The sequence below is a fragment of the Paraneptunicella aestuarii genome, from assembly GCF_019900845.1.
Lineage (GTDB): Bacteria > Pseudomonadota > Gammaproteobacteria > Enterobacterales > Alteromonadaceae > Paraneptunicella > Paraneptunicella aestuarii.
On record NZ_CP074570.1, the window covers coordinates 2,998,916 to 3,056,586 of the forward strand.

The window sequence follows — 57,671 nt, forward strand, 5'->3', positions numbered from 1 at the left end:
TTTTAAACTCGCTTGGAAGCGTTGTGAAGCTTGACCTAGTTAGCTTCTCTTCTCAAGAGAGGTGCGCATTATAGCGACTTAATTTTGCTTGGCAATCCTTTTTTTTAGCAATTTTTGCAACTTTTTCGTTTCCATGAAAAAGGCATTGTTTCACCAAAATTACTTCCATTTTTTCTATCGCTTATCAAGAAAACGCAATCTATACCTGTTGATTGCACTCATTGATAAAACCAAGAGTAAGTGGCGTCCCCTAGGGGATTCGAACCCCTGTTACCGCCGTGAAAGGGCGGTGTCCTAGGCCTCTAGACGAAGGGGACAGCGTATTTACTGTCAGGTAACACCTTTACTCTTTTTACCATCCATGATTGGGCATCTTGGTGGAGCTAGGCGGGATCGAACCGCCGACCTCTTGCATGCCATGCAAGCGCTCTCCCAGCTGAGCTATAGCCCCGGAGAATTGAGGAGATTTCGTTTAAAAACCTGTTCCTCAACAGCGGGGCGAATTCTATGGCTCAACCTAAAGTATGTCAATGCATTTTTTAGGAATTTTCTCTGTCTGCTATATATTTAAGCGCCTTGTTTATTCGTTGTTCAACATCTGATTGTTTTATCAACTGCAAGGTCACATCCAGAGAAGGAGAATTACCCGAGCCGGTAACAGCAACACGTAATGGCATCCCTACTTTACCCATTCCCACTTCCAATTCTTCAGCGGCTGCATTAATAGCGGCATGAATATTTTCAGCATTCCATTCAGTAATCGCAGCTAATTTTGCAGCAACCACTTCTAACGGCTGTTTCGCCACAGGGCGCAAATGCTTCTTGGCTGCATTCTCATCAAAGTCTTCGTATTCTTCATAGAAATAGCGGCTAATCTCCACCATTTCTTTTAAGGTTTTCACCCTTTCAGCCTGAATAGCAATAATGTCTTCCAAGGCCGGGCCATTTTGCGTATTCACTCCCGCTTGCTCAAAATGCCAAATCAAATGCTTGGCCACTTCGGATGCAGGAAGGGTTTTCATATAATGCTGGTTCAACCATTGCAGCTTTTCAGTATTAAAAGCCGAAGCAGAAGAACTGATCGCATCCAGATTAAACAGCTTAATCATTTCTTCTTTAGAGAAGATTTCCTGATCGCCATATGACCAACCCAAACGTACCAGATAATTCAGCAACGCCTCTGGCAAATAACCATCATCACGATACTGCATAACACCTACCGCACCATGACGCTTCGACAACTTCTTGCCATCGTCACCCAAAATCATGGAAACGTGAGCATACTCAGGTATTGGCGCACCCAAAGCCTGCAAAATGTTAATTTGACGAGGAGTGTTATTGATGTGATCTTCACCACGAACAACATGGGTAATGCCCATATCCCAATCATCAACCACTACACAGAAGTTATAGGTTGGCACGCCATCGCTACGCTGAATAATCAAATCGTCCAGTTCACTATTGGAGATTTCAATGCGTCCACGAATGTGATCATTGATAACCACACTACCCTCTTGCGGGTTTTTAAAGCGCACAACATAAGGCATATCTTCCGGATGGTCTGTACGATCACGCCAGGTACCAGGGTAACGAGGTTTTTCACCCTTCGCTTTTTGCTCTTCACGAATTGCATCTAATTCATCCAAAGGCATAAAGCATTTATAAGCTTTGCCTTCATCCAACATTTGTTGAACAATTTCTTTATAGCGGTCAAAGCGCTTGGTTTGATAGTACGGGCCATCATCCCAGGTTAAACCAAGCCATTCCATACCTTCCAAAATAGCGTCAATCGCTTCCTGGGTAGAACGTTCAATATCAGTATCTTCAATACGTAGTACAAATTTACCGCCCTGGCTTTTTGCATATAACCAGGAATACAGAGCCGTTCTGGCTCCACCTACGTGTAGATAGCCCGTTGGACTGGGCGCAAAGCGAGTTACAACCGTCATTTCCTAAACCCGTTAAAAAAAGTGCCGGGATCATACCAGCGAACCGAGTTAATTAAAACGTAACTTAAACGCCCAGAATGAATAATCAATAGATTAAAACAAAAGAAATTTGCAGCTCGCACAGCTTACTAAAAAACCATAATGAGACTATGATTCGCCCACCCGTACATTTTGGTTTAAATAAGTGAATTCCAATTCAGTATCCCAGGAATGGCTTAAAGGCTTTCAAGACACAATCCCCCTGACTATTGCAGCCATCCCGTTTGCTATTATTTATGGTGCACTCGGGCAATCTCTAGGGCTAGATATATGGATCGTATTTGCCATGTCGTTACTGGTTTATGCCGGTGCTTCGCAATTTATTGCGTTGTCAATGCTGACGTCTGGTGCAAGTATTCCACTAATCATCATGACCGTATTCATGGTGAACTTACGTCATAGTCTGTATTCGGTCAGTCTGTTGCCTTTTGTATCGAGAATATCGCTTTTAAAACGATTAATGATGGGATTTACACTCACTGACGAAACCTTCGCAGTCGTCATTAATCATGCAACAAAAGTTGGACAACAAGCCGATATTTCTGCCTTTTATCTTGGTTCAGCCAGTGTTTTATATAGCAATTGGGTTCTCTTCTCCGTTCTCGGTTTTTATGTGGGGTCAGCTTTTCCTCAACTCACTGAATACGGATTGGATGTTGCCATGGTTGTGGCATTTTCAGGTATTGTGGCGGGTCAATTACGCCTCCCCAGCTATTGGTTATGCGCTCTGGTCGCAGGAGTATCAGGCGCCCTCACCTACCATTGGCCGCATCAAAGTGGCCTGGTCGTTTCAGCATTATTGGCTATCACGATAGGCGTGTGGTCGGAAAATCAATTACAGAAAAAACAGGAGCAGCAATATGTCTGAGTGGTTGCTCATTGTCGGTATGTCCATCGTAACCTTTATTCCCAGATTTTTGCCTATGGCACTGGCAAATAGATTGAACTTGCCTAAAACCGTCGTGCAAGCACTTTCGTATGTTCCCGTTGCCGTGCTAACCATTATTGTGGTTCAAAGCAGTTTATTTCATAACGGAAAGCTCAACCTTGCACTGGATAATGGTTATATCTGGGCAGCCATTACAGCCATGCTCTTTACATTTATTCAACCGAGACTGCTGTTAAGTATAGTCGCAGGCATGGCGGCCTATTTATTGGTGAAATTTGGACTGACATAGTTGCCGAAAAATCCTGCAAAATATCATCAACTTGAACAAAGAAACGACCAAGTGATTAACAAACAATCGAACAGATTTTTTATTTCAAAATACTGTTGACAGTCATCAACGCATCTCTATAATACCGCTCCACTTACCGAGGACAGGTAACGATGAAAAAACAGGATGTTTATCAGGATGGACGCTTAGCTCAGTTGGGAGAGCATCGCCCTTACAAGGCGAGGGTCACTGGTTCAAGTCCAGTAGCGTCCACCACTCTTTAACGATGAATTTTTGATAGCCGCTTTTTCTAAAACATAATCGTTAAAACCAAAAAACTTCATATAAAACGGACGCTTAGCTCAGTTGGGAGAGCATCGCCCTTACAAGGCGAGGGTCACTGGTTCAAGTCCAGTAGCGTCCACCAAATTCCCCCTACTCTCATAAAAAAACCAATTTAGACCAAATCCAGACCATATCTCGCCCATGGCATTTTTGCGCCTGTTCGAAAGGGCTCTACCCAATAAACAACCAAAGGGTTCTCTACACTCGTTAATAATGAAAAGCCTTAGCTTCTACTCTATTTTAGGCAAATTCTTTTTATTACCATCAATAGAAAGAATCGTATTGTTATCATTGGAGTCTAAACCCAGCTCAATTGCCTCAATACTGTCAACAGCATCTTTACTTGATTTTGCAATGACTTCATCTAAATCTTTTTGTAATTTTGCATTATCTTTCTTTAGTCTTTCTGTTGCTTCGCGCCAAATTTTAGCTTCCTGTTTTAGTTTTTCAATTTCATTTCTATCAAGAGAGTCCATTGCTGCCCTTTCAGCTTCAGATGCTTTTTGTTCGAAGTCATGCACCTGACTTTCCGCATTCTCACTTACTCTACTTTTTACCTTCTCTTTTAAGATACCTACTAGAAAATCAATTAACTCCAGCAAATGCTTTCTAATTACAGGCCAAGCATACTCTTTAAACCATGGCCAAAAAGCCTCAACCAAATAAACTTTGACAGTATTCCAGACACTCATTTTTTTCCTTACCTCCCTTTGAAGTTAAGTTAGGGTTCTACTCCGTTTTCACGGACAGTTTGTAAAGACTTAAACTTCTTGCCTTGAACCGCTAGTCTACGTTGCATTTTTGGATTATGAAACTATCCAATGTAATCCATCAGATCTGCTCTTGCTTCAAAGCAGAAAAATAATTGTTAAATGTAAGCCTCCTGCTTTCACAGCCATATTCCCTTCCACCATTACGCTCAGCGCGCGGTGTGAAATTTACTCGAAACGCTGAATGAAATACTATGGTAGCCCGTGCCACGGGGCTTATGTTCTCAGGCGCCCTCGGGGGCTCTCGAGCTTTTGCGGATATTTATCTAACCTTAGGAGTTGAAGTTATGAAATTTACGGTTAAAATACTTGGCATTATTTTTGTCATAATGTCAGCAACGTTCACCAGCACTTTTGCATTGGCAGGTGAAAACGGCGGCAGCAATTTTGGCATATTGGGAAGTGTTTGGGGCAATAGTGCCAACGCAGGACATGGCGGCCTTATTGCCAATGGGAGTGGTATTGGTATTCCACCAAAACCGAATACAGGCACTCAAGAAGAAAAACAAGGCGGGATGATCGCTAATGGAAATGGTAATACATCTCCCCCAGATCCAACTATGGCAACAACACAACCACTAATCTGTATACAGGGGTTCTGTATTATCATAGGTAACTAAAGATATTGAGAGCAAATGACTACTGTTGACACCCTAAGAGAAGTAGCAGTTAATACTTCATACCTATACTCGTTGGTTTTTCTAGTAGGTATAGCCCTGTTTAAGAAGCAAACTTCATTGGTGATCACTTCCACTTTTTTAGCTATTGCAGAATTTATCATGCAAGCAATAAATGATCCGGTTCGAGAGTTCTTTAATGATAAATCAGTAGAATATGTATTAAGGCTATCGGGCTGGATTGTGTTTTGGTCGTTAGTTGCTCTCTTTATTATCGCCATGCTGCAGAAAGTTCATCAATGGCTGAATATAGCCAAAGGCAGAGAACTAAAAGTCGTACAAAGCTGTTATGTTGTAGTGATTCTGCTGCATGGCATGTTCTATATTAATGCCATGTTTTTAGGCACAACGATTTTGGATATGGGTTACCGATACGGCATATTAATAATGAACATAGGCATTGCCCTCTATCTACTTACAGAGCTACTTATACAGGCAAGGAAAAAATATGCTTAACCTGTTCATTCAAAGCCTTGTATTACTCTTGATCGCTTCAATAGTGGGGTATGGCATTCACCTTGCCCGCCAAGCCTTTGTGCCAAAACCCAGCCCCGAGGAATTACTAAACCGAAGGCTGATACAACACGGGGTAGACCTAAGCGAAGCCTTGTTAAAAACCCGTTACGACAACAGCAGTTTTGCAGAGGTTATGCAAATTCACGACACCATTAAAGCTTGGGAGCAGCATGTGCATCAGGTAGTACAAGCAAGCTTGCAGCGCCCACCGGAAGATGCCTCGCCATGTTAACCAGCAGTAATGTACTTGCCATTATCGTGGCCTGTTTTATTGGGTATGTCGCGTATCGTGGAGTGCGTTTTATTGTGTCGTCATACGCGGTATTGCCACCTGACGACGAACTGGCAAAAGACCTGTTACTTAAGCGCCATGCCATGGTGAATGGCAACAAGCAAGTATTCAATTCAGAAGAAGACGATTATTTTGCCTGGCTTGAACGCGCCAAAATCTATCTGGAACGCTCAAAAGCACAGTGATAAGAGATAGGGGGCAAACGGCTAATTATTCTATGTCTTCGCCGTTTTCACCTTCTCCAAACACATCGGAGTACAGCATTCGGCCTAACCGCTCAATTTCGTAATCTTTCACGCTTTGTGGTTTAAACAGCACTTTGGTTCGCTCACCTATCCAAAGCATGTCTTTAAATTTTTCCAGAAATTCCCGTTCGGTTACCAATGGCTCACTCACGGGTGGAGAAACAGGATCGCCAGCGTCGGTTTTACTCACTTTCCCGGTAAGCAACCATTCAATCGACACACCGGTTTTCATGTAAACGTCGTAGCATCCCTTAAAAGGCAAGCCCGCTGCCGTTTTCCAGGCTGAAATGGCACTGGTGGTTGTACCCAGGAATTTTGCCATACGTGCGTCGTTCTTGACTTTGCAGGCTTGGCGCATTCTAGCCACAATCGCCATGTTCACGTCATTGCTCTCACTCACATCTGAGGGTTCAGAGGAGCGAAGGCTATTGTTGTCATGCTCAATATTTGTGTCGTTATCTGTCAAATTCTTTACTGCGCGCTTCTCAGAACTGGCTGAACTGCTTATGTTATCAGTGCTCTCGATACTCACCGTCGATTACCCAAACGCATACAAAATCATGGCTGGAACTATAATCGCTATCCATTTGATTTTAAAGACTCTCTCGCAGATTAATTCATTATTTTTGTTAAACCCTTAATAAAAGCAAATATTTTTGCTTGATATTTTGTTTTCAGTAACTTATTTTACCTGCCATACTGATGCATTAACGGCAAATTCCAATCAACGAGGTAAGTATGAGACTAATTACTGGACGTGATTTACGCGCAATGCGCAGAGTATCGAACCTGACCACGGCTGCCATGGCAAAAGCCGCGGGCGTTAAAACCCGGAAAACCTATGAAAACTGGGAGAAAAACGTAGGTACACCGAATGTAAATCAGTTCATTAGCATGGCGCAAGCTTGCGGGCTAAGCCCGGCAGAGTTCATTACAAACGCTCAAAAAGCTTATCGTTCAGCCGCCTGAAATGCACAGGGTCGAGATAAGCTAAGCCAGAACCCTGATGCGTCATTTAAACAAGTAAAGCAATGGCTTATCAGCCAGATTATTTATTCGCATAGGTGATTGCCAAATGAGTTCAGGCGAATGCGTTGCCACTTTTGAGGCGAGTACAATCTTCGGGGTCGGTAGTTGATGGACACAACGGGAAATACCAATAGTGATTGTGCTTGCCTCACTTTATCTCTCTTTATCTCTATTTCTCTTTATCACCTTCCCCCTTTCACTCTCTCTTTTACTATCTAGAGCCAATAAATATGAAGGTTGAACCGGGCAAAACATTTATCGCAATACTGCTCTGTTTGCTATGGCTGTTATTGTGCGACGTGGCCTCTGACGCTCTCGATTTCCATCAAGAGCCTAAACAAAAATCCAAGCAAAAATTCAAGCCAAAAACCGCTCCAACACCCAGGCCAGTTATATCTGAACGGCCTTAGACTTTCTTATTTAAATTCAACGATTATTCAATAAGATCCGGGGGACTCTGTTCCTCAATATCCCTATTTTCATCAAGCTCGGATTCTGTATGCTCCGTTTGGTGACGGGTGGCAACACAGTCCGTATACTCGTTAAATAATAACTGCCCCAAACGATGTAATTCCGCGTCTTGGGCATTATTAGCAATCGCCAGCAATCCGCTCTTTTTCGCGATAGATATTGCCTCCATAAATTTGTTGATAAATACCTCTAACAACTCTCCACGCTCCTGCAAGCCTTGGTAAGAATGGCTGCTATTTTCCGATGGATGTATTCCTGTCAGCAACCAATCCATTGTTGCACCAACTTTCTCATGCACCATTAAACATCCGTTATAGGGAGGATATCGCGCATTTTTCCAGGTCGAAACCGCACTGGTTGTTGTCCCCAAAAACTTTGCCAACTCGGCATCGTTTCTCGCCAGGCAGACTTGCCGCATTCTTTCCACAATCGCTTTATTATTCAGTTGCATAGCAAAACTTCATGCCAATCAGGTAGCAGGTGATTGAGACTATAGCGGATGAATAACACCATCACAAAGCAAATATTTCACGCAAACAACAATTTTAGACAATATTTTTGCTTGATATTATGAGTTTCATAATTTACCTTACCTGCAAATTGAATTCTAAGGTGAGTAATATGCGTACCAGAGGGGAAATTCCGAGTTTAGTCATTAGCGGCTCAGATCTAAAAAAGATGCGCCTGGTGTTCGACAAAACAACTCAAGATATGGCCACTGCCGCCGGACTGAGAAATAGAAAGACCTACGAAAACTGGGAAAAAGGTATATCGGCACCCAATGTAAACCAGTTTTTTGCTTTGGCTAAAGCCTGTGGTTTAACACCAAGTGAAGTGGTTAGCATCATGATTTCAACCGATAAAAAGGAAGTTCAGCTATGCTATCGACGAATAGTAGAAAACCGTTGAATACCTATACCAGAGGGATTCTGGCTGATCTTGCTCACCCTGTTAGTGCTTTACAGCACAATACGGGAATACCCTTCTACACCTCCAGAGAATGCGGTAACACACACCACTCTATTGGTTGAGGAAAACCAGATGATAACTGAGCCTAAAACCTCAAAACTCACTATTATCCGGGAAGGCAGAAACGCCTTTCTCGCAGACAAATCGGAACAAGCCAATCCCTACAACGAAGGCACGGATTTTCATGCTCTTTGGATGGCAGGATTTGTTCACGCAGCAGAAGAACAGCGTAAGTCTCAAGCGGCTCATAAAAACACGCAGCCTCTTTAGCGCTTCTGCTGTTTTTGAATGGGCGCTCACCCGCTCACCCATTCATGATGATTTTTATGTAAAAAACACCCGAAAAACTAACACCTCAGCGATTATTTCTATTTACCACAAATACATAACAAGCAGCCACAAGCAATACACCAATAGACATCCAATGAGGCCAGCCAAACTCCCCAGAGAACAAACTCACCCCATTGACTTCGGTAATGTTCATGCCGAAAAAGCCAAACAAAAAAATACAGGCAGCGGCAATGGCACTAAACGACTCTAGCCTTCGTAACTTTCTACTGCTTTTAGTTTCCTGCTCATACTTGATCAACTCGAAGCATTCTTTTACATCTTGCGTTTGTTCATCCAGGCGCTTGTCGAGTAAAAACACCTCACGCCAGCGTTGATAAACAATATTGTGATTTTGAATAACGCTGACAGTTGAATAACGATAGTTCAAACGAAAATCTATCAACTGTTTAAGGGCGATACTTAATTGCTCGCGCAACGTATTCAGATTATCGACGTTCACATCAAAATGGTTATTAACTTCCAGGCATTTCAAATAATGTTGTTCGATAAGCGCCAATACAAAAACAGGTAAGAACACCTGTTCACCTTTTTCCTTTATAAAAGGATAGAGAAATGCTTCATTTGCATGTTGATGAGTATTCGGCAAAACCATAATGCAACCACCACTTGGCGTTAGGTAATGCACAACATCATCATGATGATAAAGCAACGATGCCTCAATAACTTCCATAGAAGCCGGGTAACGATAACTTTCTTTTTTGGCAATTTGATATCCCAACCTATGTATTGCAGGGGTTAACGCCTGTTCCGCTAACGTAAGTAAGCTAAAGGTAAACGTACGCTGGTTATCTATATCAATCGCTCCATTGAGCAAATTCCCCAACACGGGTTTGAACAGGCTCAGCAATGAAGATTTGCCAGGCGAATAGCAGCAATGTAATTCTGTATTGGCAACCGCCTCAAGTTGCGCCAACGACACATTAATACCACGATGCTGTAATTCCTCTTTTATCGCTATAAAACGGTTATCCTTATCACTCTTGGGGGCATGGGGTACTGGCAAACACTGGGTATGAACAAGTAACGGGGCTTGCTGACTGTCGCGGTACAAATAGTAATTAGCATGTTGAATGTCATTGGCGGTAATTGCCCGCTGCTTTATTGCCACACCTTCCTGAACTAACAACACATTGCAGTAGTGAATTTTTGCAACCAACGCGCCACTGTTCATTGGGTTTGAATACAGGAAAACATCTTCAATATTAAAACTGATAACACACTGCACATTGCCTTTGTTCTCAAAAGATACGTCTGGAAAAAGCTGTTGGCACAAAGGTTTTGCTTCAATAGACAACCCCAATGCATTTTTAGCATTAACAAGCACAGATGCAGGAGAATGACTATCGGAAAACTCAGAGGAAGTAAGCAGTGAAATGGCTTGAGAGGTTAAACGACAAGGTAAAAACGACGATTGATTTCCCCCTGCATGTAACACCTGCTTGATCCGTGGGCTAATATCGTCATTCCCAACCGGAGCACCACTGTTCCAAATGCTTTGATTGTTCTTTTCAGGCTCAGCGATGTGATGCGAATTTAAAACGGCTTGCTGTAATTGCCCCACCGTTATTCTTTGCAAGGTACTTGATAAATGCTCTACCTTTCCCGCCACATATTGAAACGGCCAACAAAAATAAACAGCGTTCGTATTATTTCCTTTTGCTAACCGGGGTTCAGCAAGTTCAATATTAATAGCACCTGCATTTTCACCAAGTTGAGAGCTTTCCGACATTCTTTCCCCAATGCGTTATGTTATGCACCATTACCATACCTTAATTCACTTCATAATGTGTCTTTGGCGCTATTGCAAGGGAGAATTGTAGATAAGTTTACTGCGTTTAATTTATCGAACTGGGCTTTCTGATATTACCTACCCGATATGACTTACCCAATATTACTTACCCAATATAGCCTATGAAGTTAACTCTTCAATATTGCGCTCAAATCCCATCAATTTAAAACTTGAATAGCATCAATCGCTGACAACAGCTAAACTATGTATTACATTGCAATACAAACATAGGCGAATGGCAGCAATATGAAAACAGAAATGCTAAGCACGCGGATAGATCCGGAAACCAAAATAGCATTTACCAATGTCTGCGAAGAAATGGGCCTAAGCCCTTCGCAAGCGATTAAACTTTTTGCAAAAGCCGTGATTAATTATGGTGGCATCCCTTTTGAACTTAAAGCAAAACAGCCCAATGCCATAACAGCATCGGCGATCCAGGAACTTGAATCTGGCAAAGGCAACAAAGCAAAAGATGTAGATGAACTATTTGAAACCATGGGTATTAGTCAGGGACGCGATGCTTAATTTAGAGTATTCATCACAATTCAAGAAAGACTTTAAGAAGATCACCAAATTGCCTATTGCTGATATTGTCGAAGTTGGTCATGTCATTAAGCAATTGCAGCTTGGCAACCCATTAGCAGAAAAATATGTTGATCATGCATTATCAGGAAATTGGCAGCACTACCGCGACTGCCATATCAAACCAGATTTAGTGCTAATTTACAAAGCGGAAACAAGCACTTTAAAGCTAGCTAGAATAGGCTCCCACAGCGAATTATTCCGCTAAGTTTCTTGTCTTCATAATAAATCCGTTCCCGATGGATTTGTCACGGGCACTCTGCCCATTACATCCTCGTCAAGCTGAACTCGTTTCAGCTTCTCTTGAATACAGGCACTTTTTAAACCCATCGCCACATTCAACCATGTTTATTCGCGCTTTCCCTAGATACAACTTTCATTGAAGCGACAACAAGTTTACGGTTGTTTAACCCATCCATGGTGCTGGGTTCCAGCCGCGACGTCCTGTCGCGTCGTTCGTTCCTTTTATCGTGATTACCTATCACGATAAATCTGCTTCGCAGACCGGAGCCTCACCCCCATCGGGGCTAGCCTTCGGCTATTCACCAAGATTTGTTGGAACAAATCAGAACAGCGTTAGCTGGCTTGCGAAGCAAGTGGAGCACAAGGATGTGCGACATAAAATTGCTCCCGGCAATTTTGTCACGGCACTCTGCCCTAAGCATCGCTCTTATCAGCAACACACTAGATTTAACAGGTGCTTGTCTGGAAGTCTCCACCACATTCAACCATGTTTATTCGTCCCATCCATGGGACTCACCCCTTCGGGGCTAGCCTTCGGCTATTCAAAATTGCTCCCGGCAATTTTGTCACGGGCACTCTGCCCTAAGAGCTCTGCAACTTTTACGAGATGCACTGGATTAACCATCATGCTCCGTTTCACGGGCACTCTGCCCTATTCATCACTCTTATCAGCAACACACCAGATTTAACAGGTGCTTGTCTGAAAGTCACCACCACATTCAACCATGTTTATTCGTCTCATCCCTGAGACTCACCCCTTCGGGGCCATGCTGAAGCATGTTCAAATCCGTTCCAGACGGATTTGTCACGGGCACTCTGCCCTAAGAGCTCTGCAACAGCGGGCTTCTGGATGCCTTGATTTTAAAGGGCTACAGAAGGGCTTTACTACCATCATTTATTAAAGAACGTGTTTTCGGTTGTTGAACCCATCCATGGTGCTGGGTTCCAGCCGCGACGTCCTGTCGCGTCGTTCGTTCCTTTTGGCGTAATTACCTATTACGCCAAATCTGCTTCGCAGACCGGAACCTCACCCCTAAGAGCTCTGCAACGTTTTGAATCTTTCTGAGTTGTCGGCATTAAAATTCCGTTTCACGGGCACTCTGCCCTAAGAGCTCTGCAACAATTTACTTTTCCTTAGCAAAAACTATGCATGCCAAGTTTCACGGGCACTCTGCCCTAAGAGCTCTGCAACACATGTGATTTTCCATGGGAACACGAAAAATTAGTTTCACGGGCACTCTGCCCTAAGAGCTCTGCAACAAAAAGAAAAAGATAAAGTATATCTTCTTGATTCAGGTTTCACGGGCACTCTGCCCTAAGAGCTCTGCAACCAGATTTGCACGCAATAACACACCTCGAGCAGGCGTTTCACGGGCACTCTGCCCTAAGAGCTCTGCAACAGCGGGCTTCTGGATGCCTTGATTTTAAAGGGCTACAGAAGGGCTTTACTACCATCATTTATTAAAGAACGTGTTTTCGGTTGTTGAACCCTTCCATGGTGAGGGCTTCCAGCTCGGCATCCATGCCTCGCGTTCGAGCCTGAAATTGCTGCGCGCTCTCGCAATTTCCGGGCGGCTCTCACCCACCAATTTTTTGTTGGTAAAAATCATGGCTTTTCATTACTGTTTTTGCAAGTTTCATTTGTTGCTTGTCTTCCCGTTATTAAAGGGGTGTCACCATGTGTTTTTTGAAAAAGCAAGAAATTAAATTCATAACCCATTGTTTTAATTGAATTATTTTAAAATCCCGAAACAATTTGTTACTTATACCAATTTCATGGTGCTGGGTTCCAGCCGCGACTTCCTGTCGCGTCGTTCATTCCTTTTATCGTGATTACCTATCACGATAAATCTGCTATGCAGACCGGAGCCTCACACCTAATCTCTGAGTTTTGAGGGTGATAGAAAAAGTTATCCAGCGATGTTAAAGAGCAATAATTAAAGTAAATTTAAGTAGTTACTTTAATTAAAAAACAAATTCTTTTCTTTCAAACTATATAGGCTTACCGAGTAGCCTGTATCTCTGCGCAATTCTGATAACACCAATTGCTCAGCCTGTTCTTTGGTTTTACATAAAATAATAAAGTCGTCGACGAAGCGGATAAGTTGCAGTTGGTGGTCTTCCATATCTGCCCCTATTAAAAAAAGGCAATCGTCGAGCATCAGGTTCGCTAATACCGGGCTTATCGCACTACCTAAAGGCAATCCCTTTAGTTGAAAACCTTCGTATCCGTGAGGCAGTTTGTCGCGGTTAATGGGGGTATTTAGCCAAGCCCGTATCAGTTCCCATATTGGGTCGTTTCCATATAACGCTTTAAGTTTATGCAAAAGTTGCGTTGTGTTGACGTTCTGAAAAAAGCTGCGAATATCGGCGTCAACCACCCAGCGATACCCCTCGCGCCATGCTTGTTGTATTTTGTCTTTAACTGTTAGCCGGGAACGGCCTTTACGGTATCCATAACTGGCATAGCTGTACAGGTTGTCGAGCGATTCGCCCAACCACAGGCTGGCCGATTTTTGCAGCACTTTGTCACGGAAACCCGGCAACAATAGCATTCTGGGCTTGGGTGTATCCTCATCAATCAATACCGGGTGCAAAGGTTGAGGTTGATAGCGATAGGCGTAGTCGGGCTGATGAATGGCATGGATCAAATCCGTCACCGCTTCTTCACCTTGCCATTGATAACGCTGCTTTTCAGGTAGCTTGCGTAGTTCGTCCTGCCAGACCGAATGGATACGCTCTCCAGCAATCATTTGCTGGTACAAGCTATTTGCACGAGTAAAGGTTAATAACGTGCTTTGCGCTTGTTCTTGATTGCCATAAGCAAGCAAGCGATAACGGCCAAAGCCTAAACCTCGGCTTAGCCCAATTCCCAAATACTGCCCTGCGACCAGATACTGCCATTGTTGCAGGGTGAGGGGGGCGTTAATGGTTAAGCATAGGGAACCACATAGCCCTCCCAGGGTTTTGTATTCACCTTTAAGGGATTGATAACCGCAATCTGCCCAAAACAGTTGAGTACGCTCTGAGGGGTTCTCAAGTTGCCAATCGGGCTGTTCGCAAAAAGGTAAACGCTCAGGCTTACCCCACTCATTCACCCGCTCTTTATCGTGTTGAACATTATGCAATTGCTGAATAGCCTGAACCAGGCGCATAAACAGCATATTCGGGTCGAACTGTTGCGGATGGCGTACTACCCCTTGCTCACCTTTACCTCGCGTTTTCGGTGTACTGAGACGTATAGGAGAGAGAAATTCCAACACCAGAGATTTAGGCTGTAAGGCATACCACTGCTGCGCTTCATGCTCTATGGAATCCATATCAATCGGCATTGCCTGTTCCGGGCTAGCTAACGATTGTTGCGTCAACGCATCACGAATTGACACCAATTCAAACTGTCCGCCAAACTGCCCGCGCATGTTATGCACAAAATCGCCATGAGGTAGTTTGCTGAGCTGGTCGAAAAGCTGTGCTTGTGAGCTATAACCAAACGCGCTGTTAGCAGAGTCAGGCGCGCCCACAGAAGAACAGGGAAGCGCAATGCAATAAAAGCGATACCAATCTCCTGCGGCATAATGCAATTGCCCCGATTCCGGCGTATGAATAGCCCAGCATTGTTCGTAGTTTTCGGGGCTACCCAACAAATGGCGCATAAAGGCATTCACCAATGGCTGGTGAAAAAACGGCATTTCACCCGCTTCTAACCATCGCAGGTTCACTTCAAAGATTTTAAGCGGCAGAAAAGCGAACATATTCCTTTATTTCTCCTTACTCACATTGATCCCACTGTCGTTTCTTCACGCCACGCTATATCGGCTTCATAGATAAGCTGAATCGTTTGCTCAATAAGCGTTTTATATTGTTCGAGTAAATTAACATCACCCGTCGTTAATCTGAGCATGGGTTTAAACACATTTTTGACTAAATCCTGAGAAAGAAAGCGCGCTTGAGACTCTTGCTGAGTGCGAACGTTGGTTTGCTTAGACTTGCTTACGCTATCGCTCCATAAACCCGCAGCTTGATAAGTGGCAATAGCTTCATTAATTTGCTCGGCGCTTAAGACTTGGTGAGTGATTTTGTTGCGGTAATCAGCCGGGTAAGTCTTAAAACCGTCTGCCGGGTAACGCAAGCTATGGTTAAAGTTTACTAGAGGAGTAGACTCTCCATCATAGTTCACTAATCGACACGCTAATTTATGCCAGTTAAAGAGTGATTTTTCCTGCTCCCTTTGCTCAGCACTTTCGAATTTATTCACATTGGTATTAGGTAACCAGTTTGCACCTTGGTATTTAATGATTGCCCTACCATCAACGTTTACCGAGTTCAAACCATCATTTGGGATTGCCACTTCCATTTCCTTAGCCGGATTTAACTCGATAGTGTTAAAAGCCGCGTTAAGCTTATTACCTATGTCTTTAGTTAACTCCCCACTTTTCTCAAAATACCGATAATCCGCTCTCCCCTGCTCATCTTTATCACTAAACACCAGGCTTAAGTAATCGTAAATCAATACTTCCGCTAAATCGCTAGTGTAGCGAATGGCTTCTTGAATATGGTTTTGCTGTAGAGCAGCTTCTATCCGAAACGCCACTTTTAAGGCGTAAGGCGTGTGCTTTCCGACCAAATGATGCAGAGGATGTGCAGAATGTTTAGGATCACCACCTATTTCCTCTTCACGCTCTAGCGCCAAAGTACCTTGCAACCAATGGCTTATATCCAGTAATACTTGTGTCCAGCGCCAGTTGTAATGTGCTTCTTTTTCTCTATTGGATTTACCCGAGATTTCAATGGCTATTTGCTGCTGCACCAACTGCGCAATAGTCGCGGCTCCGGCGTAATCACCATGCTGGAGCAATTGAATGGCTTGCTCACGAAAGCGGTAGGAAACATCCGGCGCAGGGTATTTGTCGGCGTCTTCTATCAACATTTCTCGGTCAAAATGTTGTGGCGCCACTATCTTATTGACCTTGTCAAAATATAAATGACACGCTGCACCAATCTGGTTTTTATACTCGGGAAAACCACCACCAGGGGAGTAGATACAGGTAACAGGCTCATTAACCCGCTTGGCAACCGACTCTTTTAAAGCAAATAAGACATTATCAATAATACCTATGGCTTTACGATTTACCGGGAAATTATCCTCTTCGCCGTCAGTTTCCATTCCACCTTTTAAATATCGCGTGTAAAAAGCAATGCCGTTGAGCTGTTTAGTTGCAGCGCCATCAAGTAACCTTGAAAACTTTTCAGCGATCTCTGTTTTATTGGAATATGGCTCAATACTTTCTTCAGCACAGTTATCCAGTTCCAGATAATTAGCCGCCCAATCGCAAACCAATTTACCTGCCGCGATATGCTCGCTCTTGGCGATATGAGCCTTGCCTTTTTCTTTTAACTCGGCCAAATCACGACAAGTATCAAACACAACAACCGCTTTGATCTGATACTTCTTTTGCAACTCGATCACAACCGGCATGGCTTTCACCAGCCAGACTTGTAGTTTATCTTTTTCACTTGGATTATTAGCAATACTTAAGCCCAACTTCTGTAGCTCTTTAGCGCTCTTATTACCTTTGAAATCCCGGTTTGTTTCAAATCCAAACATGCTTTGAACGTCCCGTTTGGGTTTAAACACAACTTCAAAATCTTCAGGAACCACCTCAATAGGTGGCTTATCTAACTCGGGCAATCTAGCTAATAGTGGTTTTAAGTGAACGCTATCACTCTTACTATCACTCTTACTCAAATGAGCTTGTCGAATAGTTTCATAATCAACCCAATCAGAGGCACTAGCAGGCTTCCACAAATTCGGGTTATCCAATAACCATTGATTCATTTCCCGTCCACTAACAAACACGCCAACCGGAAAACACATACCTCTAAGCTCACAATCAGCGTCGTCGCTAACCTGCACACCCAACTTGATATCTGAATTGCCAACAGTAATAACCAACACCGCAGGCACTAATGGCACCGCAGACTGACTCGACTTTTCAGTCGAGTCATTATCTAAGCTCTGCGTCATGGTTATTTGCCTGTTTTCTCTGGTAAGGCTTCTTTGAGCTTGGAGTGAGGTTTTAGGAGGCCATATTCAGGTGACTCACCAGATTCCAAAACATCAGAAATAAATTTGGGCTTTTGCCCATTAACAACGCGTCTTTGTGCAATCTGGTTTCCTCTCACGTTGCCATGATACTTCATGATAGTTTTTCCCTTGTTGTCCTCCGCCACGGGATACACAATTTGTCCTTCTGCATGTTGGAAGTTATGCAATATCAGCCAAGGCAATAAAACATCTCCCCAACAAGAGCCCCCTTTTGAATCAAGCATATGCCTGTGCATATATTCTATTGCAGCAACAATAACCTTCGAAAGATCATCATCACTGCCTAGCGCTTCAAATGGTCTGGAATCAGTTTTTTTCGGGATGATTATCAAGTCATGCCTATCAATGTTAAACACTACCGAACCTAACCCCATCGGCTTCCCATAGCCCAATTTATTAGCAAAAACAGGCTTTCCTTCAACGCTATTGGCTCGCACAGTTTCAATGTACTGCTTAACATTTTCTGGCAAGACAACTGAAATCTCTGGTTTCAGTAACAAATCCGGTTGAACTGAAATCAATAGCATTCCAAGCTCTACTCGGCTTAGCCCCTTAAAGCGAATATTGGAGCGATATTGAGTTTCGTTTGGGGAAACATATGCCAACGTTGGCGAGTACACCTCAGATAGGTTTTTAGATAGCTGAAGTTTTTCCGGATTAACCTGGTAAGATACAGGGTGCTTCTGATGACGATAAAATTTTCGGCCTGCTAGCTGCGAATCTTCATCCCCATTTACCCAACCCCAAGTATTCATCTCTGGCGAATCTTCGTCTTGTATCAAATTATGCTCCGCATTGGCCTTCGGTGTACCTGTTCTTGGCATCGCCCAGCAAAGCCCAATATCAGAAATTGACCTTCTCTTATTCTGCTCTCCCAACCACTCGACCGCGTGATTCACACTGACTTTACCTGCCAATTTACTAAAAGAACTTGATGACGTTTCGCTGTTATCTATTTGCTCAAGCTGTGCAACATCCCCAAACATATTTCGCATAATATTAAGCTGCTCAGGTAATGCATGGGAATTAAAGGCTTCTTCTTCACCTAGAGCCAGTTCAGCTCTAAGCTTGCCTTGACCATTTGAGTTGTTGAGCAGCTTCACCGAATCCTTGTAGATCCATCGGTAACGGTAGTGGTTACCAAACGAAACAATATTGTATGGATTACCTTGTTTATCAATTTCTGCTTCCACAAAGATCAGCAACCGGCCTTTATCATTCGGCGCCCAATTTGCTAAATTTCTCTGTGCATTAATGCCGTCTTTGACACTTTGTAATGTAACTCCTTTTTGCTTTTTGCCTGTATTACCAAAATGCGGGTGGTGTGAATCAATATGACCGTGCTTTGAATCCTTTAGGTGTTCTGTAGTTTGCTTAAATTGTTCAATTAATTGGTCATCAATTACAAACTGGTAGTTACTTATTTCCTCTGAAGATATTTCTCGGTTAAGAATCGGATTGCCTTTTAAATAAACTTCATCATATACAAGTGGGACTTTTCTTTTATTGGCAAGATGGAATAGTTTTGTAAATGCTCTATCAGCATCAATTCCATCAAGATAGCGCAGACGTTCCCCTGCGTAATTAAACCCCCTATAACCACCTTCATGCTCTTCAGGAAATTTAACATCATTTAACCGATAGAGATTTACAATGATCTCGCAAACTTCATTAGATTGCTGGTCATAGCGCACATCTTCAACGGTTGCAGCAAATGCTCCTTTGTTGCGTTGCAGACCCTCTAATTTTTTTACATTCAAATTAGGGCGATAGGACAAAGTCTTTTCTGCAACTCTTTGCATGGGTGCTGAAACTAAAGCACCAATATTATTCCGCAACATCCCCATTAAGCTGGAACCATGAATTAATGACAATTGTTGCTCTTCATGTTCAATGAAATTCGGTAACGATATTGTCTTTTTTTCAAACGCTTGCTCAGCTTTCTTTAAACTTTTTGAATCACTCTGCTTATTAAGTAAAGTGTTTTTGATGTACTCACGAAGGGGTTCAAGACTTTCTTTACCACTAATGTTTAAAGATGAAAGTTGACTAAGTGGCACTTGATAGTTACCAAAATGCCCAGGGGTTAAACAGGTAATTGTGCAATTTAACGTGCCACTAAATGTATCTTCAAAATAGGTATGATGACCAACTGTGTTCACATAAACCGTATTCAGTTTTCCGTTTTGAACCACCTGTGGAATATGATGATAAGGCGCATCGACTCCCTTACGAATGTTTTCTTGCTTTTGAGGAACTAGCTCTTCTTTTGAGAAGAACTTTAATTCGGTATAGACATCCTCTTTGCTTTGTTCTTCTTCGCCATTTGTCTCGATATTCTGTTTCGATTTTAGCGCCGTTACAACATCACTTATTTCACCCAAGAATATTGCGACATTAGTCAAAATAGATTTGCCATCGCGCACTGCTGGCTCAGCCAGAAAATGAAAAGTATTTTCTTCAATTAAGTCAGCAAGTGCATTGTTTTCCATCACTCGGCACTCATTTTCATCTCGCTCAAAATCCAGCAATTCTTCGTTAAACCTAAAAAACAAAACATCAAAATATATATTTTCCTGAAATCTCAATTTATTTAACGATATGAAGTGTTCTGTGTCACCAGAGTCAGAATCAGATTCAATGACAATAAAGCGATTTTTTCGTTTACCGCCTTTGTATTCAAACTCCTTAAATTTGAAAAGCTTCATCACTCACCTCCCTCTTCTTTGCAATTACTTTCCGATGCAGTTTCACCATTAAAAAACAAGGCGGAACCTTGCTGCTTAAACACCCACCGCTGTTTATTTAGTGACGGATTCGCTTCTTGAGCTTTTTGGCTAAAGCGTATGTCGAGTTCTTGTTGTGAATAAACCTTCCGCTCAACGGGTTTCTGCTCAGCACTTTCATCCAGCGTTTTATGCAGCACAAAACAAGGCTGGTGTTCGGCTGCTAGCAAGTTGCCAGTGTCGGTGAGTAAACGCAGGTAATGCCTGGGTGTACTGATAATGGCTTCGCTAATTTGGCGCTCAGGCTGCTGAACTAACGCTTCTTGCAAATCGTCTATATTGCTAAAGTAGCTGGGGAAAAGTTCGTTATTTCCTAACGTGACAGGCTCTACCCAAATAAAGCAGGTATCGCCCACATCTTTGCTCATAAAGCTGGTGCCTTCCAACGAGCCTTCGCCACACCATTGTTCTAACACGTTCCTTAAGGGCGAATTCATTGTATTAGCCATGTTGCACCTCCTGTTGTTTCGACTCGTCATTCACGGGTGCAGCCTGTGCGTCTTCTTCAAACGTCCATGTTAACCAGCCACTGTCTACCCATTGCTTACTACCCACAGCAAGCAGGCCAAGTTTTGCCATTTCAATGGCTGCGCCAAGAAGCTGCTCATGCTTGGCCATATCTTCTTCGGGTGCGGTGATCACAATTTCCCCTTCCAGGGCTCCACTAATAATTGAACAACGCATGTGCTTGCTGCTTTCGTACACGCCGCCGATAAATTCGTCTTGTGCGTGTCCGTGAAGCAACAAGGAGTCCCAGTTTTTCTTTTTCTCTTGCTCTTGCTCTTGCGCTTGCGGTTGCTCTTGCTTTTCGCCTTGCCCTTGCGGTTGCGCTTCTTTCAAGCGAGCATCGCTAAAGAAGATGTAGCTGCTTTCTTCGGTGGTGCCGAACAGTTTGTTGTAGGCATTATTGGTTTCTGAGCTATTGGCTTCTGGGTTATTGCGATGGGTGACACCTTTGTTATTGGGTTTGCCACAGTTCAACAAGCGCCAGCATTCATGAGCAAAAACGCCGCGAATACTGGAACCGGGAATATAGGGATCGTTTTGTGCATCCATCACGGGTTGAGAGCTGGGCACAGAGTAAAATGCCTCGGGGTATACTTTTATTACTTCACCTCGGTCGTTCTTCCTTTGTTCAGGTTCTGGCTCATAACCCGGTGGCTTGGAAGCCTGTTTACGCACCGTATCCATTACATCGTCCACGTTATGACCACCGACCAAATAGCCGTTAAGCCCATAGCCGTCTGCGTCGATACCCGGTGTTAAACTGTAGCGATAACGCCTGGTTTTCCAATGGCCTATAGGTAACTGTTGTAAGCCAAACGCTTCGTTCCAATCCTCATTGTCACTGGCATAAATGTGACGAGAGACTTCATGAGCAGGGTTATTAACCAGATCATCAGCAGTCTCTTTAGGTGACTGAAACGCATCAGGCCACTTGTCGGCTTGCGCGGTAGTCAGTCGAACCGCTTTTAAGTCCGTTAATTGAAACCAGCCTAATCCTGCTGCTACTTTTCGCCCCAGAAACGCCCCATGATCAGCCCAGTGCTTTAATGCCAAAGCAGCCAATTGCTCTTCCAGAATTTGTCCGTTTGAATCAGCCTTTTCATCAAGTCGTGCTTCGGGTTTTCCTTGGGATAGCGCATCAAACGTATTCACCTCCATCAGAAAATCCCAGCTAATTGGGTTACCCTTTGCATCAATATGCGACAGAGTTTCAATGTCGAATAACGCTCCTTCTTCCTGCGCACCAGTGATTTCGTTAATTTTTACCTGCTGGCGCACCATCAGTTTTGGCTGGCAACCTTCTTGCAAATGAGCATTGTGCAAAATCCAGTTGGACGGAACTGGCGCTTCGTCTACCTTACTATGGCCTTTACTGGTCACTTCTCGCGGTAACGAACCTTTATAACGCTTTCTGGCTGTGTCGATTAACGCCCCTGCCAGCGAGGTTCCGCGCAAAATAAAACGCCCTTGTCCATCTCGTAACACAGGCATGTCGATTGTGGTTTGCGCATCGGCACCGCCAGTGGAAAACTCTGATTTTTGGACTAATTTACCTACAAATAATGTACGGTAATTTTTCGGATTTGACTGTTGAGCACTCATTCTGCGGCCTCCTTGTCATTAACCTGTTGCTTATCGGCAGTGATGTGCAACCAGATTTTGTCGAAGAAATACAAGCTAAAAGTAATTTGGTCACCGAAAACCTTGCCCTTAATTTCCTCCTCCCAAACCTTGAAAGCTTGCTCTACGCTCAACCAGGCATTGTTGTGGATCTCGCGCTTGGTAAATTGCTTAAACAAATCAGCAATAGCGGAACTGGAGTCTGTTCCAGAAGCATGTTCATATTCCAGCCGCCTAACCTTTTGCCTTAACTGCTGCCACTGCTGTTTACTGACGTTTTTATCGGTGTCCTTAATAGTCTTTTTAAGGCTATCTGAAATTTTATCTTTCCAAAGTAAATCCGCTTGTTCATAAAGCTTTTCAGTATTGCAGTATGGCGACGAACTGTTATTGGCTTCTTGTGTTCCAGCACTTGCCCAAACCAGCTCAGGGACATCAGCATAGACATAAAATCGCCCTAAGCCCTGCGCTTGCCGTTGCCCAATAGCCGGTTTCTCAAACAATTTCACTAACAACTGTGTTACCAGTTCCCGTTGCTCATGCGTGAGATTTTGCCAATCAAAATGCAATACACTACCCGCAGCAATTGCTTGCTCAGATCGTTTAGGCAAACCACTGGCAGGGTTAAAGCCTGTAATAGCAGTGGTAGAACTTCGTTTGAAAAGATGCTCTTCAGGAATGGTTTCACCGTTTAGATTAAGTGCCTTTGCCAGCATTTCTACCGACAACTCTGAATAGGGCTGCAAGTTATCGTCGTACACTAGCCAGGGTGACGTTGTCACCACTGTCACTGAGCTTGTTTTTTCTGTTATTGCTGGCATCTTTGGCTTGGCTACAGAAACAGCGTTGACTACTCGTACAGGTGCCCCACCTCGTCCTATCAATAAGGGCTGCCCTTGTAGCAAACCCGTTAACATCCCGTGATTCAGTTCTTCCAGCAATGCTTTTGTGGGAACACATAGCTGGCATGAAAACAAGGTTCCCTTGGGCAACACTTCCTCGGTGAACAGGTTGGCATCATCTCGCTTCGAGTCTCGATTCGTTAAACCGTTGCGCATGTGAATCGCTGTTTTTTGCTTCAACAATGCCCAACTGTCGGCCTTATCTTTAACAAAAGAAACATAATGCCCCTCTCCTACTTTTTTGAGCTTCGGCGCTGATGACTCCCCCTCTCTTTCCCCTACAACAGGCGCATTCACTTGAGGCAGCGTTTTAGTGTTATTGAACCACCAAGGTAATGAAACAGCGCTAGAGCCAGCTTGTTCCTGCTCACCTTCAACTGCCCCTTGACTCGCACCAGCTTTTGCAACGCCAAAATGTTGAGGTAGAGGAAAACAGAAATTTACGTCGCTAGCCGGAACGGGATAAGCATAGCCAACACCCAATTCGCCATTAATAAGCCGATTAAATAGAGCTGGTTGTTTATTTTGCTTACACCAGTTTGCCAAGGCTCCCAACATTTTATTGCCGTCAATAAAGGTGTCGGTAGGCACTACATTGCCGGGTTTATTGGTAGAAGGCAGGCGCACAGGTTCAAGGGCTTCAAGCGTAAGCTGAACAAGGGTATTTTCGCCCTTAAACTCCACCTTGCTTTGCTGGTTAACTGAGGCGTTTTCAATTTCGGGGGTCGGTTTGAGACAGCCCAGTTGTATCGCCCCGGTAGCGCGATGTTTTTGGCTTCCCAGCGCATACATGCGCTTTAGAATGCACAACATGGCTTCTTGGTATGTTTTAAGTTTCGAGCTTTGGTCACTGGACACACCAAAGAACTGATAGCGACAGGTAAACTCAGTCCCGGCGCGCATGTATTGCTTGGTACGTAAGCTGGCATCTTGAGCAGCACGGTTATATAAGCTACGTTCTTTGCTCATTTCATTTTTTGTATCTTTATGAGCTTGCTTGCCCAAAGCCGTGGAAGAAAGCTCAATAAAAAATGACTCTGGCGAACGAACTTGCTTGTCTTCTTCCGACAACTCAGCAGAGAACACAATCAAACAACCTTGATCAAGGTTCTCTCTTTCCGCGCCAAACAAGGCATTTACCGTTTTCAGATGTTCTTTGTTACCCGTAAAACGCGCCCAATCGAACGCCGCTTCACGCAAAATACCTTTTAGATGTTGTCGCCAAATAATAGGGTAGCCTTGGTCGTCACGGGTATTAAAACTGTCTACAAGACCATTTCCAACGCCCGTACCGATGTGAGTGTCTTCCAGTAAGGTTAGCGTGAATGTGTAACTATTAACGTATGGCTGGCTCATGCGTTAACCTCCTTGCCCATTTTTTCGTTGCTCATACGACGTAACTTGTTTTTAAGTTCGTGAACTTCCATTAAGTCGGCGTAGTAGCTCATCATTACAGCCGGATCATTATCAATCTTCATCCAGGGGAAACCTGCGGTATTAGCGTCGCCTTGCGATTGAAGCTGCATGGCCTGTTCTACGCAGTGTCGGGTATTGGGCGGTACTTTTTGCCAGGCTATCGTTGAAGCCAGCTCACCCTGCGGCAACAACGACAAGGCATTCAGCATTTGGCTACGGGCTGGAGCACCTTCTTTTTGCAATGCTTTTTGTAAGCTATCGTCGGCTTCTAGCAAACGATCTAGCGTCATAGTGTTGCCATTTCCCGTCCCCTCTTCTGCGCTGCAAAGGTAGGGCTTTGCGGTGGTCAACAGCGTTTTATTGTTAACTTTGTGAATATGGTTTTGAAGGCGAGCGTCGATAGGCTCATCCACCCATGCTTGAGTGATCACTTCCCAATCTACAGTTGAATAACGCTGTTGGGCTTTAGGCAACCCTCGCCACTTCACTTTGGCCGAACTTGCCAACGCTTCTGCCACATGATGTAAACGATGCATAGGTAAAGCTGCCTTGGCGATGGCAACCCCAAACCCCATCGACAAGGGCTCGCCATCACGTAAGTTTTGGCTTTGCAGTTTATTGGCAATCTCAGACACCAAAGGCAAAGCGTACTTGGCACGACAAGCCAGCATTAAATCGTCGCCCCCCAACATAAACAATTCAAACGGGCGGGTTTCCTCAAAGGCAAATTTTTCAAAAGTAGTGGTTAAGGCGGCTTTAACCGACTTACGCATAGCCACACGCGCAGCGTGGTAGAAGGACTCAAACAACGCGTCTTTTTCAAGGTAGCTAAGTGCCTCATTCTCAGATTTATTCTTTAAATAAGCCTTGGCTCGGTTACCCATGTTGTTACCGTCGGCAACAATTAGCGCCAGGTAATCATCGCCAGCGAGGTGATTCAATTCTTCGGCTTTTTCCAGTGCATTTGGAAGGGTTGAAAGCCCTTGAATCAATAAACTGCCTACGTCCTGTGACGGTTTATTCGATTTTGCTTTACCCTGTTCATGGCGCAAACTCACAGAAGACGATACCCAAAACTTATCGTCATTACTTTTTCTCGCTATTTCCTGAGCCACACCTTCATGACTTAACTGGCACGGCTGAAATACAGGTAAAGGCGGAATGTTCAATTGGGGAGAATAATAAGAATCATCGGTTGGAGAAGAACTAACACTATTTTCTTCAATTAAATTACCTTCACTATCAAGCTCGTGGCACTTCACTTGTACGGTAATTCCCGGCAACTCTTTGGCAATATGTGCAGTAGCTTCCTTAATAAAGGCTTTAGCTTTGCCTTTTTCAGAGAAATGTGCCGTAAAATGCCCACCATCACGGCTTAAAATGCCTTTTTGCCACATAGCGTTTGGGTCGTCATCGCCCCCTAATGGATCACCCTCAATAGCCCCATCAAGCTCAAACTTCCCAGCAGGAGCACTACAGTTATGTGTTCCAGCCAGGTTAACCAAATCCTGACGGATCACCTGCCCCAGCAACGCATTCGCACCACGCATAACCGCCAACCTTGGAACATCAAAAATAAACCGCTGAATGCCCCCAAATTCAATCTTAACGATAAAACTCACATCACCATCCTTATTCCTGAAAAATCAGCCATTATGGATAGCACAAATCAAAACATATGCAAATGTTTTATACCTTATTATATTTTTAACAGATTCAGATCAAACTCGAGTTAAAATAGCTTAACAAAAGGCGTTTAAAGGAATTAATTAAAAAGGACAAAGATAAGGAAAGGTAAATAGAAATAGTTAAAGATAGAAAAGCGATATTGCGAGAGAAGTAATGGAGCTTTGTTAAATCAATGTCCAACCAATCCATCGTCATAAGACCGTCGACATAAGCACCTCTGTTTTGAGGGGGGATAAGTTCAGCCGACGAGCCCGACGCAATAGAGTCAAAAACCAGAGAATAAACTACTGTTGTATCTATCTGAACCGCACCAACTACACCAATTCATTAATATTGGTCACCTTGCTGACTAACCCAATAGTCTGGCTTACGATGCAAATTTGCCACAGCAAGAATAACGATAGATTTTTCATTCTCTGTGTAAATCAGGCCGTAAGGAAAGTTATGAAGCAAGCACCTTCGAGTTCGTTCACTTACCCGTTGCCAAGAAGAGGGGTATGCGATAATCCGTTTAAGGCCAGAGTTAACTTCTGAGATAAAGCGATCACCCAAGCCATTCAATTGAGATTCGTAATACTCGAAAGCATTATCTAACTCCAACTGAGCAAGCCTTGCAAACTCAACCTTTTTTTGCATACTTTTTCAACACATCCTTTGCTGAAACTGTTTCCAATTGACCCGAGTTTAATGCATCAACTCTGGACTCAACTTCCTTACCCCAAACATCTTCAAATTCTGAGGTCGGTGTATCCAGACTTTTCAATAAACGCTCTACCAGCTCTATTCGAGCCTCAGAAGGTAATGACAAGGCTGTATCAATAATATCCGATTGTTGATTTTTCATAGCACTTACGATTCAAAGGGTATTATCTAGAAGATAACACTCTGGCAATAAAGAGCAAAGCTCAAGCCGTTATCAAATAAGGCAGCGTATTTAGATTTAACGTATTTGAGCGTTTTTGGCACGAGCACTAAACCCTGTCCACTAATCACCATCGAGTTTACGGTTGTTTAACCCGTCCGTGGTATTTGGTTCCAGCCGCGACTTCCTGTCGCGTCGTTCGTTCCTTTTATCGTGATTACCTATCACGATAAATCTGCTTCGCAGACCGGAGCCTCACCCCTAAGAGCTCTGCAACAATGACTTCATGGGTCATGCCGACGGCTCGCCTTTGTTTCACGGGCACTCTGCCCTAATCAATCCTTCGTCATTCCGGCCTCCGAGCCGGAATCCAGAGAATCAGCAACAGTTGTGTCTGTTACAACCTTGCTAACTCCAACCATGTTTATTCGCGCTTTCCCTGCGCTCACCCCTTCGGGGCCATGCTAAAGCATGTTCAAATCCATTCCCGATGGATTTGTCACGGGCACTCTGCCCAATCAATGCGTCGTCATTCCGGCCTCCGAGCCGGAATCCAGAGAATCAACAACAGTTGTGTCTGTTATAACCTTGCTAACTCCAACCATGTTTATTCGTCCCATCCTTGGGACTCACCCCTTCGGGGCTAGCCTTCGGCTATTCAAAAATGTTCCCGACATTTTTGTCACGGGCACTCTGCCCTAATCATCGCTCTTATCAACAACACACCAGATTCAACAGGTGCTTGTCTGGAAGTCTCCACCACATTCAACCACGTTTATTCGCGCTTTCCCTGCGCTCACCCCTTCGGGGCTAGCCTTCGGCTATTCAAAATTGCTCCCGGCAATTTTGTCACGGGCACTCTGCCCTAAGAGCTCTGCAACTTTATTAACCCATAATCCTTCGGGAGCGCGACAGCCGTTGTTTCACGGGCACTCTGCCCTAATCAATGCGTCGTCATTCCGGCCTCCGAGCCGGAATCCAGAGAATCAACAACTGTTGTGTCTGTTACAACCTTGCTAACTTCAACCATGTTTATTCGTCCCATCCATGGATATAACTTTCATTGAAGCGCCAACAAGTTTACGGTTGCTTAACCCATCCATGGTGGTTGGTTCCAGCCGCGACTTCCTGTCGCGTCGTTCGTTCCTTTTGGCGTAATTACCTATTACGCCAAATCTGCTTACTCAGACCGGAGCCTCACCCCTAAGAGCTCTGCAACTAAGAAGGATAATTTTTATGTTTGAGTTATTTATGGTTTCACGGGCACTAAACCCTGTCCACTAATCACCACCGAGTTTACGGTTGTTTAACCCATCCGTGGTGCTGGGTTCCAGCCGCGACTTCCTGTCGCGTCATTCGTTCCTTTTATCGTGATTACCTATCACGATAAATCTGCTTCGCAGACCGGAGCCTCACCCCTAAGAGCTCTGCAACATGATAATTTCTTTCTTGGCCATAAACTTATTGTCGTTTCACGGGCACTCTGCCCTGATTAATCCGCCGTCAAAGTCCCCTCCCCTGGAAAAGGGGAGGGCTAGGGTGGGGTCAAAAACCATCTCACCACATTCAACCATGTTTATTCGTCCCATCCATGGGACTCACCCCTTTGGGGCTAGCCTTCGGCTATTCACCAAGATTTGTTGGAACAAATCAGAACAGCTTTAGCTGGCTTGCGAAGCAAGTGGAGCACATGGATGTGCGACATAAAAACGCTCCAGGCGTTTTTGTCACGGGCACTCTGCCCTAAGAGCTCTGCAACATAAAAAAAGACAGGGGCAGTGTTCGGGGTGTAAGGTTTCACGGGCACTCTGCCCTAATCAGTCCGTCGTCATTCCGGCCTCCGAGCCGGAATCCAGAGAATCAACAACGGTTGTGTCTGTTACAACCTTGCTAACTCCAACCATGTTTATTCGTCCCATCCATGGGACTCACCCCTTCGGGGCTAGCCTTCGGCTATTCACCAAGATTTGTTGGAACAAATCAGAACAGCGTTAGCTGGCTTGCAAAGCAAGTGGAGCACATGGAAGTGCGACATAAAACGCTCCCGGCAATTTTGTCACGGGCACTCTGCCCTAAGAGCTCTGCAACACTTTTCTCTGCGTATTTTTACGCAAATAATTTGTTTCACGGGCACTCTGCCCTAAGAGCTCTGCAACCATAAACGAAGAGATAATAAAAAATGGAAAAAGAGTTTCACGGGCACTCTGCCCTAAGAGCTCTGCAACATTAATAAATGTCTGATAAATATGAGATTTTGGGTTTCACGGGCACTCTGCCCTAAGAGCTCTGCAACTGAATACCTAGAATGGCAGTGCTTTTATTATGCGTTTCACGGGCACTCTGCCCTAAGAGCTCTGCAACAGCGGGCTTCTGGAGGCCTTGATTTTAAAGGGCTACAGAAGGGCTTTACTACCATCATTTATTAAAGAACGTGTTTTCGGTTGTTGAACCCTTCCATGGTGAGGGCTTCCAGCTCGGCATCCATGCCTCGCGTTCGAGCCTGAAATTGCTGCGCGCTCTCGCAATTTCCGGGCGGCTCTCACCCACCAATTTTTTATTGGTAAAAATCATGGCTTTTCATTACTGTTTTTGCAAGTTTCATTTGTTGCTTGTCTTCCCGTTATTAAAGGGGTGTCACCATGTGTTTTTTGAAAAAGCAAGAAATTAAATTCATAACCCATTGTTTTAATTGAGTTATTTTAAAAAGCCGAAACAATCTGTTACTTATATCAATTTCATGGTGATTTTTTAGCATTAATTCCTTTTTGAAATATATAAAACAACTCAAAAATCAACATTTATCAGTCCTTTTTTAAGTATTCTATGCTTTTATCCTGTTGTCTCTTTTTGGTGTTTTCCCATTCCTTTTCAACGAGTCAAATAAAAGCAATTTAATTCAACAAAGTCAATTAATTACAGGTGTTTTTACTATCACTTTTTGTGCTTATTTTCGGCCTTGCATTCCTTTTTATTCTTTCTCTATATTTTCTATTTTTGATATATTTTTAGCTGTTTCTGATGTTTGATGTGACGAATCGAAAAAGGGAAGAGAAAGTAAAAAGAAAAAAGAAATTTAAACCGTATTAAATAGTCGCCGCTTTTAGGTGCTCGAACACCCAAAAGCAGCTAACCATCACAAACTATCAAGGAGTTTATAATGGCTGAACATGATTTTAAGGGCTTTGGGGGATGTTTTGTCAAAGAGTTTCCGCTTGAACGGGGGAATTTGGTGTTAAAACAGCGTTGGTTGTCGCTTTTTCATGCGAATTCAGGCAGCCAGAACCACACGGGCGAGCCTGTATTCGGCTCTTCTCTCTCACAGGCTCAGGCATCGTTATTGGTACTTCCCGGGTATGTATTAATTACGACTCAACCTCAGTTGTGTGGGCAATTGGCGGGCATTGCAGAATTACAGTTCCGGCAAGACGAGTTAAAGCAGGATTTTTCCCACGCCATTGAAGGTTTGCTCATGCAAATCACCAGGTCAACGCCAGTGCTCATGTAGAAAATTCATGTAGCGAATTCATGGCAGGCCGTTTCGGGAGGCTTGTGTTAATGGCCTCCTTTATTGGTGAAATGGAATAGTCGAAATAGCCGAAATAAAAAACCTTAGCTCACAACATCCCATTGCCTTACAATGCCAACCTCGGGGTTTAATACCGCCCGACATCCGCTAACCTAAAGTGCTCATTGCAAGGTTTGTCAAAAAACCTACTTAACTTGCTGAAATAAAACACTTTTTCAGCCAGACATAAGAAAAACGATTAGCGGAAAACAAAAGCTCTTTAACAATCAACCAGTTAGCAACACAAACGCAAATGGACATTGCACCAAAAACCTCAATATCAAGGCTAAATAAAGAGGTTAGCGGAAAACACCAAACCAGGCCGCAAGGAATAAGGCCAACAACAGAGGGAGTTGCAACCAAACCTCAGGGCGAAGTGCCCGTGAAACCACATTAACTCCTCAGCCTGACGCTGAATCAAATGTTGCAACCAAACCTCAGGGCGAAGTGCCCGTGAAACACTAGGGGTTGTGCAATTTCTTCACTAGGGGGTGGTTGCAACCAAACCTCAGGGCGAAGTGCCCGTGAAACATATGATCACCGAAACTGTAAACACCGTGTCCACGTTGCAACCAAACCTCAGGGCGAAGTGCCCGTGAAACAAAGCCCCGATAGGTCTGACATCGGGGCTTTTTGTTGCAACCAAACCTCAGGGCGAAGTGCCCGTGAAACACGCAGAGGTCTATTGCCCCTAGTACATTGGATGGTTGCAACCAAACCTCAGGGCGAAGTGCCCGTGAAACATGGAGTCAGGCGGAGCAATACACACGCTACAGAAGTTGCAACCAAACCTCAGGGCGAAGTGCCCGTGACGAATCTTTCGGGAGAAGATTCGAACATGCTTTAGCATGGCTCCGAAGGAGTGAGCGCAGGGAAAGCGCGAATAAACATGGTTGGAGTTAGCAAGGTTGTAACAGACACAACGGTTGTTGATTCTCTAGATTCCGGCTCGTAGGCCGGAATGACGACGGACTGATAGGGCGAAGTGCCCGTGAAACCTGACCATACATCTAACGTATTAATCACGGGTGGTTGCAACCAAACCTCAGGGCGAAGTGCCCGTGAAACTTTACAAATAGTTATCTAACTTTTTCAGCATCATGTTGCAACCAAACCTCAGGGCGAAGTGCCCGTGACAAATCCATCGGGAATGGATTTGAACATGCTTTAGCATGGGCCCGATGGGGGTGAGGCTCCGGTCTGCGAAGCAGATTTGGCGTAATAGGTAATTACGCCAAAAGGAACGAACGACGCGACAGGACGTCGCGGCTGGAACCAAGTACCATGGAAGGGTTAAGCAGCCGTAAACTCGTTGTCGATTCAATGAAAGTTATATCCATGGATGGGACGAATAAACGTGGTTGGAGTTAGCAAGGTTGTAACAGACACAACCGTTGTTGATTCTCTGGATTCCGGCTCGGAGGCCGGAATGACGACGGATTGATTGGGCGAAGTGCCCGTGAAACCGACTAATTCAGGGAGTTTAAAGCCACATGCAGAGTTGCAACCAAACCTCAGGGCGAAGTGCCCGTGACGAATCTTTCGGGAGAAGATTCGAACATGCTTTAGCATGGCTCCGAAGGAGTGAGCGCAGGGAAAGCGCGAATAAACATGGTTGGAGTTAGCAAGGTTGTAACAGACACAACCGTTGTTGATTCTCTAGATTCCGGCTCGTAGGCCGCTATGACGACGGACTGATAGGGCGAAGTGCCCGTGACAAAAATGTCGGGAACATTTTTGAATAGCCGAAGGCTAGCCCCGAAGGGGTGAGCGCAGGGAAAGCGCGAATAAACGTGGTTGGAGTTAGCAAGGTTGTAACAGACACAACCGTTGTTGATTCTCTAGATTCCGGCTCGTAGGCCGGAATGACGACGGACTTATTGGGCGAAGTGCCCGTGACAAATCCATCGGGAATGTTTTATGTCGCACTTCCATGTGCTCCACTTGCTTCGCAAGCCAGCTAACGCTGTTCTGATTTGTTCCAACAAATCTTGGTGAACATGCTTTAGCATGGGCCCGATGGGGGTGAGGCTCCGGTCTGCGTCAGCAGATTTGGCGTAATAGGTAATTACGCCAAAAGGAACGAACGACGCGACAGGAAGTCGCGGCTGGAACCAAGCACCATGGATGGGTTAAACAACCGTAAACTCGTTGTCGCTTCAATGAAAGTTATACCCATGGATGAGACGAATAAACGTGGTTGAATGTGGTGCAGTTCAGGTAGACACAACTGTTGTTGATTCTCTGGTTTTTTATTCTCTTGCATCGGGCTCGTAGGCCGGAATGACGGAGGACTGATAGGGCGAAGTGCCCGTGACAAAAATGTCGGGAACGTTTTATGTCGCACTTCCATGTGCTCCACTTGCTTCGCAAGCCAGCTAACGCTGTTCTGATTTGTTCCAACAAATCTTGGTGAGCATGCTTTAGCATGGGCCCGATGGGGGTGAGTCTCAGGGATGAGACGAATAAACGTGGTTGAATATGGTGCGGTTCAAATAGGTACAACCGTTGTTGATTCTCTGTTTTTTTATTCTCTTGCATCGGGCTCGTAGGCCGGAATGACGACGGATTGATTGGGCAAAGTGCCGGTGACAAATCCATATTGGTGAGCTCAGCCCAAAAGAAAAAGGCACCCACCCGTTAAGGATGAAGAGCCTTGCTTGTGTGACATAAACCAGATTTACAGCGTTAACCAGAACCAGTCTGACTAAGAACGAAAATAGTTTATATCGTTATTAAACTGATGCAGGTTGGGGAATAATTCATTGATGTCCGGTTGAGATACGCCAAACCATGTGGCTAACGACGCAAACATTTGCTCGTTCGCTGTGGTTGGGATCAAGTTGAAGTCGACGGTTTGCTCCGGCATATCACCGTAGATCTTGTTCCCATCAACGGAACCGCCCAGTATCAGTTGATGCCCTGCCCAGCCGTGGTCGGTTCCATCGCCATTGGAGCGCAATGAGCGACCAAATTCAGACATGGTAAAGGTAGTCACTTCGTTTTCGATGCCTTTTACCTGGGTGTCTTGATAAAAACTGGCTAGCGCTTCACTCAGCGTAGTTAACAAGGCCGGGTGCGTATTAACCTGATTTTTATGGGTATCAAAGCCTCCTAGCCCGACAAAAAAGATTTGCCGCCCTACTCCATTCGCTCTGCCAATTTCAATTAGTTTGGCGACGGTATTCAGCTGAGTGCCAAGGTTTGTGGCTGGATAAGTTACTGTACTGTCAGCCACCGCCGCTATTTGGGTTGCCAAACTAGCGTTATTATCAATGGCGCTGCTGTAAAGGTCGAAAAAGGCTTGTTGTAAACGATTACTGGTGGAGAAATTCGTCCTGTAGTTATTAATCGCGTTGGTACGGGTTGATAACAGCCCGGTGCCCGTTGTCAGAAACGATGTCTCAATAAACCCGTCCGAATTAGTGGCGTAGGGACTGTAGCGTATGCCCTGTTGCCAGGTATTCGTTCCGCCAAGACTGATATCACGAATAAAGTTAGCCTCCTGTACGGCATTATTGTTGTGCCAGCTATCTAACATACGACCGCCCCAACCGCCCATTTTCTGGTTCAGGTCGGCACCCCGCATCCAGTTTTCCTGAGAGCCGTCATGCGCATACAATCCGTGTGGCTTTTTGGCGTTGCTGTTTACACTGCCGTCACTGTTATACATGGGAACAACAAGAGGGCCAACGTTACCCTGAATCGCTAATGCGCCATTATTGAACAAGGTTCTTAATGCGCTCATGTTCTGATCAAAGGCGATACCATCCGCGAATGTCATGTTGGCTGGCGTAACTTCAAGCCCCAATGGGCGAGCCAGATTGCCTCGCACATCTTCATAGGCTTGCCTTGACGCGCCAGTCATCGGGGTAAACATATTAAAGGAGTCGTTTCCACCATACAGAAACACACAGACCAAGGCTTTGTAATCGCTGCCGGGAGTCGCAGCTGCACTGACCATGCGCAAACCAGACGAGACATAAGCCGCAGCGCCAAGGCTCCCCATAACGGCTTGTTTGATAAAAGCGCGGCGATTAATACGTAAATCTTTCATGATATTTCCCTCTGATTAACGTTGAATGGCAAATTCGGGACTTAAAAACAACATGATCATCACGTTGCCAATGGCGTCCTGATCGAAAAATTGATTTTTACGCGTGCCGTCTGCTCTTAAATCTTTGTCGCGGGTAACTTGCAATAAACCAATAACTTGCGCACGCAATGCCGCGCTCATTTGCCCTTGAGTAAACATCAGGTCGATATAATCTGCATAAGCATTTAAGCCCGCTTCTCTGGTATCGTAACTCTCAATAAGTGCAGCGAGACTGTCATAACGAGAGGTTTTGAACCGGACTTCATTGAGCCAGAAGTTGTTCGTTGTTATCCATCGGTCTTCACTGTTAATTTGGAATTCTGGCGAAACCATGCCTTCTGGCAAACCGGGTTGAGTAAAGTCGAATCTGAAAAAGTTAAACACTGAATTCGCAACCAGCGGCGCTTGCCCAATGCTTCCCTCAAGGCCGTAATAATAGGGAGCATCGCCTTCAGGATAGACATCCAACGCTCTGAAGTAATTGGTTAGCATGATGATGGGTTCTTTTAACTTACCGTAATTGTCAGCATTGCCGGATACATGACCATTGCGAGCTTCATCGTCTAGAAAAATGGCCTTGGCTACCGCAGCCATATCGCCTTTCACGCCTTTGCCATTATTATTAAAAACGGCGGCAACCCGTGCGACATAAGCCGGTGTTGGATTGGATGTAATCAAAAGCTGGATTAATCGTTTACTGACAAAAGGCGCGATGTTCTGATGCGCAAAGATATCATCCAATGCCGCATCAATATCTGATTTCACACTATCTGGATTAGCAGGCAATACCGTGGAAAGTAACTGTTTTTCCGACACATCATGCTTGGAATAGTTTGCGGTCATGGGAGTTTCCATCGTGGCAAATCGTTCGTCACATCTGTCGGCATAACATAAGCCAGTGAACACTTTGGCAAAGCCCTTTATCTGTTCCTGAGAATAAGTGGCAACGGGTTCGCCATCTTGTAATTGATATTCACCGTTTTGTTGCAGTAAATAAGGACCCAAAGACATCAGCTGCATAATTTCGCGAGCATAGTTTTCATCGGCCTCACTCGCTCCGTCACCATCATGTGCTTCGTTGGGTGAATAGGTTAAATAGGTGCCCATCACCGGATGCATGGTCACGTCATACATCAGGTCTCGGTAGTTACCCAAAGCACCATTAATCAGAGTGTCGTAGTAATACATCAAGCCGGATTGCTTCCTGAGCATGATGTTACCAACTTGCGATACCACAAATATCTCACTTAAGGCGTATGCCATGCGCTGACGTAACTGGTCTTCAGCATGAAGTGCCGTTTTAAACCATACGTTAATTCGTTGATGATTGGATCTTGCCAGGTCACCTTCCGGGAGATAAGGGCGATGCAAGGTGGCTGGCAAACTCAATTGCTGATCAATCCACGCTTCCGCCGTCATGGTTTTCAGCTTTTCAACCTCTGAGGCTGTAGGCCCAAAAGTCGCTTGCTGTAATAAGCGGGCGGCATCAGCGGGCTCCATGGCAAAAGTGCTTGATGTCATCACAACGCTGAATAACAGCAGCCCATGTAATAGGCGCGTTTTAACGCGCATATTCAATTTATGTTGTTGTCCTGAATACAATAAGGAAATCTTATTGCCTACAGACAAACAAGTAATATAAAAGTCACTCCATAGCACTCTCATCACTGTATACACTCCCAATAATATTTATGTAGATTCAAATGGCATATTTAAAAGCTTTCGAAAGATACTGATTTGTGAAAGAAGCTTTCACGAAGAGATAAAAAGAACCTTAGCAGAAGGATAAAATATTTAACCTTCAATTTTTAATTTAAACACAGGATGCAACGATACGGTTATATTTTCTGGTATTAAAAAATACCAATGATTATTTTTTTCCTTACGTGACAAAAAATTAAGCCAGGATCACAAACAAGAAAAAATCAATTTTAGCAAGAAGATATGAAAGCAGAGGGATGTCATCAAAGAAGATAGAATAGCCATGCATTAGCAGATTTGGCGTAATAGGTAATTACGCCAAAAGGAACGAACGACGCGACAAGACGTCGTGGCAGGAACCAAATACCACGAATAGGTTAAACAACCGTAAACTCGTTGTCGCTTCAATGAAAGTAATATCCAGGGACAGCGCGAATAAACGTGGTTGGAGTTAGCAAGGTTGTAACAGACACAACTGTTGTTGATTCTCTGGTTTTTTATTCTCTTGCATCGGGCTCGGAGGCCTGAATGACGTAGGGATTGATTGGGCAAAGTGCCCGTGAAACTTGATTGCTACCATCCTCTAAGCCCTCTCATACCGTTACAAGCAAACCTCAGGGGACAGCCCCATCATATTCATCAACATCAACTTCCCCAAATATCCACTTTAAACGCCCCCTTCACAATCACTAACACTTTGATCTATGCCAAACCCGCCCAAACTTCTATCCCTCTTTATCGCTTTCACCCTTCATTTATTATCCTTTTAAGCCTAAAATGGCTCCCGTGTGGGAAACGGGTCATTGTTCATTAGATGACCTTCGCTAAAAATGTTTAATAAACGCTCATTCCTCTCATAAAGGATAAAAAAGCAATAAAATTTATTTTTTTCTATGTAACTGCATCCAAAGTGGATAGTCGGTGTATCTAAGTAAATACATTGTTTTTATTAATCTACAAGAAGGTGATTTATGGATGGAATTTATGTTCCAATTATTGCGTCAATCTGTATTGCAGTTGCATTTATTGTTTTTTCTTTTCTGAATAGCCGCAATCACTCGGAGGTTCATAAAACCATTCGAGCCACATTGGAAAACGGCACTCAACTTACTCCCGACCTGGTTGAACAGCTCAACACATATCGTGCTACCGGCATAGCAGATTTGCGCCGCGGCATTATTATTACCTCAATCGGCGTAGCGACATTCGTTGCAGGCATCATTACAGATGCAATGAGAGAATTCGGCACCGTTGGCGTTTTTCCACTTTTCATGGGAATAGGTTTTCTGATCGTCTGGAAACTAAACCAAAACAAATAAGATTAAGTAGTAGTTATGAATCACAGTGACAACGATTTGATTGCCGTCTTCCTCACCAATAGTGATGAAGACGCGTTCAACCAACTGGTCACTCGTTATCAATCTCAAGTCAGGCAATTTCTCCGACGCTTAACAGCCGGAGATCACGCCTTGGCGGATGATTTGGCGCAAGAAACCTTTATGAAAATGTTTTCATCTTTGAACAGTTTTAGAGGCGACTCCAAGCTATCAACCTGGCTACACAAAATTGCCTATCATTGCTTTTTGCGTAGTCAGGAAAAAGACGCTAAATATGAATTGATTGACGATTCAAACCTACACTCCCCTGCTCCTTTTATCACGCATGAGACAAACGACATCATGCTTGAGCAACTTATGGCTAAATTAAGCATCGACGAAAGAACCATGCTGACACTAGCCTACGCAGCAGGTATGAGTCATTCTGAAATAGCCACAGTTACTGGCTCGGCCATAGGCACTATTAAGTCACATATTACCCGAGGCAAAGCCAAGCTGACCCAAATACTCAATAATGAGGAGGCTGCATGAACTCTCAAGAAGTCTCGTTTGAGCAAATGCTCAGTTATAAAGCCGAACTTCCCGACAATGGTTTTAGTCAACAGGTTCTGGCTGACATTAAGAAACAGCAAAGAGTACGTAAATGGGTGCTAGGTGGCATGTTATTGCTCGCTCCCATTATCGCTTTACTTATTATGCCCAGCGAATTTAACGCGCTATCTATTCTTGTGGAACCAATGTCGATCTTGTCTGACATTGCCAAAAATCTGCCTCTGCAAGGCTCTACAATGATGTTACTTGTCACCGTATTAATGATTGGTGCCGTCAGCAACATCGACAACGTTTAACTCCGAATAAAAAAGGTATGACATGCAACATTCACCAATAAAACTAACTGGAGTATCCAAAGTTTACGACAGTGAACTTGTCGAAACTCACGCTTTATCCGATATTAATCTGGAAATAGCAGCTGGCGATTATGTCTCTATTTCTGGTCCATCAGGCTGTGGAAAATCAACCCTGCTTTCTATTTTAGGCTTGTTAGACACCCCCACCAGCGGACAATATCTCATCGACGGTATCGACGTTACATCATTAGACTTCAACCAAAGCGCAGAAATTCGCAACGAAAAAATCGGTTTTGTATTCCAGTCTTTCAACCTGATTGATGAGCTAAATGCGTTCGACAACGTCGCTTTACCACTTCGTTATAGTATGAAAAGCCGTTCTGCCGATGAAATCGAAAAGCTGGTCAATAGAGCACTAGAAATGGTGGATATGTCACACCGCAAAATGCACTTTCCTAACCAGCTTTCTGGTGGACAACAACAGCGTATCGCCATTGCTCGCGCTATCGTTCATCACCCAACTATACTGCTGGTTGACGAACCAACCGGAAACCTCGATACAAAAAGTGGTGACATGGTGATGCAACTATTGGCAGACCTGAATGAAAAAGGTGTCACCATCTGCATGGTGACGCACGACGCTCGCTATGCCAACGCCACAAAAACGCAATTGAAACTGAAAGATGGTGTTCTGATGCAAGGTAAACCTGCCGAAAAAGCGATAGCGGAAGTAGCCGTATGAATCAGTTAGCCTACCAATTTCGATTTGCACTACGTAGTCTTCTCAAGAAACGCACGTACTCTCTATCGGTTATCACAAGTGTTGGAGTAAGCCTTGGTGCATTAGTCTGTATATTAACTCTTTGCCACCTACTGATTATTCAACCCTTACCTTATAAAAACGCGGATCAACTGTATGTTGTCACAAACCAGTTTCTGGATGACAAAGGCGGTGTTAAGGGGGAAGCTTACACCTATCCCGGCGTTTTATATCAAGACAAACAACAATCGGTTTTCAGTGAAACCGCAACGCTGTATTACAGTGAAGATGTGATTACATCAGAGCCTTCACAACCTACGATTCAAAGTACCTACGCCAGTAACGGCTGGTTTACCATGCTCGATGTACCCATGCATATGGGTCGCCAATTTGACGCTCAAGAGAGTCTTGATAACTTCAATACCAATGCAATTTTGAGCTACGATGCCTGGGTAGAGCACTTTGATTCCAATCCCGGTATTTTGGATAAAAAAATCGATATTGGAGGCAAAACTTTCAATATCGTTGGCGTAACCGCTAAGGACTTTTCTGAGCCTCAATTGTCTGAAAAAGGTCGAAATACTGATTTGTGGCTAGCTTGGGACTTCAACCCCACAACAGAAGACCGTCGCCAAAGCTGGAGTAGCATCAACGGATCTATTTTCTGGGTTGGTCGTTTAACCAATGAATATTCGAAAACTCAGGCTGAGCAAGTTCTCACTCCCATAATCAATTCCAAATGGCAACAGGAAGTTAGCGGCAAGAAATTTTTTGCTGGCTGGTCAATCAACGTCAAAATGACGGAAATGAAGGAATTCATTACTGGTGACAGTAGTACCCTTGCCATTTTATTGCTGGTAGGTGTATCCGGTTTGGTCGTTATTACCTGTGTAAACATTGCCTGTTTAATGATGTCTCGCGCAGCCGAGCAGCAAAAACACATGGCAATTCAAGCCTCAGTGGGTGCCAGAAAACATCAGCTTTTCTTCGACAAACTGGTTGAAGTAAGCATATTAATGGCAGCATCCATCATCACCGCCTTTGTCATTGCCCTATTCGGTTTCGAGTTATTACAAACTTACATGAGCACTGTACTGCCGAGAATTGAAGAGCTCAGTCTGAATACCATTACGGTAATAAGTGCTCTGATCATTGGCACAATACTCGCTCTAATATTCGCCTATTTGAGCATCAACGCCATTAGCTACAAAGCCTTAGCCAGCATGTTGCAAACCGGAGGAAAAGGCTCAGGATTACAGTTATCCAGAAAGAAACAGCAAGTGCTAATCGCCACTCAAGTTGCCATAGCGTCTTTCCTGATTTTCTGTAATATCGCTTTATTCATGGATGCAAAACTGATTATTGATACCGACACGGGTTTCGAAGTGGAGAATGTGACACGCCTATATTTAGATAAGGCCAATGAGACCCGCTTCACCAAAGAAGAAGCGGTGGTAGCCATGACAGAAATGCGTAATTCACTGCTTAACATTCCCGGTGTTGAAGAAATCAGTCAGGCAGGCTCACCACTAGCCAGCTTCTCAAAAATGGCACTGACTGATATGGCTTCCGATGAATCTTTCACGCCATTACGTAAACAAATCGATCATCAATACTTCAACATACTCAAACAGCCTTTAATAGAGGGGCGTAATTTTACTGAACAGGAATTGCGCAGTGAACAACGCGTGATGATCATCAATGAACACCTTGCCAAACAGTTAGGTAGCAACGCTATTGGAGCTCGACTATCAACAGGTAAAGACGCCCCTTACGAAGTCATTGGCGTCGTAAAAAGTATCCAACTACCCAATCAACCTACGGATATTCCTCGCGTTTATACCCCTATCGTACTGGCTGCCAACTACTTCCTTGTGAAGACCAGTCCAGGTATTGATATCAGTCGTGAAACAATCGTGTCACAGGTAAAGGAAACATCGAATAACTACATCGTTAGCGAATATATTCCTCTACAAGACACTTATTACCTGGCCTTGTTTAAGCAAATCACGACATTAGCCATTTCTGCTGTTTTAACAGTTCTGGTCATTGCGCTCGCCAGCTTGGGTATATACGGCATAGTGAATAATACAGTGCAACAACGTCGTTTCGAATTGGGTACCCGTATAGCAATTGGAGCCAAGAAGAACCAATTAGTGAACCTGATTGTGCAACACAACTTACTTCCAATCGTCATTGGTATCGCCATTCAAATTGCACTGTTAACAGGTATGTACTTCTTGTTCTATGAAGACATCAATCAATTTGTAAATTTGAAGCTGATTGGAATATTTGTGGTGAATTTGGCCGTGATTGTCGGTATTTCTTTTGCAGCTTGTTATTTGCCAATGCGAGCTCTGCTATCACAACCACCGGCGTTCATATTACGTAACTAAACACTCTATTAACTAATAATCCAGCCACTCAGAAACAAATCAGCAACTGAGTGGCTTTATAACAGAATCGAGGGATGCAATGACAACCGACACTATCAATGCAATACCATCCGACGACTTGACCACCTTTGTTAAAAGCCTACCCAAAGGTGTGAATTACGGTCAGTCGACTCTCCCCTTTGAGGTTCATGCCATCAATAATGACCTGGCCTTGAGTGAGTGGGTGAAACAATATCGAGAAGAAGTAAACCAGATACTCTACCGATACGGAGCCATTTTATTTAAAGGATTTGGTATCAACGATGGTATTCGTCTACGCGATGTAGCCACAGCGCACTATGATGAACTTCTTGGCTATATGGAACGCGGCGCACCACGTAAAGAACTCGCAGAAAATGTCTTCACGTCCACGGAATATGCACAAGAAGAAGTGATCCCGCTACATCACGAAATGTCTTATTCTCACAACTGGCCCTGCACTTTATATTTCTGTAGCCAACTGGTAGCAGAAGAAGGCGGTTACACTCCTCTGGCAGACGACAGAAAAGTCTTCGCAGCAATTCCAGAAGAGATCAAAGAGAAATTTATCGCCAAGAAAGTCATGTACGTTCGCAACTATGGCTTGGGTATCGACATGGATTGGGAAGAAGCCTTTCAATCCAGCAACAAAAAAGAAGTTGAAGAATATCTCACTAAAAGCAAAACCAGCTTCGAATGGATGCCAGGCAATGTGTTAAGAACCAAAGCGGTTCGTCAGGCCATTGCCACTCACCCGGTAACAGGCGATACCGTTTGGTTTAACCACGCCCACCTGTTCCACAGCTCGAATATGCCAAGTGATGTCCGTGAATTTTTAGTTGAGGAATTTACGGAAGAAGGCATGCCTCGCAACGCCTATTACGGTGACGGCACGGTTATTGAAGATGAAGTGGTTGAGTTAATTCGTGGCTTATACAACCAGCACGCAGTGAAGTTCGACTGGAACGAAGGCGATGCCTTGTTTGTCGATAACTTCCTGTTAACTCACGGACGTTCCGCCTTTAAAGGCAAGCGTCAGGTTTGCGTAGCCATGTCGCAGCTGTACACCAATACCGACCTATAAACTTTATGAGTGAATATGACCATGATTAATATCGGTAATAGAGAAAGCATTACTCTCACCAACGGTGAACTCTTTTTATTTAGTGAAGAACAGGTTCTGCCTTTAGTCATTCAACCGAAAGAAGGCAGTAGCGGCGATTTGTTGGAAATCGCCAATGAAAAGGAACAGCTAGAGCAATTGCTCACCAAATATGGCGCAATCTTGTTCCGTGGTTTTGAAATCAATAATAAAGAAACCTTCAACAACTTCATTGAGAAGTCATCAACCGAAGCACTTTATTACAGCGAGCGTTCTTCGCCACGTCACGCGGTATACAAAAATATCTACACATCAACGGATCACCCGGAAGACAAAGAGATTTTTCAGCACTCCGAGCAGTCTTACAATAAAAGCTTTCCGCTACGCATTTTCTTTTATTGTGAAAAGCCTGCCGAACAAGGTGGAGCAACGCCATTAGCCGATGCCAGAAAGATTTATCAACGCATTCCAAAAGAAGTGCGCGACAAGTTCGAGCAAGTGCATTATCGCTATTCACGATGCTTCTGGCAGGTTATGGGAACCAAATGGCAGACGGCATTTCAGACCGAAAGCAAAGAAGAAGTGGAACGCTACTGCACCGACAATGACATTAATTTTGAATGGCAACCGGGCGAAGCGCTGAAAACTTATCAGATTCGCCACACAACAGCCTATCACCCTGTCAGCCATGAACCATGCTGGTTCAATCACTGTACATTCTTCAATCTCAAATCGCTGGATCCAGAAACTCAAGAGATCCTGGAATGTTCATTTGAACCAGACGAATTGCCTAACCAGACTTTCTATGGTGACGGCACAGGCATTGAACCAGAAGTTATAGAAACACTGCAAAACGCCTATGTCGATGAGAAAACAGAATTTGATTGGCAAGCTGGTGATGTGTTAATGATTGACAATATGCTTGTTACTCATGGACGCCGCAGCTTTAAGGGCGAACGTAGTGTGCTGGTTGGTATGAGTAACATCACCAATTGGTCGGATGTAAGTTCACCGACACCTAATTAGCTGTTAATCCTAATACGGAGTCACCTGAGTGGCTCCTAGTTGTACAGAGAGAATCTATGACCGCCATCACATCATTCAGCACCGATTATTCACTGTGGGGAATCTTCAAGCGCTTCACCTGGCCCATTGTCGGCACATTCGTATTAGTGGTGCTGGAAAACCTGGTGTTTATCTCACAACCTTACTTGATCGGGAAGTCCGTCGATGGGCTCATTGAAGGCAGCTTCGATCAGTTGTATGTGTATATCGGTATCATGGTGATCTTTGTATTTATGTCCACCTTCCGACGCATTTACGACACCCGAACCTACGCCAACATTCGAGCCAAGCTCTCGATTGAAACCGTTTCGCACCAACGAAATGCCAACTCGTCCTTATCTGCCACATCAGAGCGCACAGCCCTATGTGACGAAATACTGGGCTTCTTCGAGGCAGGATTGTTTGTTATTGTAAAATCCTTCGTCGAGATCATCGGCTCGCTGGTGATGCTGGCCTTTATCGACATTAAACTCTGTATCGCAGCCTTCTGCGCCATGGTGGTTATTCAATGCATCTGGTACGGCACTCGCCCCTACGTGAGAGACCTATTTACCCAACGCAATAACCAACGAGAAAAGAAAGTTCAAGAAATCGAATCTGGCAATAATAAACGCATTAAAGCGCATTTCCTGCGCTTAGCAAAAATCAAAATCGGCCTGTCTAACTACGAAGCGCTCAGCTTTGGCGCATTTCAAATTATCGGGATCTCGGTATTCATTTACGCGGCCTATGTTACCACCGGGCTTGATACCATCACCGCAGGTTTGTTATACACCTGTTTGAACTATGTCACTTCCTTAAACAACGCCATCATACGTTTACCCAACGTATTCCACTCCATTGTCGGCGTAAACGAAATCAGCAAACGATTGCAACATTTGGCACCTCTGGAAGCAAATGCTCAGAAAGCACAAGAAGAAGCTGTGCAGAATGATCCCAACGATCCTGATGCGGTTGTGGAGCAAGCCAAGGCTTGATGATATAGAGCATTAACAATTTCTAGTTGTTTAAGAAGAACTTACTTAGTTCCCTTAAACAACTAGAAGCTGACACTTGTTGTTCATTTATATATCTATTTGTTCGAGACTTTACCTAAACAACAGACACACTTAATCTGCGGTTATACTAGAGCGTGAATATGCTCTCCTCCATCATTGCAAGATAAACAGTGGGTTTTGACAGGGATAGGTACCGATTAACAAAACTGCTATCAACAAAAAATCAGACTACTGTTTCAAAGTTTTAACTATGTATTCTAGGATCACTCGCAAAACTTTCTTAACAATACCTATATTTCGAGGCAAAAATGCCAAATAGGGCCCGACAGCATAATATACAGCTATAAAAAACCTTCCCGATTTACTTTTAGATAAAACCACATCCCTATAATTTCTCAAAAACATCACATCCTCGTGATTTGAACTACCATAAACAGCTGTAGCTATAAAGCAGGACGAACTTCCCCCACTACTGTATACATATCCTTTACCTAAACATATTCCACAAGGAATCTGTTCAGTTTGCTGAGCTGAACCATGACACGCTCCACATATTCCACCCGAACCATTACCACCAGTACCACCACAACCGTAACATATATGGGTGTGGCTGCTCCCACCTGTTCCGTGACAAGAATCGCATTTTATCGTGCTCATGCCCCCTCCATAAAAAGTAATTTCAATATCTAACATAGAGGCAGCTAACAACAGCCTCAAATAATTTGGTTAATTATAACACCTTAACAAAATACTGCCAGATATGGAATTTTATTACCTAAAATAATTTTAAAGAGATAATAGAGAGCATGGATGAAAAAGGATTTATTCAGAAGTTGAAAGCGGTAGTGCCAAAGAAAAGCCTGAATACAATTCCTCGTTTACAACAATAAAATCAATTCTCTTCTTGATATAAAAAAAGCCCGCATCATAAATAATGGTTGCGGGCTTTTGGATTGGTTTTTAATAAAAAGTTCAATGATACTATCCACGCATATCACTCTATATGCCCTTCTATATGCATTCCGATTTTTTCCAAAATTTGCATCAATGTAGGAATAGAACAGTTTTCATAAGCCTTTTCCTCATAACGCAAAATCTGCCGTTTATTAACACTCACTTCTTTAGCGAAGGCATCGACCGTTTCACCTTTAGAAATACGATAACGAATCGGCGCCTTGAGCAAATCAACTAAAGAATTCACCTTAATCTCGGATACTGCCAACGTCTTTAGACTCTGATATTCATCAATTTCGGCTTGAATAGCATCAATTTTTTGTTGAACTTTCCTCCTGTTTGCTTTTACAAGCATCGCCGGTATATCAGGATTTACCGGCGCCTCAATGGCTTCCATTAGCACAGATAGTGCTTTAATCGAAGCCTTTAGCTGCTTTTCACTGGTTAACATGACCATTCACCTTTGGACCCTACTTCTTGCTGCCAAAGAACTTTTTCAAATTTATTTTGATCAGACCTGGTTTTTCACCGTTCCGACCTTCTCTGAAAAAGTCAATGTGTGACTTGCCGTCAAATTCTGTGGGCATATCAGCAAGATAAAAATCCATGCGGTATTTATCTTCTAATATTTCCAACAAATCTTCTGACAACTTACTTTCATCAACATTCTCACTCCAAAGAAATACGCCATCAACATCACTCGGCTTTTCTTTTATTGAGGCAAATGAACCAGCCAAATAGACAGTTTCAACATTTAACTCAAACAAAAACTCCAAACCGGGTAAAAAATCATTGATGAGTTTTCTTCTATGAGAACTTGTTCCCCATTCTTCTAATAATTCTTCCTTAGTACTGCATTCCTCGTCCGCAAAAAGCGTCCCAAACGTGTTAAACTTTGACATTCAACGTTCTCCATAAATAAAGGCCTGTATAGGCCCACCGGGTTATTGTTAATCACTGATCGCTTTTTCATGTGTAAGTACCTTTTATAAGTAGTTGTTATTCTTAATTACTGATTTGATTTGATTTGATTTGATTTGATTAATATTATTTTTAGTTTTTAAAGCAAATGATCAACCTATAACAGATATGATTCTCGTATATCTGAGATAAGCTAGAACCTATATTAGTGACACTTCAGTCACCTGTCAAGAAAAGTGACACCTGTGTCACCATAAATTTATATTGAAGATATTTGGTAGGGCTCGGAGAGTTAGCTTTATTTGGCTTCCATGCCTGAAGGTGACTAAGAGTCCAATTCTCTGGCTTTAGCCACGTCTATTTGTTGGTTGCAACAATAACAACGAACGAAATCTTTAGCCTGTTTGGGGTAGCCGTATTTGTGCTCTAAGGTATAAATGGTGTGGTAGTTGTTCTGCTCTAGTTAAACCGGACACTTTCCTTAAGGAATTTTCATAGTTAATCGGCGACATATCCTTGTTAGCGGTATGAAGACGGTCAAAGTTGTAATATCACACATAAGCAGCGACATCGTTTTTCATATGCTCTCGTGTTGGTTGCGGTACTTTTAGTAGCCAATCATGCTTTAAGCTGCCGAAGAACCGTTTAACAACAGCATTATCCCAACACGCACCAACATCAATCACCCATACAGGCTCTGATTCCATAACTGGCTAACAGCTTATGATAACGCTTGCTGGTGTACTGTGAGCCTCTGTCGCTATGAAACACCAAGCCCTTAGGAGGTTACCTCAAGTTATAAGCTTTCATCATGGCTTTACTGACTAAATCAGTGGTCATGCGTTTATCTGTATGCCAGCCGACAATCCGTCTGGAATATAAATCCATGACGATAGCCAGATACATCCAGCCTTGCCCTGTTTTCAAGTATGTCACATATCCCGCCCAGATTTGATTCGGTGCAACAGGATTGAAGTTCTGGTTAAGCAGGTTATCTGCTAGCTACTGCATCACTGTGTTTGCGCTTGGTAGTAACCTTGTAAGAGACGCGCTGAGTGACTATTAAGCCAAGCTTTGCCATCAGATTTTGCGTGCCGTAGTCGCTGATTTTAAAGCCCTCATTGCATAACCGTTTGCGGAACTCTCGATAGCCTAAGCTGTTTCGGCTTTGCTTAAATATTTCCTTTGTTCTGCGATACAAATACAACTGCTCAGCAGTGATGATATTCGCAGGCTTATTAAGCCAGGCATAATAGGCCGAACGACTGACATTCAGGCTCTTACACAGCTGAGTACCAGGGCAAATTGAAGATAGCTGTTTAACGGTTTCAAACGCTACTTTGTTTCCTTGAGCAACAGGGCTCTGGCCTTTTTTAATATATCTTTTTCCATCCTTAGCTCTTTATTTTCCTTGCGAAGCCTAATCAGCTCTGCTCGCTCATCAGCAGATAAAGCTTCACCTGATTGCTCTGCTTCAAACTTGGTCTTCCAGTTATAAAGCAGCTTATCTGTAATACCTAGAGAGGCTGCTGCCTTTGACACGCTGTAGCCTTGCTCTGTTACCAATGACACTGCTTCTTATTTGAACTCATTGGTATAACTTCTGTTTTTTCTTTTTGTCATAGTCACCTCAATATCAGGATTATATTCCTTTATTGATGTATCCGGTCTGATTAAAGCAGAACATCGATATCGATATCAATTTCGAATTTCTTGAACATGTGCCATTTCCTTTTTGAGGAAGTTTAAAGAAATGACACAGAATTTTGAACACTCCCTCTATATTTGATAAAGAGATATAGAACCACCAAAATCTAAACTACTCTTCCCAAATTACTGTTCCCTTTGCTTAGATGCTAGTTCCTTAGATATTGCTTCCCTGACTATTTCACCCTGCTCGACTATCTCCCTCAACCACTGGCTCACCCTTTCAACATTGGGCGCGTTGAGTATTGAGAAGTGATCGCCGTCGGCGGTTTCTGTGTTCACTTGGGTAAACTCCTGCCAGCCTCGTTCTTCCAGGGAAATAGGTGAATCTTTAGCTATCAGCAAGTTCACTTTGCTGTCGTAAGGCGCGGCTTGATAAGCACTAAAGGCATCTCTATTGCTACGATAAATCAGGAAGCGTTGTTGCAGCTCATCCAGTGACAAAGAAGCGGGTAACGAGCCCTGTTGTTGTCCGGATTGAAGCAATAAAGCTAGCGATTGTGTGATCTTGTCCTCAGAATCGGATTGATAGATGTGGTGGATCGCTTTCCATAGCTCAGTTTCCTTGATCCCCATTTCCACCATCATTACTGCGAGCACTTCCATATCGCTGTCGACGCCGGGTTCTGCGTTAGCGAACAAGGTAGAATCAATCAGGCTCACACTTGCGACCAGCTCTGCATTGTCATTCAGTTGTCGCGCCATTTCATAGGCAATGATACCACCCAACGAATAACCCACTAAATGATAAGGCCCTTGAGGTTGAGCAATTTTCAGTTGCATCACATATTGTTCAGCCAACTCGGTCAGGCTCATTTGATGAGGCTCAAAGCAATGCAATCCGTAAACTTGCCAGTTTGGTTCTCTTGCCGAAAGCAAAGACAACAAAGGCTGATAACACAGCAAATCGCCGCCAACCGGATGCACCATAAACAGGGTTTGCTCAGGCGCAGAGGTTGAACTCTGTTGCAATACTTCCAGCACTTCCGAATGTGTTCCTGTTTCTCCCACAAAGTGTTCACTGCTTACTCTGCTCTGAATCGCACTTGCCATTTCACTCAGAATAGGTGCATTGAATAGCATGGTAACCGGAATGGTACAGGCTAACTTATCCTGAACAGCCGCTTTAAGCCTGACCATTAACAGAGAATGTCCGCCCAATTCAAAGAAGTGGCTATTGCGCGATATGGCCTGATATTGGATACCTAGCAAATCGGCCCAGATATCAACCAACAAGATTTCAATCTCGGTTTCGGGTGCAACATATTGCTCTGATTCCGGTAACAGATTCGCCTCTGGCAAAGCGCGTTTATCCAACTTGCCGTTCGAGGTCATCGGGAACTGCTGCATCAACGCGTACTGAGCAGGCAACATATAAGCTGGCAACTGTTGGTTCAAATGCTGATGAATATGATTAACCGTTTCTTGTTCATTCGAATCAGCCTGTTGCAATTCAATATAGGCATCCAGACGACGATTTTCAGCATCATCCCCCACCATCAAAACCACGGCATCGCGCACAATATCCAGCTCACGAATATGTTGTTCGATATCGCCCAATTCAATGCGGTGACCACGTAGTTTTACCTGATCATCCTGGCGTCCCAAATAGAGCAATTCGCCATTGTGGTTGAACCGCACCAAATCACCACTTCGATACATACGGGGGTTATTGAGAGAGCTATTCTTAGAGCTACTGCTCACTCCTTCAACCACAGTAACGCCCTGCACAAAGGGATCTGGCACAAAAGACTGCTCGGTTCTTTGTGGCAAGTTCACATAGCCGATGGCTACGCCTTCACCGCCAATGTACAGCTCTCCGGCACAGCCACGCGGCACAGGCTGTTGTTGTTTGTCTAACACATACAAACGCGCTCCCCCAATGGCTTGCCCTATAGGTACCAGATGGGCATTTTGCATGGTCAACTCAGCAAAGGAGGCAATAATGGCGGTTTCCGTTGGCCCGTACATATTGAACAAGGCATTATTTGGAAAGTGAGATTTATAGCGTTGTACTAGTTCCGGCACAGCCGCTTCACCACCAATAAACACTTGTTCAAATATCGCCAAGGCATCAATATCCTGCTTCACGGCGAAATTGAACAATGCCGTCGTAAAGCCAGCTAGATTAACGCCATAGACTTCATGCAGATGTTGCCAATATTGAAAATCCACCACATGGGCTTGCGGCACCATAATCAAGCTTTTGCCGTTTAACATGGATGTCAGCATGTCAAACACACAAGGATCAAACGCCGGATTAAAGGTACACATCATGGCATCGACCTTGTCCATATCGAACAAACGCGCTTGATAGCAAGTGTTGATCGCCGCTTGCGGCGATACCATCACTCCTTTGGGCGTTCCTGTGGAACCCGAGGTGTAGATGATATAAGCCACATCCTCGTTCTGTGTTCGGCCTTGAGCATCAAACTCAACGACCGACAACCCTTGCGTTAAAGTTAGCGTTAGCTCTTGCGACATATACCCAAAAGCAGACTCTCCAGTTTGATGAATAAGCTTACTCGCACCGGCATCCTGCAATATAAATTCCACACGAGATTGCGGCGCACTGGTATCTATCGGAACATAAATCGCACCCGCTTTGCAAACGGCCATGAAAGCCACAAGCAGCTCCACAGAACGAGGTAACGCCACGGCAATCACCTCACTCGGCTGAATCGACAATTCTGCGATTAAGGCATCGGAAGCAGTATCCAACTCTCTGAAAGTCAGCGTTTGGCTCATTGCTTGAGACTCACACGCAACGGCTAATAGTTCCGGTTGTGATTGAACTTGTAGGGCAAACAATTCAGCAATACTCAATTGAGTTTGATGAGCATAGCCTCGACCTTTCGTCGACAAGGCCAATAGCTGCTCTCTTTCCCTGTCACTCACCAAGTTCAAGGCATGCAAGCTTGTTTGCGCATTGGATTGCTGTGCTAACTGCTCAAACAGTGTCGTCAATTGCTCAGCCAGGCTGGTGATAGTATCAGGATGGAATAATGCCGAGCAGAAATTGAGGTTCAACAATAATGTCGCCTCTTCCTTACTGCCTAATTCAATCGCATTAAGCGCCAGATCAAACTTGGCGACCTGATCATTAATAAACCGCGGATCAAACGCCAAATTAACTGAAGCATTCTCATCACGCTCAAGCGTCAGAACCATTTGCACCAACGGGTTATAAGCCGTGCTACGTGCAGGATTCAGCAACTCAACCAGATAATCAAACGGAATATCCTGATGCTGTTGCGCAGCTAAATGCAGCTCTCGAATATGACTCAAATAGTCAGCAACAGAGCTCTCACCTTGAACTGAGGCTCGCAACACCAGAGTATTAACAAAGAAGCCAATTAAATCCGACGTTTCCACGAGGTTTCGGTTCGCTACAGGAGCCCCTAAAACAATATCCTCACTGTCAGTGCGTCGCGCCAAGACAATAGCAAAAGCGGCGTGCAACAACATATACAAGGACAAACCATGCTCAGCAGCAACCGTTTTCAGTTGTTGCAACAGCTCGGAAGGTAATTGCCATTGATAGGTTTCACCTGAGAAAGATTGCACCTCTGGGCGCACAAAGTCCGGTTCTAGCTGATGAATTAACGGCAAATCTTGCAACTGGGATTGCCAGTATGCCTTGGATTGTGCCGATGCCTCTCCCTGCAAATAGTTATTTAACCATGCCGTGTAATCCAAATAACGAATTGGCAGCACAGTCCAATCCGGTCTGACATTCGCTCTTTCAATTTCTCCTTCCCTTGCAGCTAAAGCTTGGTAAGCAAGTTGGTAATCTCGTAAGAAAACAGACTCAGACCAACCGTCAAAAGCAATATGATGGATGTTCACTATCAACTGCCCGTTTATGCCTTGTGGAGCAGAATCCAGCGTAAAGTCAGATTGCCCGAAATCGACATATACCGCTCGTAGCATGAGCGCTTGGCTCATATCAAAATGGTGTTTTTCTTCGGTTCGTAATACGTCACGAACCTGTGTGCGATAAGCCTTTAAGCCTCCAGCTTTCAGCTCATTTGAGTTGCAACATTTCACCACTTCAATATCAAATGCGACCTCAGACATGGGTTGTACAACTTGATACAGGGTTTCACCGTCTCGCTTATACACAGTGCGTAACGGCTCATGACGTTCAATGACTAATTGCAATGCACGTTTCGCTGTTGCCAAATCGAACCCAGCCATGGTTGGCATGACAAAAGGCACATTGTAACGCCCTTGCCCTTCCGACAATTGATCGATTAACCACATACGACTTTGAGAAGGCGAAGCCGGATAGCGCATGGTATCTGCGGGCAATGGAACAATGGCTTGAGGCTCTATTTTTTTGGACTCTCTCTGTCCATTCTCTAGCGGTTTATCTTCCAGGCGCAAAGCCATATCCATAAGCACAGGCGAGTTAAACAATTCTGAAATGACCAGATTAATGCCATATTTCTGCAGCAATAGTGCTTTTAAACGCACAATCAATAACGAATGTCCGCCCAAGGCAAAGAAGTGGCTTTGACGTGACAATACATCAGCATCAACACCCAGTAACCCAGCCCACAACGCAGCTAATTGTTTTTCATTCTCTGTTTGTAATGCTTCACCAACTTCCGTTTCAGGCACTAAATCCGCTTCTGGCAAGGCACGTTTATCCAGCTTACCGTTGCTGGTTAATGGGAAGGCATCCAATACGGCGTATTGACTGGGGCACATATACTCAGGCAGAGATTGAACCAAATGTTGATGCACCTGATTAACCAGGTTTTGGCTATTCTCACTCGAACACCTATCACTCGAATACCTCTCACTCGACTCAAGTTCTATAAAGCCATGAAGCTGCGGTTCGTCGGAAGCCTGACTGACAATAATAACCGCATCACGTACGCCATCTATTTCACGCATGTGAGCTTCGATATCGCCAAGTTCAATGCGATGCCCACGGATCTTGACCTGATCATCCTGACGCCCACGATACAGCACCATTCCTTCATGGTTAAAGCGCACCATATCGCCTGTGCGATACATAACACTGCCATCATTGGTGAAAGGGTCTGTAATAAATGATTCGGCTGTTTTCTCGGGTAAATTCACATAGCCTTGTGCAACACCTGCACCAGCAATATAAAGTTCACCTTCACAGCCCAACGCGACAGGTTGCTTCTCGCTATCCAGAATATAAAGCGAGTAGCCCGCTAATGGTCGACCTATCGGAGCCTGATGAGCGTTGTCAGCGGTCATTCGCAAAAACGTCGCCATAATCGTAGTTTCTGTCGGCCCATACACATTAACCAATGACTTATTAGGGAAATGAGAAACAAACGCCTGAACCAATTCAGGAATAGCCGCTTCCCCACCCATTGCCACTAAATCAAAGGAAGCAAATGCGTTAATGTCATGCTTCACTGCAAAGTGAAATAGTGCGGTTGTCAAAAAGATGGAATTGATCTCGTAATCTTCAATAAGTTTGCGCCAATATTGAAAATCGACCACATGCTCTTGCTCTAACATAACCAATCCCTTGCCGTTCAGTAACCCAGAGGCTAAGTCGTAAACACTGGGATCAAAGGCTGGATTAAAGGTATTCATCATGTTACTCATCACATCCATGTCAAACACTCTGGCTTGATAAGCGGTATTGATGAGTGATTCAGGTGAGACCATCACTCCTTTCGGCGTTCCTGTGGAACCGGAAGTGTAGAGGATATAAGCCAGCGCTGACGGGTACTGCCTGGGTTCTAAATTCAGTTGAGCCACAACCAGCTCAAGCCCATCAATAGCCAATTCATTAGAAGCAAGTAGAACTTTTTCCCCATTGATCGAGAACGCATGTGAGGATGAGCTCAGCAATCGACTCGCGCCCGCATCTTCAAGCATATAATCAACGCGAGATTGAGGCGCTTTAACATCTATCGGCAAATAGATAGCTTGCGCCTTAAACACCGCCACAAAAGCTACGACCAGTTCGATGCTACGAGGCAAAGCCACTGCAACCACTTCACCTTGTTGCAGTTGTAGCTCTTTCATTAGCTGAGTGGATAAACGGTCTAGCTCTTCGTAACTAATAAACTTATCACCACAAGCCACCGCCATCGCATTGGGTTTAGCAGCAACCTGTTTCTCAAACAGCCCCGCCATACTCAGCTCAGTTTGATGCAGATAACCACCGTGAGCTCGTCCATAGGCAAGTATCTGTTCTCGCTCATTATCACTAACCAGATTAAGTTGGCTAATCATCGCCTTTGGAGCCGCAACAATACTTTGAAGCAAAGTCGTTAGCTGGTTTGCCAAAGCAAGCATGTTGTTGTGATGGTACACACCAGTGCTGTATATCAACTGCAAACCCAGTCCATTTTTCGCTTCGATGCCGTGCAGTTCGATGTCGAACTTGGCAACGTGATCGCCAGCAAGCTTAGGCTCCAATTGCCAACTCACATTCTGCTCTTGAGAATCCAGCGTCATGGCAACCTGAACTAAGGGGTTGTAAGCCGTGCTGCGTGGCGGGTTAATCATCTCCACCAAATAGTCAAAAGGCATGTCCTGATGCAATTGTGCATCGTGATTTATCTGTTTTATCTGCTCAAGGAAAGAGGCAAATTCCGTGGCAGGATCGACTTGTGTGCGCAACACCAAAGTATTGACAAAGAATCCCACCAAATGAGTCAGTTCAGTTCTTGTCCGGTTAGCCACTGGCGCACCAATCACAATATCGTTGCGTTGAGAACGACGAGATAACAGTACCGAAAAAGCACCATGTAACAACATAAACAAGGACACATGATGTTGCGCCGCTAATGCTTTTAGCTGTTCCTGTAGTTCAGGCGCTAAACGCCAGCTAATGCTTTTCCCTTCAAAACATTGCAGTTCCGGACGTTCAAAATCCGCTTCCAACCCTTGCAGAGTAGGCATGTCTTGCAACTGATTCTGCCAGTAGTCTTTATCAGCCTGAGATGATGAGCTTTCGAGATAATGCTGTTGCCAGGCTGAATAATCCAGATAACGAATAGGTAACGGCGGTAGTTCAGCTTGTGAATTATCCGTAAGTGATTGAATAATGGCGTTAAAGTCGTCAATAAACACCGTCTGCGACCAACCATCAAAAGCAATATGATGTACGTTAATCAACAACAATCCCTGTTGCTCTGATAGCTTAACGTGTAGCGCAGTGAGCATCACATCCTTGCTCAAATCAAACTGATGCTCAGCCAATTCCTTCGCCACAGATCGAACCGTTTGATGGCGTTTGTCTTCGGTCATAGTTGAGCAATCAATCTGCTCTAGCCCGATATCCACGGCATCCATAGACATGACTTGCTGATAAAGCACTTCGTCGCGATTTTCAAATACCGTACGTAAAGGCTCATGACGTTCAATGACCATTCGTAAAGCATGTTCAGCCAAAGCCAGATCAAAACTGCTCTCCGTTGCTATGGAAAACGGAATGGTATAGTGACCAGCTCCATCAGACAGTTGCTCTATTAGCCACATGCGATGTTGCGCGGCAGAAGCCGGATATTCGGTTTGTTCGCCGGGTAACCTGAACGCCAAGAGCATATTGCCAGCAGAAGCGCCTTGTTCATCAACCCGTTGCGCCAAACCACGAATAGTGGGATAGCGGAACAACTCAACCATGGCTAAATGCACATCAAAACGCGCATTAATGGCGTTAATCACCTGAATGGCTAACAGGGATTTGCCTCCAAGCGCGAAGAAGTTATCGGTCACACCGATTTTTTGGTCTGCTTGTTCATAACCTAATAAGCGTGACCACAATTCTACCAGCCAGTGTTCAATCTCGGTGTCTGGATGAACATAGTCATGGGTGATAACGGTAGAACTGCTTAGATAACGCTCTCGCAAGACCTTGCGTTCAATCTTGCCGTTGGCACTCAGTGGCATCGCCTCCAGCGTTATCCACTCTCCCGGGAACATAAAGCTGGGTAATCGGGAACGAACCTGTTCTTGAACCTCAAGTTCACTCTCTAAATATTCTGACTCATACTCTGACTCATATTCGATAAAGGCCACCAATCGCTGCATGTTCGCTTGTTCACGCACCAATACTGCACTGCGTTTGACCTGCTCACAGTCACTGATAACCGACTCAATTTCACCCAGTTCAATACGAAAGCCATTGAGCTTAACCTGCTGGTCGCCTCGACCAATAAACTCCAATACGCCCTGCTTATATTCACCCTCGGCTCCATCCTCAGAATCAGAAAGGCGCACAATATCGCCGGTGCGATAAAATCGCTGGTTGGCAAAGATAATAAACTTCTCGTCAGTGAGCTCAGGTTTATGCAAATACCCCAGCGACAATCCGGTTCCGCCGATATACAGCTCACCACTGACACCTCGTGGTGCAATCAGACCTTGTGAATCGACCACATACATCTCACACCCCGGTAATGGGATACCGATATCCGGCGCGCGTCCGACTTCTCGTGAGCATAATGAATAGCTGGAATAGGTGGTGTCTTCCGAAGGGCCATACAGGTTATACACCGCATCAATATGCGGCAGCTGATACAAGCCTTCTACGATATGACCCAGCAGCGCTTCCCCTGCAAGGTTCACAACCCTGACACTCTCTGGTACCGCATTCGCATCCAGTAACTGCACTATTGCCGAAGGCACAGTATTGATGAGACTGATTGTTTGAGAAGAGGTTTGAGCGTTAGAAATGGATTGCACATCCAGAATATGCTTCACCACCACACAGGTACCACCGCAGGACAGCGGCGCGTACATCTCAAAAATCGACAAATCAAAACACATGGAGGTGGCAGCCAGTACCCCTGATAACTGCTCTTGCGTGTAGGTCGCAAGCGCCCATTGCAGCATGGATACGGTATTGCCATGGGCAATCATGACGCCTTTGGGCTTACCCG

The 57,671-nt window shown here is 44.3% G+C and carries 41 protein-coding genes, 4 tRNA genes, 1 pseudogene and 3 CRISPR repeat arrays (1 of these 49 cut by a window edge); of the genes and pseudogenes, 22 read left to right on the plus strand and 24 right to left on the minus strand.

What is annotated here, in order from left to right:
• Positions 1 to 241: 241 nt before the first annotated feature.
• The 3 genes from KIH87_RS11650 to gltX form a co-directional block, all read right to left on the minus strand.
• Positions 242 to 317, minus strand: a tRNA-Glu gene (locus KIH87_RS11650).
• A 58-nt stretch (positions 318 to 375) separates the two neighbouring features.
• A tRNA-Ala gene (locus KIH87_RS11655) sits at positions 376 to 451 on the minus strand.
• A gap of 88 nt (positions 452 to 539) precedes the next feature.
• Complete coding sequence (gltX, locus tag KIH87_RS11660; RefSeq protein WP_232358040.1) at positions 540 to 1,949, minus strand: glutamate--tRNA ligase; 1,410 nt, start codon at positions 1,947 to 1,949, stop codon at positions 540 to 542.
• Between the two features lie 184 nt (positions 1,950 to 2,133).
• Here gltX and KIH87_RS11665 point away from each other — a divergent pair, with 184 nt between their 5' ends.
• The 4 genes from KIH87_RS11665 to KIH87_RS11680 all read left to right on the plus strand — a co-directional run bounded on the left by KIH87_RS11665 (position 2,134) and on the right by KIH87_RS11680 (position 3,572).
• Entirely contained in the window at positions 2,134 to 2,856 is a 723-nt protein-coding gene (locus KIH87_RS11665; RefSeq protein ID WP_232358041.1) for an AzlC family ABC transporter permease, read from the plus strand.
• Entirely contained in the window at positions 2,849 to 3,166 is a 318-nt protein-coding gene (locus tag KIH87_RS11670; RefSeq protein ID WP_232358042.1) for an AzlD domain-containing protein, read from the plus strand. The genes KIH87_RS11665 and KIH87_RS11670 overlap by 8 nt, the downstream gene beginning before the upstream one ends.
• 179 nt (positions 3,167 to 3,345) lie before the next feature.
• A tRNA-Val gene (locus KIH87_RS11675) sits at positions 3,346 to 3,421 on the plus strand.
• Positions 3,422 to 3,496: 75 nt separating this feature from the next.
• Positions 3,497 to 3,572: transfer RNA gene (locus KIH87_RS11680), tRNA-Val, on the plus strand.
• A 148-nt stretch (positions 3,573 to 3,720) separates the two neighbouring features.
• On the opposite strand, the gene KIH87_RS11685 is transcribed toward KIH87_RS11680, so the two are convergent.
• Positions 3,721 to 4,182, minus strand: a complete 462-nt coding sequence (locus KIH87_RS11685) for a hypothetical protein (protein ID WP_232358043.1) — start codon at positions 4,180 to 4,182, stop codon at positions 3,721 to 3,723.
• A gap of 365 nt (positions 4,183 to 4,547) precedes the next feature.
• Between KIH87_RS11685 and KIH87_RS11690 the strand changes: the two genes are divergently transcribed.
• From KIH87_RS11690 to KIH87_RS11705, 4 genes are read left to right on the plus strand one after another with little or no spacing between them, the layout of a single operon-like run.
• Positions 4,548 to 4,880, plus strand: coding sequence for a hypothetical protein (locus tag KIH87_RS11690; RefSeq protein ID WP_232358044.1), 333 nt, complete (start codon positions 4,548 to 4,550; stop codon positions 4,878 to 4,880).
• A 15-nt stretch (positions 4,881 to 4,895) separates the two neighbouring features.
• On the plus strand, positions 4,896 to 5,393 hold the full coding sequence (locus KIH87_RS11695) for a hypothetical protein (RefSeq protein WP_232358045.1): 498 nt from the start codon (positions 4,896 to 4,898) through the stop codon (positions 5,391 to 5,393).
• On the plus strand, positions 5,386 to 5,685 hold the full coding sequence (locus KIH87_RS11700) for a hypothetical protein (RefSeq protein ID WP_232358046.1): 300 nt from the start codon (positions 5,386 to 5,388) through the stop codon (positions 5,683 to 5,685). Before KIH87_RS11695 ends, KIH87_RS11700 begins: the two co-directional genes overlap by 8 nt.
• Positions 5,679 to 5,930 (plus strand): hypothetical protein, encoded by a 252-nt coding sequence (locus KIH87_RS11705; RefSeq protein WP_232358047.1) that lies wholly within the window; start codon positions 5,679 to 5,681, stop codon positions 5,928 to 5,930. The genes KIH87_RS11700 and KIH87_RS11705 overlap by 7 nt, the downstream gene beginning before the upstream one ends.
• 25 nt (positions 5,931 to 5,955) lie before the next feature.
• Here KIH87_RS11705 and KIH87_RS11710 read toward each other — a convergent pair whose 3' ends face one another.
• The gene (locus KIH87_RS11710) at positions 5,956 to 6,522 is read right to left on the minus strand and encodes a helix-turn-helix domain-containing protein (protein ID WP_232358048.1); all 567 of its coding nucleotides are present in this window, start codon (positions 6,520 to 6,522) and stop codon (positions 5,956 to 5,958) included.
• A 206-nt stretch (positions 6,523 to 6,728) separates the two neighbouring features.
• Between KIH87_RS11710 and KIH87_RS11715 the strand changes: the two genes are divergently transcribed.
• A complete protein-coding gene (locus KIH87_RS11715) occupies positions 6,729 to 6,959 on the plus strand; it encodes a helix-turn-helix transcriptional regulator (protein ID WP_232358049.1) in 231 nt (76 codons plus the stop codon).
• Between the two features lie 493 nt (positions 6,960 to 7,452).
• On the opposite strand, the gene KIH87_RS11720 is transcribed toward KIH87_RS11715, so the two are convergent.
• Positions 7,453 to 7,941: a helix-turn-helix domain-containing protein gene (locus KIH87_RS11720; protein ID WP_232358050.1), complete on the minus strand. Its 489-nt coding sequence runs from the start codon at positions 7,939 to 7,941 to the stop codon at positions 7,453 to 7,455.
• 170 nt (positions 7,942 to 8,111) lie between these two features.
• Between KIH87_RS11720 and KIH87_RS11725 the strand changes: the two genes are divergently transcribed.
• Entirely contained in the window at positions 8,112 to 8,399 is a 288-nt protein-coding gene (locus KIH87_RS11725; RefSeq protein WP_232358051.1) for a helix-turn-helix transcriptional regulator, read from the plus strand.
• A gap of 30 nt (positions 8,400 to 8,429) precedes the next feature.
• Positions 8,430 to 8,729 carry a hypothetical protein gene (locus tag KIH87_RS11730; protein ID WP_232358052.1) on the plus strand — a complete coding sequence of 100 codons (300 nt, stop codon included), beginning with the start codon at positions 8,430 to 8,432 and terminating at the stop codon, positions 8,727 to 8,729.
• An 85-nt stretch (positions 8,730 to 8,814) separates the two neighbouring features.
• On the opposite strand, the gene KIH87_RS11735 is transcribed toward KIH87_RS11730, so the two are convergent.
• Positions 8,815 to 10,539: a hypothetical protein gene (locus KIH87_RS11735; protein ID WP_232358053.1), complete on the minus strand. Its 1,725-nt coding sequence runs from the start codon at positions 10,537 to 10,539 to the stop codon at positions 8,815 to 8,817.
• A gap of 306 nt (positions 10,540 to 10,845) precedes the next feature.
• Here KIH87_RS11735 and KIH87_RS11740 point away from each other — a divergent pair, with 306 nt between their 5' ends.
• Positions 10,846 to 11,124 carry a type II toxin-antitoxin system RelB/DinJ family antitoxin gene (locus tag KIH87_RS11740; protein ID WP_232358054.1) on the plus strand — a complete coding sequence of 93 codons (279 nt, stop codon included), beginning with the start codon at positions 10,846 to 10,848 and terminating at the stop codon, positions 11,122 to 11,124.
• Entirely contained in the window at positions 11,117 to 11,389 is a 273-nt protein-coding gene (locus KIH87_RS11745; RefSeq protein WP_232358055.1) for a type II toxin-antitoxin system RelE/ParE family toxin, read from the plus strand. Before KIH87_RS11740 ends, KIH87_RS11745 begins: the two co-directional genes overlap by 8 nt.
• 1,121 nt (positions 11,390 to 12,510) lie before the next feature.
• Positions 12,511 to 12,824: direct repeats of the CRISPR family, unit length 35 nt; unit sequence GTTTCACGGGCACTCTGCCCTAAGAGCTCTGCAAC.
• 561 nt (positions 12,825 to 13,385) lie between these two features.
• On the opposite strand, the gene KIH87_RS11750 is transcribed toward KIH87_RS11745, so the two are convergent.
• The 9 genes from KIH87_RS11750 to KIH87_RS11790 form a co-directional block, all read right to left on the minus strand.
• Positions 13,386 to 15,176, minus strand: coding sequence for a reverse transcriptase/maturase family protein (locus KIH87_RS11750; RefSeq protein ID WP_232358056.1), 1,791 nt, complete (start codon positions 15,174 to 15,176; stop codon positions 13,386 to 13,388).
• Positions 15,177 to 15,196: 20 nt separating this feature from the next.
• Positions 15,197 to 17,449 carry a hypothetical protein gene (locus KIH87_RS11755; protein WP_232358057.1) on the minus strand — a complete coding sequence of 751 codons (2,253 nt, stop codon included), beginning with the start codon at positions 17,447 to 17,449 and terminating at the stop codon, positions 15,197 to 15,199.
• 2 nt (positions 17,450 to 17,451) lie between these two features.
• Entirely contained in the window at positions 17,452 to 20,238 is a 2,787-nt protein-coding gene (locus tag KIH87_RS11760; protein ID WP_232358058.1) for a hypothetical protein, read from the minus strand.
• A complete protein-coding gene (locus tag KIH87_RS11765; RefSeq protein ID WP_232358059.1) occupies positions 20,238 to 20,765 on the minus strand; it encodes a hypothetical protein in 528 nt (175 codons plus the stop codon). Before KIH87_RS11765 ends, KIH87_RS11760 begins: the two co-directional genes overlap by 1 nt.
• Positions 20,758 to 22,425, minus strand: a complete 1,668-nt coding sequence (locus KIH87_RS11770; RefSeq protein ID WP_232358060.1) for an RAMP superfamily CRISPR-associated protein — start codon at positions 22,423 to 22,425, stop codon at positions 20,758 to 20,760. The genes KIH87_RS11765 and KIH87_RS11770 overlap by 8 nt, the downstream gene beginning before the upstream one ends.
• Positions 22,422 to 24,701 (minus strand): RAMP superfamily CRISPR-associated protein, encoded by a 2,280-nt coding sequence (locus tag KIH87_RS11775; RefSeq protein ID WP_232358061.1) that lies wholly within the window; start codon positions 24,699 to 24,701, stop codon positions 22,422 to 22,424. The genes KIH87_RS11770 and KIH87_RS11775 overlap by 4 nt, the downstream gene beginning before the upstream one ends.
• Positions 24,698 to 26,383 carry a Cas10/Cmr2 second palm domain-containing protein gene (locus KIH87_RS11780; RefSeq protein ID WP_232358062.1) on the minus strand — a complete coding sequence of 562 codons (1,686 nt, stop codon included), beginning with the start codon at positions 26,381 to 26,383 and terminating at the stop codon, positions 24,698 to 24,700. Before KIH87_RS11780 ends, KIH87_RS11775 begins: the two co-directional genes overlap by 4 nt.
• Positions 26,384 to 26,777: 394 nt before the next feature.
• Positions 26,778 to 27,086 (minus strand): type II toxin-antitoxin system RelE/ParE family toxin, encoded by a 309-nt coding sequence (locus KIH87_RS11785; RefSeq protein WP_232358063.1) that lies wholly within the window; start codon positions 27,084 to 27,086, stop codon positions 26,778 to 26,780.
• Complete coding sequence (locus KIH87_RS11790) at positions 27,070 to 27,294, minus strand: addiction module protein (protein ID WP_232358064.1); 225 nt, start codon at positions 27,292 to 27,294, stop codon at positions 27,070 to 27,072. Before KIH87_RS11790 ends, KIH87_RS11785 begins: the two co-directional genes overlap by 17 nt.
• Before the next feature lie 2,071 nt (positions 27,295 to 29,365).
• Positions 29,366 to 29,673: a CRISPR direct-repeat array (repeat unit 35 nt; unit sequence GTTTCACGGGCACTCTGCCCTAAGAGCTCTGCAAC).
• A 796-nt stretch (positions 29,674 to 30,469) separates the two neighbouring features.
• Here KIH87_RS11790 and KIH87_RS11795 point away from each other — a divergent pair.
• Positions 30,470 to 30,817 carry a hypothetical protein gene (locus KIH87_RS11795; RefSeq protein WP_232358065.1) on the plus strand — a complete coding sequence of 116 codons (348 nt, stop codon included), beginning with the start codon at positions 30,470 to 30,472 and terminating at the stop codon, positions 30,815 to 30,817.
• 412 nt (positions 30,818 to 31,229) lie between these two features.
• A CRISPR array of direct repeats spans positions 31,230 to 31,693; the repeat unit is 37 nt; unit sequence GTTGCAACCAAACCTCAGGGCGAAGTGCCCGTGAAAC.
• Between the two features lie 27 nt (positions 31,694 to 31,720).
• Here the strand turns inward: KIH87_RS11795 and KIH87_RS11800 are convergent.
• The 3 genes from KIH87_RS11800 to KIH87_RS11810 form a co-directional block, all read right to left on the minus strand.
• A complete protein-coding gene (locus tag KIH87_RS11800) occupies positions 31,721 to 31,903 on the minus strand; it encodes a hypothetical protein (protein ID WP_232358066.1) in 183 nt (60 codons plus the stop codon).
• A 1,681-nt stretch (positions 31,904 to 33,584) separates the two neighbouring features.
• Positions 33,585 to 34,934: a DUF1501 domain-containing protein gene (locus KIH87_RS11805; RefSeq protein ID WP_232358067.1), complete on the minus strand. Its 1,350-nt coding sequence runs from the start codon at positions 34,932 to 34,934 to the stop codon at positions 33,585 to 33,587.
• 15 nt (positions 34,935 to 34,949) lie between these two features.
• Positions 34,950 to 36,638 (minus strand): DUF1800 domain-containing protein, encoded by a 1,689-nt coding sequence (locus KIH87_RS11810; protein ID WP_232361476.1) that lies wholly within the window; start codon positions 36,636 to 36,638, stop codon positions 34,950 to 34,952.
• 1,007 nt (positions 36,639 to 37,645) lie between these two features.
• Between KIH87_RS11810 and KIH87_RS11815 the strand changes: the two genes are divergently transcribed.
• The 8 genes from KIH87_RS11815 (at position 37,646) to KIH87_RS11850 (ending at position 45,177) form a co-directional block, all read left to right on the plus strand.
• The gene (locus tag KIH87_RS11815; RefSeq protein ID WP_232358068.1) at positions 37,646 to 37,993 is read left to right on the plus strand and encodes a DUF6249 domain-containing protein; all 348 of its coding nucleotides are present in this window, start codon (positions 37,646 to 37,648) and stop codon (positions 37,991 to 37,993) included.
• A 15-nt stretch (positions 37,994 to 38,008) separates the two neighbouring features.
• Positions 38,009 to 38,542, plus strand: a complete 534-nt coding sequence (locus KIH87_RS11820) for an RNA polymerase sigma factor (protein WP_232358069.1) — start codon at positions 38,009 to 38,011, stop codon at positions 38,540 to 38,542.
• Positions 38,539 to 38,859 carry a hypothetical protein gene (locus KIH87_RS11825; RefSeq protein WP_232358070.1) on the plus strand — a complete coding sequence of 107 codons (321 nt, stop codon included), beginning with the start codon at positions 38,539 to 38,541 and terminating at the stop codon, positions 38,857 to 38,859. Before KIH87_RS11820 ends, KIH87_RS11825 begins: the two co-directional genes overlap by 4 nt.
• 22 nt (positions 38,860 to 38,881) lie before the next feature.
• Complete coding sequence (locus KIH87_RS11830; RefSeq protein ID WP_232358071.1) at positions 38,882 to 39,601, plus strand: ABC transporter ATP-binding protein; 720 nt, start codon at positions 38,882 to 38,884, stop codon at positions 39,599 to 39,601.
• Positions 39,598 to 42,015 carry an ABC transporter permease gene (locus tag KIH87_RS11835; protein ID WP_232358072.1) on the plus strand — a complete coding sequence of 806 codons (2,418 nt, stop codon included), beginning with the start codon at positions 39,598 to 39,600 and terminating at the stop codon, positions 42,013 to 42,015. Before KIH87_RS11830 ends, KIH87_RS11835 begins: the two co-directional genes overlap by 4 nt.
• A gap of 79 nt (positions 42,016 to 42,094) precedes the next feature.
• On the plus strand, positions 42,095 to 43,117 hold the full coding sequence (locus KIH87_RS11840; protein WP_232358073.1) for a TauD/TfdA family dioxygenase: 1,023 nt from the start codon (positions 42,095 to 42,097) through the stop codon (positions 43,115 to 43,117).
• Between the two features lie 15 nt (positions 43,118 to 43,132).
• On the plus strand, positions 43,133 to 44,161 hold the full coding sequence (locus tag KIH87_RS11845) for a TauD/TfdA family dioxygenase (RefSeq protein ID WP_232358074.1): 1,029 nt from the start codon (positions 43,133 to 43,135) through the stop codon (positions 44,159 to 44,161).
• 56 nt (positions 44,162 to 44,217) lie between these two features.
• Complete coding sequence (locus KIH87_RS11850) at positions 44,218 to 45,177, plus strand: ABC transporter six-transmembrane domain-containing protein (protein ID WP_232358075.1); 960 nt, start codon at positions 44,218 to 44,220, stop codon at positions 45,175 to 45,177.
• A 249-nt stretch (positions 45,178 to 45,426) separates the two neighbouring features.
• Here KIH87_RS11850 and KIH87_RS11855 read toward each other — a convergent pair whose 3' ends face one another.
• The 5 genes and pseudogenes from KIH87_RS11855 to KIH87_RS11875 form a co-directional block, all read right to left on the minus strand.
• Positions 45,427 to 45,891 carry a CFI-box-CTERM domain-containing protein gene (locus KIH87_RS11855; protein WP_232358076.1) on the minus strand — a complete coding sequence of 155 codons (465 nt, stop codon included), beginning with the start codon at positions 45,889 to 45,891 and terminating at the stop codon, positions 45,427 to 45,429.
• Between the two features lie 301 nt (positions 45,892 to 46,192).
• Positions 46,193 to 46,603 carry a hypothetical protein gene (locus tag KIH87_RS11860; RefSeq protein ID WP_232358077.1) on the minus strand — a complete coding sequence of 137 codons (411 nt, stop codon included), beginning with the start codon at positions 46,601 to 46,603 and terminating at the stop codon, positions 46,193 to 46,195.
• A 19-nt stretch (positions 46,604 to 46,622) separates the two neighbouring features.
• Positions 46,623 to 47,054, minus strand: a complete 432-nt coding sequence (locus KIH87_RS11865; RefSeq protein WP_232358078.1) for a DUF6932 family protein — start codon at positions 47,052 to 47,054, stop codon at positions 46,623 to 46,625.
• A gap of 483 nt (positions 47,055 to 47,537) precedes the next feature.
• Positions 47,538 to 48,645: pseudogene (locus tag KIH87_RS11870) on the minus strand (IS3 family transposase); the annotation flags it as partial.
• Between the two features lie 261 nt (positions 48,646 to 48,906).
• Positions 48,907 to 57,671, minus strand: partial view of a non-ribosomal peptide synthetase gene (locus KIH87_RS11875; protein WP_232358079.1) — the end only. It continues 9,613 nt past the right edge of the window; the window shows 8,765 of its 18,378 coding nt (coding positions 9,614-18,378); the start codon falls outside the window, past its right edge; its stop codon occupies positions 48,907 to 48,909.

Coding starts and splice junctions, on each gene's coding strand:
- gltX (WP_232358040.1), bottom strand. CDS start 1,949: ATGACGGTTGTAACTCGCTTTGCGCCCAGTCCAACGGGCTATCTACAC.
- KIH87_RS11670 (WP_232358042.1), top strand. CDS start 2,849: ATGTCTGAGTGGTTGCTCATTGTCGGTATGTCCATCGTAACCTTTATT.
- KIH87_RS11685 (WP_232358043.1), bottom strand. CDS start 4,182: ATGAGTGTCTGGAATACTGTCAAAGTTTATTTGGTTGAGGCTTTTTGG.
- KIH87_RS11690 (WP_232358044.1), top strand. CDS start 4,548: ATGAAATTTACGGTTAAAATACTTGGCATTATTTTTGTCATAATGTCA.
- KIH87_RS11695 (WP_232358045.1), top strand. CDS start 4,896: ATGACTACTGTTGACACCCTAAGAGAAGTAGCAGTTAATACTTCATAC.
- KIH87_RS11700 (WP_232358046.1), top strand. CDS start 5,386: ATGCTTAACCTGTTCATTCAAAGCCTTGTATTACTCTTGATCGCTTCA.
- KIH87_RS11705 (WP_232358047.1), top strand. CDS start 5,679: ATGTTAACCAGCAGTAATGTACTTGCCATTATCGTGGCCTGTTTTATT.
- KIH87_RS11715 (WP_232358049.1), top strand. CDS start 6,729: ATGAGACTAATTACTGGACGTGATTTACGCGCAATGCGCAGAGTATCG.
- KIH87_RS11720 (WP_232358050.1), bottom strand. CDS start 7,941: ATGCAACTGAATAATAAAGCGATTGTGGAAAGAATGCGGCAAGTCTGC.
- KIH87_RS11725 (WP_232358051.1), top strand. CDS start 8,112: ATGCGTACCAGAGGGGAAATTCCGAGTTTAGTCATTAGCGGCTCAGAT.
- KIH87_RS11735 (WP_232358053.1), bottom strand. CDS start 10,539: ATGTCGGAAAGCTCTCAACTTGGTGAAAATGCAGGTGCTATTAATATT.
- KIH87_RS11740 (WP_232358054.1), top strand. CDS start 10,846: ATGAAAACAGAAATGCTAAGCACGCGGATAGATCCGGAAACCAAAATA.
- KIH87_RS11745 (WP_232358055.1), top strand. CDS start 11,117: ATGCTTAATTTAGAGTATTCATCACAATTCAAGAAAGACTTTAAGAAG.
- KIH87_RS11750 (WP_232358056.1), bottom strand. CDS start 15,176: ATGTTCGCTTTTCTGCCGCTTAAAATCTTTGAAGTGAACCTGCGATGG.
- KIH87_RS11755 (WP_232358057.1), bottom strand. CDS start 17,449: ATGACGCAGAGCTTAGATAATGACTCGACTGAAAAGTCGAGTCAGTCT.
- KIH87_RS11760 (WP_232358058.1), bottom strand. CDS start 20,238: ATGAAGCTTTTCAAATTTAAGGAGTTTGAATACAAAGGCGGTAAACGA.
- KIH87_RS11765 (WP_232358059.1), bottom strand. CDS start 20,765: ATGGCTAATACAATGAATTCGCCCTTAAGGAACGTGTTAGAACAATGG.
- KIH87_RS11770 (WP_232358060.1), bottom strand. CDS start 22,425: ATGAGTGCTCAACAGTCAAATCCGAAAAATTACCGTACATTATTTGTA.
- KIH87_RS11775 (WP_232358061.1), bottom strand. CDS start 24,701: ATGAGCCAGCCATACGTTAATAGTTACACATTCACGCTAACCTTACTG.
- KIH87_RS11785 (WP_232358063.1), bottom strand. CDS start 27,086: ATGCAAAAAAAGGTTGAGTTTGCAAGGCTTGCTCAGTTGGAGTTAGAT.
- KIH87_RS11790 (WP_232358064.1), bottom strand. CDS start 27,294: ATGAAAAATCAACAATCGGATATTATTGATACAGCCTTGTCATTACCT.
- KIH87_RS11795 (WP_232358065.1), top strand. CDS start 30,470: ATGGCTGAACATGATTTTAAGGGCTTTGGGGGATGTTTTGTCAAAGAG.
- KIH87_RS11805 (WP_232358067.1), bottom strand. CDS start 34,934: ATGAAAGATTTACGTATTAATCGCCGCGCTTTTATCAAACAAGCCGTT.
- KIH87_RS11810 (WP_232361476.1), bottom strand. CDS start 36,638: ATGAGAGTGCTATGGAGTGACTTTTATATTACTTGTTTGTCTGTAGGC.
- KIH87_RS11815 (WP_232358068.1), top strand. CDS start 37,646: ATGGATGGAATTTATGTTCCAATTATTGCGTCAATCTGTATTGCAGTT.
- KIH87_RS11820 (WP_232358069.1), top strand. CDS start 38,009: ATGAATCACAGTGACAACGATTTGATTGCCGTCTTCCTCACCAATAGT.
- KIH87_RS11825 (WP_232358070.1), top strand. CDS start 38,539: ATGAACTCTCAAGAAGTCTCGTTTGAGCAAATGCTCAGTTATAAAGCC.
- KIH87_RS11830 (WP_232358071.1), top strand. CDS start 38,882: ATGCAACATTCACCAATAAAACTAACTGGAGTATCCAAAGTTTACGAC.
- KIH87_RS11835 (WP_232358072.1), top strand. CDS start 39,598: ATGAATCAGTTAGCCTACCAATTTCGATTTGCACTACGTAGTCTTCTC.
- KIH87_RS11840 (WP_232358073.1), top strand. CDS start 42,095: ATGACAACCGACACTATCAATGCAATACCATCCGACGACTTGACCACC.
- KIH87_RS11845 (WP_232358074.1), top strand. CDS start 43,133: ATGACCATGATTAATATCGGTAATAGAGAAAGCATTACTCTCACCAAC.
- KIH87_RS11850 (WP_232358075.1), top strand. CDS start 44,218: ATGACCGCCATCACATCATTCAGCACCGATTATTCACTGTGGGGAATC.
- KIH87_RS11855 (WP_232358076.1), bottom strand. CDS start 45,891: ATGTTAGATATTGAAATTACTTTTTATGGAGGGGGCATGAGCACGATA.
- KIH87_RS11860 (WP_232358077.1), bottom strand. CDS start 46,603: ATGTTAACCAGTGAAAAGCAGCTAAAGGCTTCGATTAAAGCACTATCT.
- KIH87_RS11865 (WP_232358078.1), bottom strand. CDS start 47,054: ATGTCAAAGTTTAACACGTTTGGGACGCTTTTTGCGGACGAGGAATGC.